Below are 57,671 nucleotides of genomic sequence, written 5' to 3'. Positions count from 1 at the left end.
CAAGGCCTTGGCCTCTTCCGCCAGCAGATGCAGCAGCCACTTGCCCAGCTCGGCAGCGCCCTGGCGATCGCCTCGTGCATTGCGACTTTCGGTCCAGCTGCGCTGCAGCAGCCACAGCGAGGCTTTCAGCGACAGCAGGCCCCAGCGGGTCTGGCCCAGCTCCTCGGCGAACTGTACGGGTGCGGCCTTGCGCACGCTTTCATCGTCCTGACCGGCTTCGACTCTTGGGCGCCAGTCCTGGATCAGCGCGTCGAGCAGCTCACGCAGCTCACGGCTGCTGGCGCGCGGGGCGGCCTGGCCGAGGCTGCCGAGCAGGGCGCGCAGCTCGATCAGCTGCTGCAGCCAGTCACTCAGCAGTTTCCAGCGACCATTGAAGCGGTACTGTTCGGCCAGGCGCTGGCTGTTGCCGAGCAGCTGCCAGCCGAGAGCGACGACGGCATCGTCCAGCGGCATCGTGGCGTCGAGCTTCGGTGCTGGCAGCTGCAAGCTGTAGCCATTGGCGTCATACAGGCGATAGCCGCGCTCGGCCTTGCTGATGTCGCAGGGCATCAGCGGCAGGTCGGCAGCCAGCTCCGCCGCCAGTTCCAGCAGCGCTTCCGGATCGCCTTGGCGTAGCTCGAGCTCTAGCTCGCAGATTTCCTCGGACTGTCTGCCGGCCTTGACCTGCCCCTGATCCAGTGCCGCCTCGATCACCACCTTGGTCTTGCCGCGGCCCCAGGCGATCTCGGCTTTCTCGCGCACGAAGTCGGTGGTGAAGATCGGCTTGAGGCTTTTCTTGTCCAGCTCGGCAAGGCTGGCCGGCCAGCAGTCGTCGTCAAGCTTCTTGGTGTCGAGCTTGGCCTTGTCCAGGTACCAGTCCCATTCGTTGCGCTCGGAAAGCCCGGCGACGCTCTGGCCGCGGCTTTTCAAGGTCTGGATGAACTGCTCGCCGTCGCGGCGCAGGCGCAGGGCGACGCGGGCCTGGGCGAGGTCGCGCTCGGCGGTGTCGTAATACTGGTTGAACAGCTCATGGCGCGACCAGCCACTCTTGTTGCGCTTTTTCAGCAGCGGATGTTCGCGCAGGGCGAGCAGGGTGTCGCGGCTGGCGCGTAGCTTGATTTCGGTTTCTTTCTGCATGGTGCCGACGGGGTGCCTATGATGTGTGGATGTTGCAGCCTGATGACGCACGGTAGCAGGCGTGATGGCCTGTCCGTATACTTGCCGCCTCTTTCAAGCCGGGGCCATACCCTATGCCAGTCAATCCTTTCGTCAGCTTGTTCGGACGTTCGCCAATCGGCCCGATGCAACAGCATATGGCCAAGTCGCACGAATGTGCAGCGAACCTGGTGCCGCTATTTCAGGCGGTCATGGCCGAAGACTGGGAGAAGGTCGAGCAGATTCAGCAGCAGATGTCGCAGCTGGAAAACGAGGCCGACAAGCTGAAGAAGAGCGTTCGCCAGCACCTGCCCAAGAGCCTGTTTTTGCCGGTGCCGCGCTCCGATCTGCTGGACCTGTTGAGTGTACAGGACAAGATCGCCAACCGCGCCAAGGACATTGCCGGCCTGATGCTGGGCCGCTGCATGACCATTCCGCAGGCGCTGCAACCGCAAATGCTGGCCTACGTGCAGCGCAGCGTCGACGCCAGCGCCCAGGCGTTGAAGGCGCTCAAGGAGCTGGATTCGCTGTTGGAAACCGGCTTCAGCGGCCGCGAAGCCACACTCGTCGAAAAGATGGTCGAAGAGCTCGAAGAAATCGAGCGGGAAACCGACCGCATGCAGATCACGGTTCGCCGTGCACTGTTCCACCTGGAAAAGGATTTGCCAGCAGTCGACGTGATCTTTCTCTACAAGATCATCGAATGGATCGGCGATGTAGCCGACCGCGCCGAGCGCGTCGGTAACCGTCTGGAACAACTGCTGGCGCGCTGAGGCGCCAGCATCCTTTCTGGGTTCAACAGGTAATTCCTTATGTCTCTTATTGCGGATTACGGCTTCGTACTCCTGATCCTTGCCTGCGCATTCGGTTTCTTCATGGCCTGGGGCGTGGGTGCCAATGACGTGGCCAATGCCATGGGTACTTCGGTCGGTTCTCGGGCGCTGACCATCAAGCAGGCCATCATCGTGGCCATGATCTTCGAGTTCTGCGGCGCCTATCTGGCCGGTGGCGAAGTCACCGAGACGATCAAGAACGGCATCGTCGACGCGGAAGTGATTTCCCCCGACCTGATGGTGCTGGGGATGATGTCGGCGCTGCTCGCCGCCGGTACCTGGCTGATGATCGCGACAATGAAGGGCTGGCCGGTCTCCACCACGCATTCGATCATCGGTGCGGTCATCGGCTTCGCCGCCGTCGGTGTCTCCACCGATGCCGTGCATTGGGACGCCATCGGTCCCATCGTCGCCAGCTGGGTGGTGACGCCGATGCTGTCCGGCATCGTCGCCTTCGGTCTGTTCATGAGCGTGCAGAAGCTGATCATCAATACCGATCATCCGTTCGAGAACGCCAAGCGCTTCGTGCCGCTGTACATGTTCCTGACCGGCTTCATGGTCGCGCTGATGACGGTCACCAAGGGCCTCAAGCATGTCGGCCTGACCCTCAGCAGCGGTCAGGGCATCCTGCTGGCCTTCGGCATCGGCCTGCTGGTGATGCTCGCGGGGATCGCGCTGCTCTCGCGGATCAAGGTGGACGTCGAAGCCGACAAGACCTTCCACTTCGCCAGCGTGGAGAAGGTTTTCGCCGTTCTGATGATCTTTACCGCCTGCTCCATGGCCTTCGCCCACGGCGCCAACGATGTCGCCAATGCGGTTGGTCCGCTGGCCGCCATCGTCGGTGTGATCGAATCCGGCGGCGCCGCCGACATCGCCGCCAAGTCCGCCGTGCCGGGCTGGGTGTTGTTGCTCGGTGCGGTCGGTATCGTCATCGGTCTGGCCACTTACGGTTACAAGGTGATTGCCACCATCGGCAAGGAAATCACCGAGCTGACCCCCAGCCGCGGTTTCGCCGCCGAGCTGGCGACCGCGACCACGGTGGTCGGCGCATCGGCCATCGGTCTGCCGGTTTCCACCACCCACACGCTGGTCGGTGCCGTGCTCGGCATCGGCATCGCGCGCGGTATCGGTGCGCTGAACCTGGGTGTCGTGGGTTCGATCTTCATGTCCTGGTTGATTACCCTGCCGGCCGGTGCGTTCCTGGCGATCGTCTTCTTCACCGTGCTCAAGTTCATCTTCACCTGAGTTTGCTGGATGTTGCCGGCGCCCCGCTTCGGCGGGGCGTTTTCGTTTGCGGGTCCCGCCGTGGCGCATTTCATGTTTCACTGCAGGCTCGTTTCGATTGCATCACGGAGGTAGCCGGTGCCCATTCCATCATTCAAGGAGCAATTCGCTGCGCTCCTCGCGGCGCCCTCGGTCAGCTGCACGCAACCTGGCTGGGATCAGAGCAATCGTCCGGTGATCGAGTTGCTCGCGGCCTGGCTCGGTGAGTTGGGCTTCACCTGCGAAACGCCGGAAGTCGCGCCGGGGAAATTCAACCTGCTCGCCAGTTATGGCAGCGGTCCCGGCGGACTGGTGCTGGCTGGGCACAGCGATACCGTGCCGTTCGATGCCGCCCTGTGGCAGTCCGATCCGCTGAAGCTGCGCGAGGCTGATAACCGTTGGTACGGCCTCGGCAGTTGCGACATGAAAGGCTTCTTCGCGCTGATCATCGAGGCGGTTCGACCGCTGCTGGAGCAGCCGTTCCGCCGCCCGTTGCTGATTCTCGCCACCTGCGATGAAGAGAGTTCGATGTCCGGCGCCCGTGCTTTGGCCGAAGCCGGTCGCCCGCTCGGGCGCGCCGCGGTGATCGGTGAGCCCACCGGCCTGCGCCCGGTACGCCTGCACAAGGGCATCATGATGGAGCGCATCGACATCCTCGGGCAGAGTGGGCATTCATCGAACCCGGCCTATGGTCACAGCGCGCTGGAAGCCATGCACGGCGTGATCGGCGAGATGATGACGCTGCGTCACCAGTGGCAGGGCGAATACGACAATCCGCTGTTCGACGTGCCCAAGCCGACGCTCAACTTCGGCTGCATCCACGGTGGCGACAACCCCAACCGCATCTGCGGCCAGTGTTCGCTGGAGTTCGACCTGCGCCCGCTGCCGGGCATGGATCCGCAGCAGCTGCGGTCGATCATCGGCCAGCGCCTGCAGCCGTTGGCCGAGCAGCACCAGGTGAAGATCGACCTGGCACCGCTGTTCCCCGCGGTACCACCGTTCGAGCAGGCAGCCGAGAGTGAGTTGGTGCGTCTGGCCGAGCGTCTTACCGGGCACCAGGCCGAGGCGGTGGCGTTTGCCACCGAAGCGCCTTATCTTCAGCAGCTCGGCTGCGAAACGCTGGTGCTGGGGCCCGGCGACATCGCTTGCGCGCACCAGCCCGACGAATATCTGCAACTCGATCGCATCGAACCGACCGTGCAACTGCTGCGTCGGATGATCGAGCACTACTGCCTGCAGCCGCAGACCGCCGCGAACTGACTTCAAAACAGACGAACAGAACCGCCACGAAGGCTTTTACATGCACGACTACGTCACCTGGCTCCGCGACTCCTCGCCTTATATCAACTCGCACCGTGACCGCACCTTCGTCGTCATGCTGCCGGGCGATGGACTGGAACACGCCAATTTCGCCAACATCGTCCACGACCTGGTGCTGCTGCACAGCCTCGGCGTGCGCCTGGTGCTGGTATTCGGCTCGCGCCCGCAGATCGAGGCGCGCCTGGCGGCCCGCGGTATCGAGCCGCGTTTCCATCGCGATCTGCGCGTCACCGACGCGCCGACCATGGAGTGCGTGATCGATGCGGTCGGCCAGTTGCGCATCGCTCTCGAGGCACGGCTGTCGATGGACATGGCGGCGTCGCCGATGCAGGGTGCGCGGCTGCGCGTGGCCGGCGGCAATTTCGTCACCGCACGGCCGATCGGCGTGCTCGATGGCGTCGATCTGCATCACACCGGCGAAGTCCGCCGTATCGACCGCAAGGGCATCGGCCGGCTGCTGGACGAACGCACCATCGTGTTGCTGTCGCCGCTGGGTTATTCGCCGACCGGCGAGATCTTCAATCTCGCTTGCGAGGATGTCGCCACCCGCGCGGCCATCGATCTGCAGGCCGACAAGCTGGTGCTCTACGGCGCCGAGCCCGGCTTGCTCGACGAAAGTGGCAAGCTGGTGCGCGAGCTGCGTCCGCAGCAGATTCCAGCCTACGTCGAGCGCCTCGGCAGCCAGTACCAGGCCGAGCTGCTCGACGCCGCCGCGCAGGCCTGTCGCGGCGGCGTGCGGCGCAGCCATGTGGTCAGCTATGCCGATAACGGCGCTTTGCTCAACGAACTGTTCACCCGTGACGGCGGCGGCACGCTGGTAACCCAGGAACAGTTCGAGCAGTTGCGTGAGGCGACCATCGAGGATGTCGGCGGGCTGATCGATCTGATCACACCGTTGGAGGAGCAGGGCATCCTGGTGCGGCGTTCGCGCGAGGTGCTCGAGCGCGAGGTGGAGCAGTTCAGCATCGTCGAGCGCGACGGGCTGATCATCGCCTGCGCGGCGCTCTATCCGATCGCCGAGTCGGATGCCGGCGAACTCGCGTGCCTGGCGGTCAACCCGGAATATCGCCATGGCGGCCGCGGCGACGAGTTGCTCGAACGCATCGAGGAGCGCGCGCGCAAGCTGGGGCTGAAGAAGCTGATCGTGCTCACCACGCGTACCGCGCATTGGTTCCAGGAGCGCGGCTTCGAGCCCATCAGCGTCGACCGCCTGCCGGCCGCGCGGGCTTCGCTGTACAACTTCCAGCGTAATTCGAAGATATTCGAGAAGCCGCTGTAAGCTTCAAAAATCCATCGCCGCGAGGGCGCGCCCGTCCCCGGGGCGATGCTTTTTGAGCTTGCAGCTGCTTTTTCAGACCCCAATGCTCAGCAGGCTCGCCTGGTAGGCGGCGACGAACTGGTCGAAATCGGTTTCCTGCTGGGCTTCCAGTGCCGCCTGTTCGGCCAGCGATTGGCGCGATAGGGCCTCGAATTCGGCCAGCTCGGCCGCGCTCGGTGCCTGGCTGCGGAAGTAATCGGCGTGGGCCAGGGTCTGGCGCATGGCGAACTGGCTGAAACTCTCGCCGTTGCGACGCAACTCGTCGAGTACGCGGGCCGACGGCGTCAGGCTGCTGTCGGCGACCTTGGCGCGCTGCTCGGCAAGCGCATCCGCATGCAGGGAGTCAGCATGGCTGCGGTCGAGGAGGGCGGCAACCTGGCCGATCTCGTCGAGCAACTGGCTGGCCCAGTCACTGAGCAGGACGTTCTCGCCACAACGCTGCAGCTCGAGCCCCGGGCGCCGGCCTTCCTTGACCACCTTGAGGAAGTTGTCGGTGGCGGCGCCGCATTCGCCCTCGACCAGGCAGGGGCTGTCCTGCAGCGCGCAGAACAGCAGGAAGGCGTCGAGGAAGCGCGCCCCGTTGGCGTCGATGCCCAGCGGCAGGAACGGATCGATGTCCAGGCAGCGCACTTCGACGTACTGGATGCCGCGCGCGCGCAAGGCGTGCAGCGGGCGTTCGCCGCTGGCGGTGACGCGTTTCGGGCGGATGTTCGAGTAGTACTCGTTCTCGATCTGCAGAATGTTGGTGTTGAGCTGCTGCCAGTTGCCAGCGGCATCCTTGGTGCCCAGTTCCACATAGGGCTGATAGGGCGTGGAGACCGCGCGGTAGAGGCTTTCGGCATAGCTCGGCAGGTCGTCGTAGCAAGGCGTGAGGCCGGCTTGGGCGTTGTTCTGGTAGCCAAGGTCGCTCATCCGCAGGCTGGTCGCCCAGGGCAGGTAGAGCGTGTCGGCGTCGAGCGTCTCGAGCTGGTGCGCACGGCCGCGCAGGAAGCCGGCATCCAGCGCCGGCGAGGCGCCGAACAGGTACATCAGCAGCCAGCTGTAGCGGCGGAAGTTGCGGATCAGGCCGATGTAACGCGTCGAGCGGTAATCCTGTACCGAGCGCGGGTCGCCGTCGTCGGCCTGCAGGATCGGCCAGAGTTCTTCAGGCAGCGAGAAATTGTAGTGGATGCCGGCGATGCACTGCATGGTCTTGCCGTAGCGCAGCGCCAGGCCCTGGCGGTAGACGTGCTTGAGCCGGCCGATGTTGGAGCTGCCGTACTCGGCGATCGGAATGTCCGCTTCGCTCGGCAGCGGACAGGGCATCGACGGACTCCAGAGGTACTCGTCGCCCAGCTTGGCGTAGGTGAAACGATGGATCGCTTCGAGCTCGGCCAGGGTGTTCTGCGGGTCCTGATCGGTGCCGGTGATGAATTCCAGCAGCGCCTCGGAATAATCGGTGGTGATCTGCGGATGGGTCAGCGCCGAGCCTATGGCGGCAGGGTGCGGGGTCATCGCCAGCTGACCGCGAGCGTCGACGCGCAGGCATTCGCGTTCGATCCCGTGCAGGCATTGACTGAGCAGCGGCAGGTGGGGCGGCTCGGCCAACAATGCCAGGCGGTGGGTGAGAAGAGCGCTCAACTTGTGGATTCCTTCACGCGACAGTCGGCCCAATATGGGGTGGGAAGCGGCAAGCTTCAAGCCACACGCTGCAAGAGAAAGCCGGACGTGCTCCTTCTTGGGGCTTGCCGCTTGAAGCTTGCCGCTTTATTCAAAGGCAGGCGAAGGTCGCCTGGGCCTTGGCGATCAGCTTGTCGCCCTGGTGCACCTCGGCTTCGAGCACCTGGGTCCGCCGGCCGCCATGCACCACCCAGGCGCGACAGCGCAGCTCGCCATCGGTCACCGGGCGGATGTAGTTGACCTTGCACTCCAACGTGACGCTGTTCGGCGAGCCATCGCCCAGGCTGTGGCTGGCCTGGCCCATGGCGGTGTCGATCAGCGAGAACAGCGCGCCGCCGTGCAGCTTGCCGTGCAGGTTGCGCAGGCCGTCGTGCATGGTCAGGCCGAGCACGGCCTCGCCATTGCCGACTTGGTGAATCTCCAGGCCGAGCAGGCGGCCGAAGGCGCTGGAATTGCCTACCGCCTCGACTCGAATGCTCATGCCTACTTCCTCAGCTGCTTGGCGTTGGCGAACAGCGCGGCCATGGCGGCGTTGGCCGGTGCCGGCTTGTCTTCCTTGGCATGACGCTCGCTGCGCGGCGCGTTGCCGCGTGGCTTGCCACCACCGCGCGGGCCGTCGGTCTTGGCACCGGGCGTGTCGCTCATGCGCATCGACAGGCCGACGCGCTGACGCGGGATGTCCACCTCCATGACCTTGACCTTGACGATGTCGCCGGCCTTGACCACTTCGTAGGGGTCCTTGACGAACTTCTCGGACAATGCACTGATATGCACCAGGCCGTCCTGGTGCACGCCGATGTCGACGAAGGCACCGAAGTTGGTCACGTTGGTCACCACGCCCTCGAGCACCATGCCCGGCTCCAGGTCGGCGAGCTTCTCCACACCTTCTTGGAATTCGGCGGTCTTGAACTCCGGGCGCGGGTCGCGGCCGGGCTTGTCCAGTTCGCCGAGGATGTCGGTGACGGTGGGCAGGCCGAAGGTCTCGTCGGTGAATTTCTTCGGATCGAGGCGCTTGAGGAAGGCCGAGTCGCCGATCAGCGAGCGGATGTCGCGGCCGGTGTCGGCGGCGATGCGGGTGACCAGCGGGTAGGTTTCCGGGTGCACCGCGGAGGCGTCCAGCGGGTTGTCGCCGTTCATCACACGGAGGAAGCCGGCGGCCTGCTCGAAGGTCTTCTCGCCCAGGCGCGGGACCTTCTTCAGTTGCGCGCGGGAGCTGAATGCGCCGTTGGCGTCGCGGAACTGCACGATGTTCTGCGCCAGCGTCGCGTTGAGCCCGGAGATGCGCGCCAGCAGCGCGGCGGAAGCGGTGTTGACGTCGACGCCGACGGCGTTCACGCAGTCCTCGACCACCGCGTCCAGCGAGCGCGCCAGCTTGAGCTGGGAGACGTCGTGCTGGTACTGGCCGACGCCGATGGATTTCGGGTCGATCTTCACCAGCTCGGCCAGCGGGTCCTGCAGGCGGCGGGCGATGGACACGGCGCCACGCAGCGACACGTCGAGCTCGGGGAATTCCCTGGCCGCCAGTTCCGAGGCCGAATACACCGATGCGCCGGCTTCGCTGACCATGATCTTGGTCAGCTTGAGGCCCGGCACCTTCTTGATCAGTTCGCCGGCCAGCTTGTCGGTCTCGCGGCTGGCGGTGCCGTTGCCGATGGCGATCAGGTCCACCGCATGCCTGGCGCACAGCCTGGCGAGGACGGTCAGGGTGCCGTCCCAGTCGTTGCGCGGCGCGTGCGGGTAGACGGTGGCGGTGTCCAGCAGCTTGCCGGTGGCATCCACCACCGCCACCTTGCAGCCGGTGCGCAGGCCCGGGTCCAGCGCCAGGGTCGCGCGCGGCCCGGCCGGCGCGGCGAGCAGCAGGTCGTGCAGGTTACGCGCGAACACCGAGATCGCCTCGTCCTCGGCCTTGTCGCGCAGTTCGCCGAGCAGATCGGTTTCCAGGTGGGTGTAGAGCTTGACTTTCCAGGTCCAGCGCACCACTTCGCCCAGCCACTTGTCGGCGGCGCGACCGCGATTGTCGATGCCGAAGCGCTCGCCGATCATGCCTTCGCCCGGGTGCATGCTGCCCGGGGTCTCGTCTCCGACCTTGAGGCTGACGCTGAGGATGCCCTCGTTGCGTCCGCGGAAAATCGCCAGCGCACGGTGCGAGGGGGTGTTCTTTAGCACCTCGTCGTGCTCGAAGTAATCGCTGAACTTGGCCCCTTCATTCTCCTTGCCGGGTACGACGCGGGCGCTGAGGGTGGCGTTGTGCTTGAGGAACTCGCGCAGCTTGGCCAGCAGGTCGGCGTCTTCGGCGAAGCGCTCCATGAGGATGTACTTGGCGCCTTCGAGCACGGCTTTCACATCGGTGAAGCCCTTTTCGGCATCGATGAAGCGTTCGGCCTCCTGCTCTGGCGTAAGGTCCGGGTTGCCGAACAGTGCATCGGCCAGCTCACCAAGTCCGGCCTCCAGGGCGATCTGGCCCTTGGTGCGGCGCTTCTGCTTGTAGGGCAGGTAGAGGTCTTCGAGGCGGGTCTTGGTGTCGGCGAGGTCGATCTCGCGCTTGAGTTCGGGCGTCAGCTTGCCCTGCTCCTCGATGCTGGAAAGGATCGAGGCGCGGCGTTCGTCCAGCTCGCGCAGGTAGCGCAGGCGCTCCTCCAGATTACGCAGCTGGGTATCGTCGAGGCTGCCGGTGACTTCCTTGCGGTAACGGGCGATGAAGGGCACGGTGGAGCCTTCGTCGAGCAGCGCCACGGCGGCGGCGACCTGTTGCGGGCGTACGCCCAGCTCGTTGGCGATACGGGAATTGATGCTGTCCATGTGATGTCCTGCGGGCGGAATGACGGCCGGCCGGCCAGAAAAGCGGGCAAGTATAACTGCCGAGGCCCTGATTCGGGCGCTCAAGAGATGTATCCTGCGGACGCGCCCGCCAGCCGTCGCGCCAGTGGGTGTGGCGCTTGTGTTTTAACGGTCTTGCCGCCACCATCCAGCTTTCAAGTGGCACTGAGCCATCAGTGGCGGCTGAACAGCCGCCCCGCCCGCCGTCAAGAGTTGTAGTCATGTTTGGCCAGACGCGGCTTGCCCCCTTTCGCTACGTCATCGCTTTGCTCGGCGCGCTGGGCCTGGCTCAACTCGTCTGGGCCGTGGCGGACGACTGGGATTTCCCGCGCATTCTGGACCTGGCTGAAAAACGCTATGGCTCGCTGGGCGAAGGACGCGAGCGCCTGCTGGCGTGGCAGCAGCTGCTGGGCGAACAGGGGGCGGCGGCCGAGCACGACAAGCTGCGTGCGGTGAACAACTTCTTCAATCACCAGCTTCGTTTCGAAGATGATGTCAGGCTCTGGCGGCAGACCGACTATTGGGCCACCCCGGTCGAAGCCTTGCGCATTGGTGGTGGCGACTGCGAAGACTTTGCCATCGCCAAGTACGTGACCCTGCGCCGTCTCGGTGTTTCGGCCGACAAGCTGCGTATCACCTACGTCAAGGCCGTCCGGCTCAATCAGGCGCATATGGTCCTGACGTATTACGAGCAGCCTGGCGCTGTACCCCTGGTGCTGGACAATCTGGTCGGCGGCATTCTGCCGGCGACGCAGCGCAGCGATCTGGTTCCCGTTTACGCGTTCAACGGTGAAGGGCTGTGGCTGCCGGGGCGAAGTGGTGACAAGCAGGTCAGTGACAGCAAGAAGCTGTCGCGCTGGCAGGATTTGCTGAAAAAGATGCAAGCGGAAGGTTTTCCGGCCGGGTCCGGATCGTAGGAGTTTCACATGTCTCTGTTCAAACAGCTGTTGCTGGCGATCTGTCTGTTTCTGCTCGCCGCCTTCACTGGCAGCTTCGTGGTCAGTCTGGAAAGTTCGCGTGATCAATACGCCAACCAGCTGCGTTCACACGCGCAGGATGCGGCCACGGCGCTGGGTCTGTCGCTGACCGCCAATATCGACGACCCGGCCATGGTCGAGCTTGTGGTCAGCTCGCTGTTCGATAGTGGCTATTACCAGTCGATCCGCGTGATCGAACTGGAAACCGAACAGCCGATGATCGAGCGGCAAGCCGAGCCGGATGCCGGCAGCGCACCGCAATGGTTCGTCAGCCTCATCGACTTGCAGCCGGAGGGCGGTGAGGCGATCGTCAGCCGCGGCTGGCAGCAGGCCGCGCGCGTGGAGGTGGTCAGCCATCCGATGTTCGCCGTTTCGCGCCTGTGGCAGAGCACCCTCGGCATGTTCGGCTGGCTGGTGCTCTGTGGCGTCGTCAGTGCAATGCTGGGCGCGGCGCTGTTGCGACGCCAGCTGCGCCCGCTCGACGATATGGTCGAGCAGTCCCAGGCCATTACACGCCGTGAGTTCCTCAGCGTTCCGCAGCTGCCGGAAACCCCGGAGCTACGCCGCGTGGTGCTGGCCATGAACCTCATGGTGGAGAAGCTCAAGGCGCTGTTCGATGAGGAGGCGCGCCGCAGCGAGCGCCTGCGTGACGAGGCCTATCATGACGGCCTGACCGGCCTGAGCAACCGCCGGCACTTCGACATGCAGCTGCAGGCTCGCTTGAGCGGAGAGGACCTGGTCGGTAGCGGCTATATGTTCCTGCTGCGTATCAATGACCTCACCGGGCTCAATCAGCGGCTCGGCGGTGCACGCACGGATGAGCTGCTGCGCGCGGTGGCCGAACAGTTGCGCCAGGTCACTGCGGATCGCTTCCTGATCGGACGGACGCGCGGTGGCGAATTCGCTCTGCTGGCGGTAGGGCTCGATCGGCTCGAAGCGCTACGCCTGGCCGAACAGATCGAGCATACATTGGCATCGCTGCAGCAAACCGGACTCGCCGATGTATTGCCAGTGGCCCACATCGGTCTGACGGCATTCTCGCAAGAGCATAGTGTTCCGGTGCTCTACGCCGCTCTCGACCAGGCACTGGCGCAGGCCGCGAGCCAGTCGCGCCAGGCCTGGGCCTGCTCTGAACCTGGCACTGAGGTACCCGTCGCCGAGCAGCATCAAGACTGGTACCGGTTACTCGACGGTGCACTGGAGAATGGCTTGCTCCAGTTGTATTTCCAGCCTGTGATGAGCGCCGTCGAGCCACAACGGCTCATCCACAGCAAGGTTCTGGCCCGGCTGGTGGACCAGCAGGGCGATGTGGTTCCGGCGGCACGCTTCCTCCCCTGGCTGGAGCGCTTCGGTTGGACGGCACGCCTCGATCTGGCCATGCTGCGTCAGACGTTGGAAACCCTGGACGTTCACCACTCGCCACTGGCGATCAGCCTCTGCGGCAGCACGTTGGCAGATCCGGTCTCGCGCGAGAACGTGTTCGAGTTGCTGGCGCGCCATGGCGACGTGGCCGGTCTGCTGACGATCGAATTGGACGAAGCCCAGCTACCGGATCAGGCGAGCCTCGAACAGCTGGCCCGCCGCCTGCGACAGCTAGGGTTCGGATTGGGCATTCAGCACTTCGGTGGACGCTTCAGCATGATCGGCAACCTGGCGCGACTGGGACTGGGCTATCTGAAGGTCGATGGCAGCTACCTGCGCGGCGTCGATACCGAAGACGACAAGCATCTATTCATCCAGGCCATGCAGCGTGCGGCGCACAGCATCGATCTGCCGTTGATCGCCGAACAGGTAGAAACGGAAGGGGCGTGGATGACCCTCCGAGCGCTGGGTTTCGAAGGTGGTCAGGGCCGGCTGCTGGGCAATCCGGCACCGTTGCAGGGCAACGCTAACTGATCAGATCACGCCGGTGTCGTCATCGTCGACCAGTAAGCGAGTCGAGCCGAGCGCATTGCGCGCCCGGCTCCGTCCGGCCAGCTTGGCTTGAGCGGAATCCGGAAGGTCGGTGATACGCAGCACGCCCTTGTCGATCAAGGCATTGATCAGATCCTCCAGTACCCGCACCATCTCCAGATCGCTCTGGCGCAAGTGGGCAAGACTGTCCTGAGCGGCGAGCCAGGCGCGTACTTCGCTGTCGTCGTCCGGCAGTTCGCCGGTCATGTCGTTAAAGGGCGCCGGCTCTACTTGGAGCAGGCGCCCGCTTCCATCACGCTTGATATACGGCATGGGATTGTCCGATTAGAGGTGCGCCCTGCGCATCCAATGGGTGCGCAGGGCATGTCCTCAATTGTGGTCGATCTTGATCAGATCGTGCTGTCCGACCAGCGCATTGATGATATCCGCCGAGGTCGAGCCATAGGACGAGAGGTTCACTGCACTGCCGCCGTTTTCCAGCTTGATGGTCACGTCAGCGTTGCTGCCGCTTTCATTTAGGACTCCGGTGGTGCTGATCTGCAACGTCGAAGTAGCGGTGTCGACCCGCAGGTAATTTAGGATGTTGCCATCGTTCTCACCCTGAAGCAGATCGCGCAGATCTATACGGTCGCCTTCGCTTGCATTGAAGTCCTTGATCACATCGTGGCCGATATCGCCTTTCTGCCAAACGAAGGTATCCGCGCCAGTGCCGCCATAGAGGATGTCGTCACCGGCCCCACCGATCAGAATGTCGTTGCCACCCTGACCATAGAGGATGTCGTTGCCTGCTCCACCGTTGAGAGTATCGTTGCCCCCGCGGGTGTCGCCGGCAACGTTGAATTGCTCATGGTTAGCGCGGATGTAGCCATAAAGATCCGCGTCAGTCGGAGCGACGCCATTCTTCATCTCGAGGAACTTCTCAAGCGCCGTAACCCCCGAGCCGTTGGGCAGGTTGTCCGGTTTTATCAGATTGTTCTCAGCCCACGGCAGCTCATCGGTATTGATCACGTCGCCGAAGATGATGTCATGGCCGGAGCCGCCCGCGATGACATCATGGCCGACTGCGACCGGGTCGAGTGCCGTGGAGCCACCTTGCAGGGCGGCAGCGAACTGGTTGGCGTTGGTCACGATATCCACGTCGCTCGCTGGCGCGGCGACCACATCCTGATAGCGGACAATGTCGTCGATCTGGATTTCGGCATTGCCACCGCCCGAGGAACCATCCAGTACCTCGAAGATGAACCTGTAGGTGCCGGCGCCGACAACCGGCTTGGTCGTCACTGCGGTGAATGACGTCAGTTCACCGCTATGGGTGCCCTGGTCGATGATCTGGCCCGAGTTGTTCACGAGCTTCCAAGTGAAGGTGTCCGCATCGCCGAAATTGCTGGTGCGGAAGCTGAAACCAAAGGCATCCCCGTTCTGGGCCGCAGTGACGGACATGCCGGGCGTAGTGGCTTTGGTCGAGGCCTCGGGGCTACTGGCGTGATAGTTGTCCCGGATGCACAGATAGTCGTTATTGCTTCCGAAGTTGTTGACTCGCTCTACGGCGCTGCCACTGTTCGCGGAGCCGCTGGTTCCCTCGATGCCCCAGTTACTCAGGCCGCCCGAGTTGAAGTTGTACAGCGTCGTCGGGTTGAAGCCCACCGTCGCATCGACGCCAGCACCGGTGTTGTCGAAGAATTGCAGGTATTGCTCGCTTACGCCGGAGCCAATGCCGATGGCATGGACCTTGCCAAGGCTGGCGCTGTACTGATTGAACGCAGCCACCGATTCCTGCAGGGTCTCGTAAGAGGTCGAGTTACCCGTTCCGGCTTCATTGCTCCCATTGAGGTAATAGGTCGGATCACCATCCGTCAGGAAGTAGGTCAGGTTCTGATAGCCGGATGTGGCATCTGCATGAGTATCGAACCAGTTTGCCGCTGTCTTGAAGCCAGCCTCGTAGTTCGTGCCACCCGTGGCTTGCAGATTATCGATCGCGTTGTTGAGAGCCGTCAGGTTGCCGCTCTGCAAGTCGGCGAAGGAGATTTTCACGTTGGTCTGGCTCAGCCCTGCGAAACCGATCAGGGCAATGTTGATCACTCCATCATGCCCGACGAGGCTGGCGGCGAAGCTTTTCAGCGCTGCCTTGGTCAGGGTCATCAGGTTGCCTTCCATACTGCCCGAGGTATCCACCAATAGCGCGATGTTGTAGCTGATGCCGGGCTGGGTAATGACCAGCGTGCCGCCCTCGTCTCCGAGCAGCACATCGTTGCCGTTTCCGCCGACGATATTGTCGTTGCCATTGCTGTTCGCGCCATTGCCGATCTGCAGCGCGTTGTCAGGGTGCACCGTAACCGGCAGGGTAAGCGTCGTGCTGGCCTCATCCGCATTGCTCGCCTCGGTGGCGGTCGCGCTGACGGTTAGCTCGAACTGGCCCGAGTAGCCGGGCGGTGGGGTGACGGTCAGCTTGCTCAGGTCCCATTGGCTGACGTCGACCTTGCTCACTTCCCCGCTCGCAGTGAACGTATGCGTGCCATCGCTCAAGCGCATGCCAGCCGGAATATTCGAAACTTCGAGCGACAGGGCTTCCGAGCCGTCGCGGTCGACCAGATCGGCAGACAGGCGGGACAGCGGAATGGTGCTTCCCTGAGCGCCCTCGTTGTAACCATACGATTGGTAATAGGCATTGCCGGAAATGTCATAGGTTAGATCCGACAGGCGAACCCCATCGCCTAGTACGTCACTTGGGTTCTTGTAGAGACCGATATTGGCGGTCGCTAGATTCGTTACCGGTCCACCATTCACCTGGACGTTGACATCCAGATTACCCGCGCCGGCCTGATTGTGCTGGTAGATGGCAAGCGTGTAATAGCCGGAGCTGGAAGGGATGAATGTTCCGCTGAAGTTGCCGTTGGTCCCGCCAGAACCTCCCCATGTGGCGCTGGCCACATGGCTGCCGCCCACGACCACTGCGACGCTGTCATCGCCTACGCCGCTGAAGGTGTAAGTTTTTCCAGCTTCCAGGTAGATCAGGCCAGAGAGTTTGTTCGCAACCCCCGCAGTTACGCTGCTCAGGTGGGCGTCGGATAGTGTCGATGAGCTAGAGGGCGATCCTGCTGCGTCGATAGCTGCCTTCAGCGTTGAGGGGTTAGCACCATTGCCGGTTCCGCTCAGGCTAGAAAGCTGGCTCCAGGATTGCAGTAACAATCCGGTTGGCTGAGGAGCGGAGGCTGGCGCTGTAGTTAGTGTGGGAACATCAGCAACCGCGCTGATCGAGATCATAGCCGTGGCGGTTGCAGTGCCGCCGTTGCCGTCGCTGACTAAGTATTCGAAGGATGCTGGGCCACTGTAGTTTGCGGTTGGGGTAAATACTACATTTCCGTTGACCAACTCCACGGTGCCGTTAACTGCCTTCTGTACCGATACCAACGTCAACGCGTCGCCGTCTGGATCGCTGTCGTTGCCTAGTAGATTTGCCGGGCTGAGGCTGAGTGGGGTGTCTTCGGCGGTCTGGAAGCTGTCGCCCTGGGCGACCGGAGCATCGTTGGTACCGGTGATGGTGACGGTCACGGTGGCCGGCGTGCCATCGATGCTGGTGACATCGAAGACTTCCTGAACCTGCTGGCCTTCGTTCAGCTCGTTGAAGGCACTGCTGGCGACAAAGGTCCACTGCCCGTTGGCGTTCAGGGTGAAGGTCCCGTTGTCACGCACGATGGTTGCCGCCGTGAAGCTGTTGTCGGCGTTATCGACATCGGTGCTGGTCAGGGTGCCGTTGAGGGTCAGCGGTGCATTGGTTTCAGCGGCGGACTGCGCGGTATCGCCGGCGATCACGGCGGCATCGTTGGTACCGGTGATGGTGACGGTCACGGTGGCCGGCGTGCCATCGATGCTGGTGACATCGAAGACCTCCTGAACCTGCTGGCCTTCGTTCAGCTCGTTGAAGGCACTGCTGGCGACAAAGGTCCACTGCCCGTTGGCGTTCAGGGTGAAGGTCCCGTTGTCGCGCACGATGGTCGCCGCCGTGAAGCTGTTGTCGGCGTTATCGATATCGGTGCTGGTCAGCGCGCCGTTGAGGGTCAGCGGTGCATTGGTTTCAGCGGCGGACTGCGCGGTATCACCGGCGATCACGGCGGCATCGTTGGTACCGGTGACGGTAATGGTCACGGTGGCCGGAGCACTGATGCCGCCGTTGTTGTCGGTGGCGGTGTAGGTGAAGGTCACCTCACGGCTGGCCCCTGGTGCCAGGGCATCGAAGTCGGTGCCTGGGGTGAAGACATAGCTGCCGTCGGTATTGACGATGACGCTGCCATTACCGGTACCCGGACCGCTCGCCAGCTGGTAGCTGACGACCGTGCCATCGACATCGGTGGCGGTCGGCAGGGTGCCATTGAACTCGACGTTCTCGCTGGTGGTGCCGGTGCTGTCGGTGGCGACCGGAACATCGTTGGTACCGGTGACGGTAATGGTCACAGTGGCCGGAGCACTGACGCCGCCGTTGTTGTCGGTGGCGGTGTAGGTGAAGGTCACCTCACGGCTGGCCCCTGGTGCCAGGGCATCGAAGTCGGTGCCTGGGGTGAAGACATAGCTGCCGTCGGTATTGACGATGACGCTGCCATTACCGGTACCCGGACCGCTCGCCAGCTGGTAGCTGACGACCGTGCCATCGACATCGGTGGCGGTCGGCAGGGTGCCATTGAACTCGACGTTCTCGCTGGTGGTGCCGGTGCTGTCGGTGGCGACCGGAACATCGTTGGTACCGGTGACAGTAATGGTCACGGTGGCCGGAGCACTGATGCCGCCGTTGTTGTCGGTGGCGGTGTAGGTGAAGGTCACCTCACGGCTGGCCCCTGGTGCCAGGGCATCGAAGTCGGTGCCTGGGGTGAAGACATAGCTGCCGTCGGTATTGACGATGACGCTGCCATTACCGGTACCCGGACCGCTCGCCAGCTGGTAGCTGACGACCGTGCCATCGACATCGGTGGCGGTCGGCAGGGTGCCGTTGAACTCGCCGGGCGACGCTCAGCGCCGGTTTGCCACTCGCCGATCATCGACTGACCCCCGAGCTGTTGCCGCGTGCGGCAGCCCGGGCGGGGCTGCGCGGGCGTTGGTTGCGTCGTGAGCTGACTCAGATTTCCGCCCTCGCGTTGCCAGCACTGTTGCTGTTGCGTGATGGGCGTTGCGCATTGTTGCTGGGCTGGCAGCCCGACGGACGGGCGCGGGTGATGCCCAGCGAGTCTGAGGGTGGGGAGCTGGATGTCGCGCGTGAAATCCTCGAGGAGGACTACACGGGTCAGGCCTTTTTCGCTCAGCCGCAACACCGCTTCGATCTGGATCGCGGCGAACTCATCCCGCGGACGACTCACTGGTTTCGCGACACGCTGAAGCGTTCTCGCTGGCTGTATATCGATGCCGTTGCCGCCAGCTTCGTGATCAGTCTCATTGGTTTGGTCACGCCACTGTTCGTCATGAACGTCTACGACCGTGTGGTACCGAACCAGGCCGAGGCGACGCTCTGGGTACTGGCCATCGGCATCAGCGGTGCGTTCGTGTTCGATCTGCTGCTCAAGACATTGCGCGGGCTGTGTCTGGATCTGGCCGGCAAGAAAACCGATCTGATCATCTCAGCCACACTGTTCGAGCGGGTGGCGGGCATGCTGATGCGCCATCGCCCGGCGCGCGTCGGGACCTTTGCCCAGCACATTCACGAATTCCAGTCATTGCGCGAGTTTCTCGCTTCGCTGACGCTGGCGAGTCTGATCGATCTGCCATTCACCTTGCTGATCATTGCCGTGATTGCGCTGATCGGTGGGCATCTGGCGTGGGTGCCGCTGTTGGCTTTCCCGCTGGTTGCCGCACTCAGCTTCGTGCTGCAGCGGCCCCTGGCCGACACTCTGGAGCGCACCATGGCGCTATCGGCAGAGCGCCAGTCGAGCCTGATCGAAACGTTGGCAGGCCTCGATGCGGTGAAGGTCAACAACGCCGAAAGCGAGCGTCAGCATCTTTGGGAGCAGACCATCGGCAGCCTGAGCCGGCTCGAATTGCGTGCGCGCATGCTGTCGAGCCTGGCGCTCAATTCCACGATGGCGCTGCAGCAGTTCGCTGGTGTGGTGATGATCGTGCTCGGCGTGTATCAGATCATCGACGGCCAGCTGAGCATGGGGGGGCTGATTGCCTGCTACATGCTCAGCGGCCGTGCCCTGGCTCCGCTCGGTCAGGTGGCGGGTCTGCTTACCCGCTATCAGCAGGCCAAGGTCACGGTGCGTTCGGTGAACGACATGATGGCGTTGCCACAGGAGCGGCAGAGTGGCGAGCGGCCGTTGAAGCGGGAAAACCTGCAGGGTGCGATCGAATTCCGCGGTGTGGATTTCAACTACCCGGAACAAAAGGACGCCGCCCTGCGGCAGATCAGTCTGGTCATTCGTCCAGGCGAGAAGGTGGGCATCATCGGCCGCAGTGGCTCCGGCAAGAGCTCGCTGGCCAAGCTGATCGTCGGCCTGCATCAGCCCGATGCGGGCAGCCTGTTGGTCGACGGTATCGACCTGCGGCAGCTGGATGTGAGCGACGTGCGCAACAACATCGGTTATGTGGCCCAGGATATCCAGCTGTTTTCCGGCACGCTACGCGACAACCTGCTGATGGGCGCGCGCTATGTCGAAGACGATCGGGTAGTGAAGGTCGCCGAGCTGGCCGGCGTGCATGAATTTGCGCGGCTGCATTCGAAGGGCTACGAGCTGCAGGTGGGCGAGCGCGGCCAGAACCTGTCCGGCGGCCAGCGCCAATGCGTGGCGCTGGCGCGCGCATTGTTGCTCGATCCGCCGATCCTGCTGCTGGACGAGCCGACCAGTTCGTTGGACAACACCAGCGAGGAGCGCTTGAAACAGCAGCTGGCAGAGGTCGTTGCCGACAAGACCTTGCTGCTGGTAACCCACCGCACCTCGATGTTGAGCCTGGTCGATCGACTGGTGATCGTCGACCGTGGCCAGATCGTCGCCGATGGGCCGAAGGCGGCGATTCTCGAGGCGTTGAAGAAGGGGCAGATCCGTGTCAGCTAAGCATTCGATCCCCCCGATACAGACCCGCAGTGGAGTCGGCGCAGTGTTCGGTTCCCGTGGCGAACCGCTGCCGGAAGTGCGCAAGGCGCTCATCGAGGATGCGCCGCGGCTGGTGCGCCTGACGATATGGGGACTGGTCGCGTTTGTGCTGTTCCTGGTGCTCTGGGCGCATTTCGCCATCGTCGATGAAGTCACCCGGGGCGAGGGCAAGGCGATTCCCTCGTCACGCCTGCAGAAGATCCAGAACCTGGAGGGCGGCATCGTCGCCGAACTGTTCGCCCGCGAGGGACAGATCGTCGAGGCCGGCGATCCGCTGCTGCGTCTGGACGACACGCGTTTCGCCTCCAACGTCGGTGAAACCGAAGCTGACCGCCTGGCGCTGGCTGCACGGGTGGAGCGCCTGTCGGCCGAGGTCGAGGGGCGCGACCTGGCGCTGCCCGAGAATGTGCTGCGTGATGCCCCCAACCTGGCCGATAGCGAGCGCGCCTTGTTCGAGAGCCGCCGCGACCAGCTGCGCGATGAAATCGGTGGATTGGAAGAGCAGCTCACCCAGCGACGCCAGGAAGTACGCGAGATGAGTTCCAAGCAGGAGCAGTTCCGCAGCAGCCTGGCCCTGTTGCGCAAGGAAATTGCGATGTCCGAGCCGCTCGTCTCCAGCGGTGCCATTTCGCCGGTGGAAGTGCTGCGGCTCAAGCGGGCTGAGGTGGAAAGTCGCGGGCAGCTCGATGCCACCACCCTGGCGTTGCCCCGTGCCAATGCGGCGATCAAGGAGATCGAGAGCAAGATCGGTGAGACGCGTGGACGTTTCCGCAGCGAGGCCCTGACTCAGCTCAACGAGGCACGTACCGAACTGTCGAAGCTGAAGTCCACCGGCAAGGCGCTGGAAGACCGGGTGCGCCGCACGCTCGTCACCTCCCCGGTTCGGGGCGTCGTCCAGCAGATGCTCGTCAGTACCATTGGTGGGGTCATCCAGCCAGGCAGCGACATCGTCGAAATCGTCCCGCTCGACGATACGTTATTGGTCGAGGCCAAGGTTCGCCCGCAGGACATCGCTTTCCTGCATCCGGGGCAGGAGGCGATGGTCAAGTTCAGCGCCTACGACTTCACCGTCTACGGTGGCTTGAAGGCGGAGCTGGAGCACATCAGCGCCGACAGCATCACGGACGAGGATGGCAACAGCTTCTTCCTTATCCATCTGCGCACCGACAAGAGTCACCTGGGCAGCGATGAGAAACCATTGCTCATCATCCCCGGCATGATGGCTTCGGTAGACATCATCACCGGCCACAAGAGCGTGCTGAGCTATCTGCTCAAGCCGATCATCCGCGCCAAGGCCGAGGCTCTTCGCGAGCGCTAGGTGGTGGCGCAGGAAAAATCTGCTAACAATGGCTGTCAGTAGGGCCGATCCACACTGCGCAATAATGCGCCGTCGACCATCTGGGAGTTTCCATGAGCAGCACTGCGTCAGCCAGCGAAGGCGAAAAAATCCTCATCGTCGATGACGATGCCCGTCTGCGGCGTCTGCTCGAGCGTTTTCTCGACGAGCAGGGCTACCGCGTCCGTACCGTGGAAAACACCGAGCAGATGGACCGTTTGCTCAGCCGCGAGCTGTTCCAGCTGGTGGTGCTCGACCTGATGATGCCGGGTGAGGACGGGCTTTCCGCGTGCCGCCGGCTGCGCGAGGGCAACAACCAGATTCCAATCATCATGCTCACCGCCAAGGGTGACGAGGCCAGCCGCATCCAGGGCCTGGAACAGGGCGCCGACGACTACCTGGCCAAGCCCTTCAATCCCCGCGAACTGCTCGCGCGCATCCGTGCGGTGCTGCGTCGGCAGGCACCGCAGGTTCCAGGCGCCCCCGCCAGCGAGGACGAGACCGTCACCTTCGGCGAGTACGAGCTGTCGCTGGCGACTCGTGAGCTGAAAAAGGGTAACGAGGTGCACATGCTCACCACCGGCGAGTTCGCCGTGCTCAAGGCGCTGGTGCAGCACGCCCGCGAACCACTGACCCGCGACAAGCTGATGAACCTCGCCCGCGGCCGCGAGTGGGACGCGCTGGAGCGCTCCATCGACGTGCAGATCTCCCGCCTGCGCCGGCTGATCGAGCCCGACCCGTCCAAGCCGCGCTATATCCAGACGGTCTGGGGCGTGGGCTACGTGTTCGTGCCCGATGGCAACAAATGAAGCGGCAAGCCGTAGGTTGGGTTGAGCGCAGCGAAGCCCAACATGACCGGATGGCCCGGCATGGCAAGACTTGGCGGCCGCCGCATGCCACCACGTTGGGCTTCGCCGCTACGCGACTCAACCCAACCTACGAGCTTGCAGCTGCTTTTCTATGAAAACCCCGCTGTGGTTCCCGCAGAGCTTCTTCGCCCGCACCCTGTGGATGGTGCTGATCGTGGTGCTGTTCTCCAAGGTCCTGACGCTGGTCTATCTGATGACCAACGAGGATGTACTGGTAGGCCGCCAGTACAGCCACGGCGCGGCGTTGACGTTGCGTGCCTACTGGGCCGCCGACCTCGAGGACCGCGACCGCATCGGCCGCGCCGCCGGCCTGCAGCTGGTGGCCGAGCAGAACGTGCCGCGCAGTGAATACCACTGGCCCTACACCGAGATCTTCCAGCGGCAGATGCGCGACGAGCTGGGCGACGACACCGAGGTTCGCGTACGCATCCAGCCGTCCACCGCGATCTGGGTGCGCGCGCCTGCGTTGGGGCCGGACTGGGTGCAGGTGCCGCTGTACGCCTATCCGCTGCGTGGCCAGCGCATCTGGAGCGTGCTCGGCTGGTTCCTCGGTATCGGCCTGCTGTCCACCGGTGCGGCATGGATCTTCGTCAGCCAGTTGAATCTGCCGCTCAAGCGGCTGGTCTTCGCCGCGCGGCAGATCGGCAAGGGCCGGCGCGTGCGGCTGCCGATCAGCGACACGCCGAGCGAGATGACCGAGGTCTACCGTGCCTTCAACCAGATGGCCGAGGACGTCGAGCAGGCTGGCCGCGAGCGCGAACTGATGCTGGCGGGCGTCTCCCACGATCTGCGCACGCCATTGACGCGCCTGCGTCTGTCGCTGGAGCTGATGAGCGGCGACGACGAGCTGACCGACGACATGATTCGCGACGTCGAGGACATGAATGCGATCCTCGATCAGTTCCTCGCCTTTGTCCGCGACGGCAGCGATGAACCGGTGGAAACCACCGACCTCGGCGAGCTGATCCGCGAGGTGGTGGCGCCCTACAACCAGCAGCAGGAGATCGTGCGCCTGTGTGTCGAGCCGATGCCGCCGTTCGCTCTGCGCCGGGTATCGGTCAAACGGCTGCTGGTGAATCTCATCGAGAACGCCTTGCGCTACGGTGGCGGCGGGGTGGAGGTAGCGGCTTATGTTTCGGGCGACCAGCATGCCCCCTACGTGGTGCTGAGCGTGCTCGACCGCGGTCCGGGGATCGATCCCGCCGAGCTGGAAGGCATCTTCAATCCATTCATCCGCGGCGATCGCGCCCGTGGCGGGCAGGGCGCCGGGCTGGGTTTGGCGATCGTCAAACGCATCGCTTCGCAGCACGGCGGCATCGTCGAATTGCGCAACCGCGATGGCGGTGGTCTGGAAGCCCGCGTCAGCCTGCCGCTGGGCCTGCTGCTGCCGAGGGATGCGATAAAGGCGTAAAGCACAGCTGCCTTTCAGCCCTTGCCCTTGGTGCGGGTCAGGTGCGGCCCGCCGTTCTTCTCCAGGTACTGGATGATCAGCCCGGCGACGTCCTTGCCAGTGGTCTCTTCGATGCCGGCCAGGCCCGGCGAGGAGTTGACCTCCATCACCAGCGGACCATGGTTGGAACGCAGGATGTCGACGCCGGCGACGTTCAGGCCCATCACCTTGGCCGCGCGGATGGCGGTCATGCGTTCTTCCGGGGTGATCTTGATAAGGCTGGCCGAGCCGCCGCGATGCAGGTTGGAACGGAATTCGCCGGGCTTGGCCTGGCGCTTCATCGCCGCGATGACCTTGTCGCCGACCACGAAGCAGCGGATGTCGGCGCCGCCGGCTTCCTTGATGTACTCCTGCACCATGATGTCCTGCTTGAGGCCCATGAAGGCCTCGATTACCGATTCGGCGGCCTTCTCGGTTTCGCAGAGCACCACGCCGATGCCCTGAGTGCCTTCCAGCACCTTGATCACCAGCGGTGCGCCGTTGACCATCTGGATCAGATCGGGGATGTCGTCCGGCGAGTGCGCGAAGCCGGTCACCGGCAGGCCGACGCCGCGCCGCGACAGCAGTTGCAGCGCACGCAGCTTGTCCCGCGAGCGAGCGATGGCCACCGACTCGTTGAGCGGGAACACGCCCTGCATCTCGAACTGGCGCAGCACCGCACAGCCATAGAAGGTCACCGAAGCGCCGATGCGCGGGATCACCGCGTCGAAGCCTTCCAACGGTTTGCCGCGGTAATGGATCTGCGGCTTGTGGCTGGCAATGTTCATGTACGCGCGCAGCGTATCGATCACCACCACCTCATGGCCCCGCTGCTGGCCGGCTTCGACCAGGCGGCGGGTGGAATACAGGCGCGGATTGCGCGACAGCACGGCGATTTTCATTGAGCACCGGAGGAAGTGAGGACCTGAGGTTTGTCCTGGATATAGGTTCGCGACGGATCGATCAGCCATTGCCCTTCGACCAGCGCCTTGGAGCCGAGCAGCAGGCGATAGCGCATGGTCTTGCGGCAGGTCAGGGTGAACTCCACCGGCCAGACATGGCTACCGAGCGCCAGCAGCGTTCGCACCACGTAGCGCGTCTGCACCTGCCCGTTGGAGCTCTTGATCAGCTTGCGGGTGACCAGCGGTGCCTCGCAGCGGTGACGGCGTTGCACCAGCGTGCCCAGGTGGGCGGTGAATCGGACCCAGCGCTGACCGTCGCGTTCGAACTCGCTGATCTCGGTAGCATGCAGCGCCGACGTGCTGGCCCCGGTATCGACCTTTGCGCGCAGGCCCACCACGCCGAGGTCCGGCAGGGCGATCCATTCACGCAGACCGATCACGGTATGGGGGGCGAGTCTCTTCAATGGGAGCGTCCGAAGAATTTGCCGGCATTCTAGTCGGGGCGCATGACAACTGCATCCGTCTGTAACACCCTAGAACGACGTATAGGAGATAGGGCTGCACGATGGCTGAAAAAGACGACGACAAAGTGCGCCTGGACAAGTGGCTGTGGGCCGCGCGTTTCTTCAAGACCCGCGCGCTGGCCAAGGCGGCGATCGAAGGTGGCAAGGTGCACTGTCGCGGCGAGCGTTGCAAACCGAGCAAGGAACCGAAGGTGGGCGACGAGCTGATGATCCGCAGCGGTTTCGACGAGCGCACGGTGGTCGTCCGCGCGCTGTCGGCGGTGCGCCGCGGCGCGCCCGAGGCGCAGACACTCTACGAGGAGACGCCGCAAAGCCTGGCCGCGCGCGAGGAAGCGGCGGCACAGCGCAAGGCCGGCGCGTTGGGGCTGCAGACCGATGGGCGACCGAGCAAGAAGCAGCGCCGGCAGATCCAGCTGCTGCGTGACTTCAAGCCCGACTAGTCGCGTAGTACCGCCAGCTGGCGCAGCAGTGGCAGCCTGGCGGCCAGCTGCATGGGCGCACGAGCCAGCCACTGCAGCAGGGCAGCGATGTGGGCGCCCAGTGGTGTGCAATAGCCCCAGCCGATAGCCAGCAAGGCGATCAGCAGTCCGCCGACGAAGTCATCGCTGACCCAGTGGGCGCCGGTCACCAGCCGCGGCAGCATGAGCAGCAACGTGATGCCGAGCACCAGTGCCAGACGGCCGCCGCGGGCGAACAGCGCCATGAACAGTCCCCAAATCAGCAGCACCGAGGCGTGATCCCCGGGGAAGCTGCGGCTGGAACGATCCTTTAGTTCGAACACCCGCTCCAGCAGCGGAAAGTGGTCGCTCAGGTGATAGGCGCCAACGATCTCAAGCGATGGACTGGCGTGTTGCCAGTCGAAGTGCCCGGCCAGCTTGGTCACCAGCAGGCGAATCACCAGCAAGACCAGCAGCAGGGCGACAAAGGTGAACAGCGCCGGGCGCAGCTGGCGCTGCGCGAATAGCCAGTCGCGGCGGATCAGCAGGGTCAGCAGCAGGGCGCCAACCAGGATGTCGAACACGCGAATGCTGGCCAATGCCCACAGCCAGTCCCACCAGGCCTGGTGGCCCAGCGAGCCGTTGAGCAGATGAAAGGCCGCCTCGTCGAGGGCATCCCAGCATGGGCGGCTGGTGGGCGAGAGCCAGCTGAGCAGCAACAGCCCGGCAAGCAGGTGACTGATGAACCAAGACAGTGGGCGCCAGCGCGCCTGGGGCGTGGTCACGCGCATGGGAATCGTCCCTGGGATTGCGATGGCGCGCGATGCTAGAGCCTGCCGTTGCGGCTGTCCTGACTACCTGCGAGCCGTTCAGCCAGCGTTCAGCTTGCTGCTGTCTGACAGCCCGTCCGGCGCCCGCCCTTGGTCCGGACCGGCTTTACGCCTAAAATTGCCGGCTTCCTCCGCCGTTCCTGCGAGCCCCGGCATGTCCGATCAAACTCAGCGCTTCATCTTCGACGATTCCGACGTTCGCGGCGAAATCGCCACGCTGGACGAAAGCTTCCAGCACGTGCTGGCCAAGCACGCCTATCCCGAGCCCGTCGCCCAGCTGCTTGGCGAACTGCTCGCCGCCGCCGCACTGCTGGTCGGCACGCTCAAGTTCGACGGGCTGCTGATTCTCCAGGCGCGTTCCAGCGGAGCTGTCCCGCTGCTGATGGTCGAGTGCTCCAGTGCCCGCGAGGTGCGCGGCATCGCGCGTTATCACGCCGAGCAGGTCGAGACGGGCGCAACGCTGGCCGAGCTGATGCCCGAGGGCATGCTGGCGATCACCGTCGATCCGGCCAACGGCCAGCGCTATCAGGGCATCGTCGGCCTGGACGGGGTCAACCTGGCGGAATGCCTGAGCAACTATTTCGCCGCGTCCGAGCAACTGCCGACGCGCTTCTGGCTCAATGCCGACAGCCGCCGGGCCTGCGGCCTGCTGTTGCAGCAGCTGCCGGCCGATCGAATCAAGGATGCCGAAGAGCGTGACGCCAGCTGGGAGCACCTGCGCACCCTGGCCGACACCCTGACGGCCGAGGAACTGCTCGGGCTGGATGCCGAGACGCTGTTGCACCGGCTCTACCATCAGGAGCAGCTGCGCTTGTTCGATGCGCTGCCGATCCGCTTTCGCTGCAGTTGCTCGCGGGAACGCTCGGCCCGTGCGCTGATCAGCCTGGGCGAGGAAGACGCCCAGCAACTGGTAGCCGAGCAGGGCGGTGCGGTGAGCATCGATTGTCAGTTCTGCAATGAGAAATACACCTATGATGCCGCGGACGTGGCTCAGCTTTTCGCCGGTGGCGGCAGCGACGCGCCCTCGGACACCCGTCATTGAGCAGCGCCTGGTGCTCGGTAGCCATCCGCGGAGCGCCAGTACGCTAAGGAATGAGCCAGGGATGGACCTGCAGCGAGCCAGTGAACTATTTGGCCATCACGGCCTCATACCCAGCGCGGCGCATTATCTGGCATAATCGCGCGCACTTTTTTCGATGTAGTTCGTCGCTCGGCGGGCTACAACAGCATGGAGGGATCGGCCCAAGGCCGACGGGAACACTCATGACGCAAGCCACCAACGCCGTGTACACCGACATCAGCACCGCTCAACTGATTGAAGAAGCCGTCAAGCGCGCAGAGGGCGAACTGTCCGCCAATGGCTCTCTGGTGGTGAAGACCGGGCACCGCACGGGTCGTTCTCCGGCTGACCGCTTCATCGTCGAGGAGCCGAGCACCCAGCACAAGATCGCCTGGGGCCCGATCAACCGTCCGTTCCCGGCCGGCAACTTCGAAGCGCTGTGGAACCGCGTCGAAGCCTACCTCGGCGAGCGCGACAGCTTCGTCTCCCACGTCCATGTCGGTGCCGATCCCGAGCACTATCTGCCGGTCAAGATGACCACCGAAACCGCCTGGCACAACCTGTTCGGTCGTTGCCTGTTCATCACCCCGGAACAATTCAACCAGGCCGGCCTGAGCGAGTGGCGCATCCTCAACGCACCGTTCTTCCAGTGCCAGCCCGAGCGTGACGGCACCAACTCCGATGGCTGCGTGATCATCAACTTCGCCGAGAAGAAGGTGCTGATCGCCGGCATGCAGTACGCCGGTGAAATGAAGAAAGCCATGTTCTCCGTGCAGAACTTCCTGCTGCCGGACGTCGACGTACTGCCGATGCACTGCGCCGCCAACATCGGCGAAGACGGCGACACCACCCTGTTCTTCGGTCTGTCCGGCACCGGCAAGACCACCCTGTCGGCCGACGAGAGCCGCTACCTGATCGGCGACGACGAGCACGGCTGGGGCGTTGGCCGCGTGTTCAACATCGAGGGCGGTTGCTACGCCAAGTGCATCGACCTGTCCGAGAAGAACGAGCCGGTAATCTGGAAGGCCATCAAATTCGGCGCCGTGCTGGAGAACGTGGTGCTTGACTCGCGCACCCGTCTGCCCGACTACGCCGACGCCAGCCTGACCCAGAACAGCCGCGCCGCCTACCCGCTGGAGCACGTCGAGAAGCGTAGCGAGAAGAACCTCGGCGGCGAGCCGAATGCGGTCATCTTCCTCACCTGCGACCTGACCGGCGTACTGCCGCCGGTATCGATCCTGAACAACGAGCAGGCCGCCTACCACTTCCTCTCCGGTTACACCGCGCTGGTCGGCTCCACCGAGATGGGGTCGGGCAGCGGCATCAAGTCGACCTTCTCCACCTGCTTTGGCGCACCGTTCTTCCCGCGTCCGGCTGGCGAATACGCCGAGCTGCTGATCAAGCGCATCAATGGCTTCGGCTCCAAGGTCTACCTGGTCAACACCGGCTGGACCGGCGGTGGCTACGGCGTCGGCAAGCGTTTCAACATCCCGACCACCCGCGCGGTGATCGCGGCGATCCAGAGCGGCGCGTTGGTTGGTGCCGAGACCGAGCACCTGCCGATCATCAACCTGGACGTGCCGAAGGCCGTCGCCGGCGTCGACACCCAGCTGCTGAACCCGCGCAACACCTGGGCCGACAAGAGCGCCTACGATCAGGCCGCGAAGGAACTGGCTGCGAAGTTCGTCGAGAACTTCAAGAAGTTCGACGTCTCCGAGGCCATCCGCAACGCCGGCCCGCAGCTCTAAGCTGCCTGCCGCGTGATCGAAAAGCCGCCTCCGGGCGGCTTTTTCGTTTGTGCCGGGCGGCGTCTCGGATCAAAGCCGTCGATGATTCTTATCGGTCAAGGTGCATGGATTCGATTGGTCGGCGCCCTTAGCATGTGCGCCTCTGTTGATCACGAGGAAGCCTCATGAATACCGAAGAAGCCATCCGCACGCGTCGCGCCGTCAAAGCCTACGACTCGAACTTTCAGCTCAGCCGGGAGGAGAAGGACGAGCTGCTGCAATTGGCGCTGCTGGCACCCTCTGCCTTCAACCTGCAGCACGTGCGCTTCGTCGAGGTCAGCGACCCGGCGCTGCGGGCACAGATTCGCGAGGTGGGCTGGAACCAGGCGCAGATGACCGATGCCTCGATGCTGGTGGTGATCTGCGCGCAGGTCGACAGCTGGGAAAAGAATGTCCGCCGGGTCTGGGACGGTGCACCGAGCGAGGTGCAGGACTACATGGCCGGCGCCATCGATGCCTACTACCGTGACAAGCCGCAGGTCCAGCGTGACGAGGCCATGCGCAGTTGCGGTTTGATGGCGCAGACCCTGATGCTCGCTGCGCGGGCCAAGGGCCTGGATTCCTGCCCGATGGATGGCTTCGATTTCGATGCGGTCGGCAAGCTGATCAACCTGCCGGACAACTATGCCATCGCGCTGATGGTCGCGGTGGGCAAGCGCGCCGCCGAGCCGAAGCCGCGGATCGGCAAGCTGCCGTTCGACGAGGTGGTGATTCGCGATCGTTTCTGAGGCATCCGCAGGGGCGCATAGCGTCCTTTTCTTCGCGCCGCCACGACCCTTTCCGCGGCGGCGCGCTTCCTATCTTGCCGAACCGCCAGGGTGTAGGGAGGAAGGCGCTTTTTACCTCCATCGTGACGCCACGGCTGTCTGTCTGGCGGATCGGTGGTGCGTGATCCACCCTACGTATCCCGCACCTTGCTACGCTCCGGCCTCCAGTCAAGGGAGTGACTCAGCATGATCGAACAGACGCTCAAGCAGACATTTGGCTACGACGGCTTCCGTCCCGGCCAGGCGCAGGCCATTCGCGCCGTGGTGGCCGGGCGCTCGGCGGCCGCGATCTTTCCCACCGGCTCGGGCAAATCCCTGTGCTATCAGCTGCCGGCGCTGCTGTTGCCGCATCTCACTTTGGTCGTCTCGCCGCTGCTGGCGCTGATGCAGGATCAACTGGCCTTTCTGCAGCGACAGGGTATCGCCGCCGGCAGCATCGACTCGGCGCAAAGCCGCGAGCAGGCCAGCGAGACCATGGCCCGCGCCAAGTCCGGCGAGCTGAAGATTCTGATGATTTCGGTGGAGCGGCTGAAGAACGAGCGCTTCCGCAACTTCATCAGCCAGGTGCCGATCTCCCTGCTGGTGGTGGACGAGGCGCACTGCATCTCCGAATGGGGGCACAACTTTCGCCCGGATTATCTCAAGCTTCCCGACTACCAGCGCCAGTTCAACATTCCCCAGGTGCTGTTGCTGACCGCCACGGCGACGCCACCGGTGATCGCCGACATGCAGGCCAAATTCTCGATTGCCGCGGACGACGTGGTGACCACCGGTTTCTATCGGCCCAATCTCAATCTGCTGGTGGAGCCGGTCAGCGGCGTCAACAAGCAGCACCGGCTGGTGGAATGGTTGTCGGACAAGACGGGACAGCCGACCATCGTCTACGTCACCCAGCAGAAGACCGCCGAGCAGGTTGCCGAGCACCTGGCGCAGCGCGGTTTCCCGGCCAGCGCCTACCACGCCGGCATGGCGCACGAGCTGCGTGAGTCGATCCAGCGCCGCTTCATGGCGGGCGAGCTGAACTGCATCGTCGCCACCATCGCCTTCGGCATGGGCATCGACAAGGCGGACATCCGCAACGTGGTGCACTACGACCTGCCCAAGTCGGTGGAAAATTACAGTCAGGAAATCGGTCGGGCAGGGCGCGACGGCAACGCTTCGGATTGTCTGGTGCTGGCCAACCGGGACAGCCTCAGCGTGCTGCAGAATTTTGTCTATGGCGACACACCGGAGCGCGAGGGCATCCGCTGCGTGCTCGACGAGCTGCTGCAGGCGGCTGCTCCTGATCAAAAGGGCAGCGGGCAGTGGGAGCTGATGCTCAACCAGCTGTCGGAGCAGAGCAACATCCGCCAGCTGCCGCTGAAGACCCTGCTGGTGCAGCTGGAGCTGCGCGGCATCATCGCACCGCGTTTTGCCTATTTCGCCGAGTATCGCTTCAAGTACCTGCTCGAACCCAAGGTGCTGGTGGCGAAATTCGAAGGCGAGCGACGCCAGTTCGTCGAGGCCATCGTGCACAGCTCGGCGCGGGCACGGACCTGGTGCACGCTGGATTTCGACGCGCTCTATCGGCAGCACGGCGCCGACCGCGCGCGCGTGGTCAAGGCGTTGGAGTACTTCCAGGAAAAGGGCTGGATCGAGCTGGAGAGCAAGCAGATGACCGAGGTCTATGCGCTGCTCGATCAGCGCTTCGAGGCCGAAGCACTGAGTGGCGAGCTGCATGCCTATTTCAGGCAGCACGAAGCGAGCGAAATCTCTCGCATCGACAACATGCTGGCGCTGTTCGAATCCGCCGAATGCCTGAGCCAGCGGCTGGCGACGTACTTTGGCGACCGTCAGGCTCCGCAGCGCTGCGGGCATTGCTCGGTCTGTCGCGGACAGGTCGCGCGACTGCCGGAACCGCCGGCACTGGCGCCGCTGGAGCAGATGGACCTGGCCGGTCGCTGTGCCGAATTCAGTCAGCGCTACACGCAGCTCAAGGGCGATGCGCCCAGCGCCGAGTGCCTGACGCGCTTTCTCTGCGGCATCAGCGTGCCGGTGTTCACCAAGCTCAAGGCGCGGCAGATACCCGGTTTCGCCTCGCTGGAGGCCTATCCCTATGCCGAGGTTCGCGCGCGTTTGGCTGGTTAGCGCGCAGTCAGGCCGATCAGTCGGTCGGCGACGCCCTTGGTCTGGCGTGAGGTGCCGGCGGTGAGGTTGCTCGAGTTTTCCAGCGCATCGAGCAGCCCGGTCAGCGAGCCGACACCGGCAGACTGGGTCTCGATATGCTGCGCCACCGCGCGAATCTCGCTGGCCAGGCGGTCGATGTCGGTGCCGATTTCCTCGGCGTTCTTGCCGGTGATCTCGGCCAGCTTGCGCACCTCGTCAGCCACCACCGCGAAACCACGGCCCATATCGCCGGCGCGCGCCGCTTCGATCGCGGCGTTGAGTGCCAGCAGGTTGGTCTGCCCGGCGATCTGCTGGATGGTCTGCACCACCGACTGGATGCGCTGGCTGGACTGCGCCAGATCGCGGGCGCTGCTGACCACCTCGTCGGCCTGGTGGACCATCTGCTTGACCGAGCTGCCGGCCTGTTCGATGACGCTGCCCTGCTGATTGATATTCAGCGTCAGGTCGTCCATCGAGCCGTGCAGTTCGGTGGCGCACAGACTCAGCTGCTCGGACATGGACTGCCGTTCATGGTCGGCCTCGGACAGCACCTGGCCAAGGTCGGCCAGGCCGCGGAACACCGGGCGGATATGTTCGTCGAGGCCGTTGATGTCCACCGCGCTGCTGTAATCCTGGCGCTTGAACTGCTCGATCTGCTTGACCACCACCTGGCTCAGGCCGGTCAGCTTCTTGATCTGGCGGCGCAGGAAGAACGCCTTGAACTCGCCGTGGTAGGCGATGAAGTTGTCGGTGTACTCGTCGTGGAACTCGTCCTTGCCGTTGGTGCGGAAGAAGAACACCGCGGTCAGCGTCTGATTCAGGTTGAGCCCAAGAATTTCGCCGAAGGTCGAGTAGCCGGCCACGGGCACGTCATCGAACACCGGGTCCATGCCGCCCAATGCTTGCTCGTTGTTCAGCCGGCGCAGGATGCAGTCGTTGAGGATGCCCACCAACGGCTTGCCGGGCTTGTTGCGCATGAACTGTTGATAGTCGCGGCGGGTGGTTTCGGCCAGCGGCGTGCGCTTGACCATGATCAGCTCCTCGCCCGGTGCGACGTCGCAGAACAGGTGCACCCGCTCGTTGGCGAAGTCGATCTGCGAGATCGAGCGGACGAAGACTTCCTCGCCGACGCGGATGGCGAAGGAGTAGTCCGAGAGCCGCTGTTCCAGCTCCTGCGGCGCGCATTTCAGCGCCTCGCACAGTGCCTGGACCATGCTGCGGATGTTGCCGCGCGCATCGACCACCTGGCTGATGTAGCGGTCCTCCAGGGAGGCGCTGAGCACGCTCAGGCTGAGCGGCGTGGGCTCGAAGTTCTGGCTCTTGAAGACGCCGAAGCGTACGTCCCGCGCGCACTTGAGGAAGACGATCAGCGCGTGGTTCTGGTAGCTGCGCTTGCCGTCATGCAGCTGGGTCTTCTGGAAATCCAGCTTGCCGCCGGCCGAGCCGCCGACGAACAGGCAGGGAAAGCGCCCGGACTCGTACAGCGCCTCCATGAAGAAGGATTCCGAAGCGCAGAGGCCGTCGAAGAAAATGTTGGCCAGGGTGTCGCGGTAATCGATCTTCATCGACACCTGCACCCGCTTGATCGACGCCACGAGGCGCGCGATGCGCTCGCCCATCGACAGCCGCTGGCCCCCACCGCGGATGTCCTCGCACTCCAGCGGCACGCGGACGATCTCGGCAGCGGCGATGACGCTGGCGTCGAACAGCTGCAGCACCACCCGATCCCACTGCGTCCCGGTGGCACAGTAGAGCCGCTGGCCCTCGCTGGACAGCTCGCCCGCCGTGGTACACAGGCTGATCGTCGCGTTCGGAAAGCGCTGCGCTATCTGCCTGGCGACTGCGTCCAGATCCACATGCGGCGAGACGAAGCCGGCGATGTAGGTCGGGTTGAAGCGCAGGGTGGCTAGCTGTTGTGAGAGCTGCTGAGCCGAGCAGAGCAGGCTCGCCGTGCCGGTGGATTGCGTATGGCCTGGCTTGAATCGGGAGAGCGAAATCATGGGCGTTACTCGCGCTTGAGGATAGGAAGCGGGAAACTCGGCCGCTCCCGCACTGATCAGCCGTGGATCAGAGGCTACTTTTTTGTTATCGACGCCCGGGCCGCGAGCTGATGCCCGTTCGGCGCCGTCACCGTCAGCCACGTTATCGGCCGCCAGATCGAAGATCGCCATGCAACCATGGTCTTCATCCGGAAGTAGTGGGTGGCGCGGCGATTGCTCTTGATGTGGCGCAAAGGAAGTCGCGCGCGGCTGTGCGATTGTCGACCGGTGGCCTGTTGCCGCAGTTGTTGTATCCGATAGCAAGGAAAGCCTCTCGAGGAGCGACGCCATGCCCCGCCTGTTCACCGATCTCGGATTCCGCTGGAAGATCACCTTGCCCATTGCGGCGCTGGCCCTGTTGCTGGTGCTGATGGGCATTTTCGGGATGCGCGGCATCGAGCGCGTCACCGGCTCCAGTGAGGTCTTGGCCACACGCCATCTGCCGGCCATCGGTCTGCTGCTCAATGCCGATCGCGACCTGTATCAGGCCTTCGTCGCCGAGCGTAGCCTGCTCGACAGCGATGCTGGCGAGCATGTGCAGGCACTCAAGGCCAGCCATGCGGAAAACCTCAGGCAGGCCTACGACCGTGTGCAGAAGTACGCAGCCATGCAACCGGGCGCCGAGGCACTGGCGCTGGTCGAGCAATTCAATGGCGGCTTTCAGCAATGGTCTGCGGTATCGCAGCGGGTCATCGAGCAGGTCGATCTCGATCCTCAGGCCGCCAGCGCGCTGAGCTTCGGTGACAGTGAGGCGCGCTTCGATGCCATGCGCGATGCCATCGACAAACTCGGTGAACTCGAAGGCGCAGCCGCCGAGGCCGAGGGCGCGGCGGCGATCGCCGAGGGCGCCGCCACATCCAGTCAGCAGACCGTGGTGCTGATCATCGGCCTGCTGGGCTGCGCACTGCTCATCCTCGGTCTGCCGCTGGTGGTGTTGCGCCCGATGCGCCGTTTGCTCGATCGGCTGAAGCAGATCGCCGATGGCGATGGCGACCTGCGTGCTCGCCTGGAGGTGCATTCGGCTGACGAGCTGGGCCAGCTCGGCAATGCCTTCAACCGCTTTCTCGACAAGCTGCAGCCGCTGATCGCCGAGGTCGGACGGGTTACCGCTGAGGTCGAGACAGCCGCGCGTGGCATGGCGGCGATGGCTGAAACCAACGATCAGTTGATCAGCAGCGAACACGCCGCGGTCGATCAGGTGACCACCGCGGCGACCGAGATGAGCGCGGCGGTGCACGAAGTTGCGCTCAATGCGCAGAATGCATCGGACGCCGCGCGTGCGGCGGAAACCCAGTCACGCCAGGGCGCGTCGGTCGTCAGCAGCACCATCCAGTCGATCCGTCAGCTGGCCGGGGAGGTCGAAGGCGCATCGCAGACCATCGGTGCGCTGGCCGAGGAAACCGCCAGCATCGGCGCGGTGCTCGAAGTGATTCGCGGCATCGCCGAGCAGACCAATCTCCTCGCGCTCAACGCCGCCATCGAGGCGGCGCGCGCCGGTGAGCAGGGCCGTGGCTTCGCCGTGGTGGCCGACGAGGTAAGGGCACTGGCCGCGCGCACGCAGGATTCGACCAAGGATATCCAGGCGCGCATCGAGCGCCTGCAGAGTGGCGTCGGCAAGGCCGTACAGGCCATGCAGACCGGCAGTGACGAGGCGCGAGACAGTGTCGAGCGGGCATCCGGTGTCGATCAGGTGCTGGCGGAAACCTCCGTGTCGGTGCAGCGCATCAACGATATGGCCGCCCAGATCGCCACCGCGTGCGAGGAGCAGAGCTGCGTCACCGAGGAAATCGCTCGCAACATCACAGATATCCGTGACCTGTCCAACGAGGCGGCCACTTACTCCTCGCAGAGCATGCTCGCCAGTCAAAAGCTGTCCGGGCTGTCGAAGACGCTGGCGGAACTGGTTGGCCGTTTCCGCACCTGAGGCCGGGCGCGCTGCCGTTACAGCGAGCCCCAAAGCAGCCGACCCAGACCGCTGTCGTTCGGCAGCAAAAGCAGGCTGAGAATGAACACCAGCAGCAGTCCGGCGGCATAGCAGAGGCTGCTCAGCCGGGAGCGTGCGCGGGGCGGGCGCGACGCGGCAGGTGGCTTGCCGTCTGGGCTCGGCTGGCGCGACTGGGGTATGTGGCAGGACATGCTCGTCTCGACAGTTATCAGCCCGCCGTCAACGCAGCAGGCATCGGAAGCGGCGCAGTAAAGCGCAAATGGAGGCTTATCGCCACTACTGTGGCATCGCTTCCGTACGCCTCGCGTCGCTCTGAAACATCAGGAAAAGCTCCGTACGTCGCCGGACCGGTATCGCGGGATGGCTCGACCATACTCAGAGGTCGATACCGCAACTGATCGGAGACTCCGCCCATGCCGACGCGCCGCCAGATCATCCAACGTTCAGCAGTGGCCGCAGCGCTGCTGGCGCTCGGTCCGCTGCTACCGTCGCTGGTGCGGGCAGCCGCGGGGCTGCGTCGACGCGCGATCCCGTCAACCGGCGAGATGCTGCCCGTCATCGGCCTCGGCACCTCGATCACGCACAATGTCAGCCTCGACGATCCGCGCATGGACCGCCTGCTCGAGGTGCTGCGGGTGCTGGTTGAGGGTGGTGGCTCGCTGATCGACACCGCGCCGAGCTATGGCAATGCCGAGCGCGTCGTCGGTGAGCTGGTCGAGCGCCTGGGCCAGCGCGGCCAGGTATTTCTCGCCAGCAAGGTGTCTTCGACCGGCCGCGAACGCGGCATGGCACAGATCGAATCGAGCTTCGAGGCGCTGCAGACCGACACCATCGACCTGATCCAGGTGCACAACCTGCAGGACACTGGCACCCAGCTCGGCCTGCTGCGCGAACTCAAGCAGGAGGGACGGGTGCGCTACATCGGCGTGACCCATTATCTGGAGTCGGCCCATGACCGGCTGCTGGAGACGCTGAAACAGGAGAAGGTCGACTTCGTGCAGTTCAACTATTCGGTCAGCGAGCGCAACGCCGAGAAGCAGCTGCTGCCGTACTGCGCCGATCACGGCATCGCTACGCTGATCAACCGGCCGTTCACCCGCGGCAATCTGCTGTCCCGCGTCAAAGACAAGCCGCTGCCGGACTGGGCGGCGGAGATCGATGCCAGCTCCTGGGCGCAGCTGCTGCTCAAGTTCATCCTTGCCGAACCGGCGGTAACGGCGGTGATTCCGGCGACTTCCAACCCGCGCTACATGGCCGACAACCTGCTCGCCGGCCAGGGGCGGCTGCCGGATGCGCGACAACGGCAGATGATCGTCGACGCCTTCCGCTGAGCACCGAATGCAGATTTCGCTAGCCACCCGCGGGGCCGCGCTGATCAATGCCCGCCCCGGCGAGCTGCGTGCCGCGCTGGCCGGCTTCAGCCTGTTCTTCTGCCTCTTCTCTGGCTACTTCATGCTGCGGCCGATTCGCGAGTCGATGGGCATTCAGGGCGGCGTCGAGAACCTGCAATGGCTGTTCACCGCGACCTTCATCGCCATGCTGGTGGCGGTGCCGCTGTTCGCCTGGCTCAACTCGCGGGTGGCGCGCATCCATTACATCGACTGGGTGTACGGCTTCTTCTGCGCCAACCTGCTCCTGTTCGCCGGGCTGTTCTTCCTGCTCGGCGACAGCGTCTGGCTGGCGCGGGTGTTCTACGTGTGGATCTCGGTCTACAACCTGTTCGTGGTCTCGGTGGCCTGGAGCCTGATGGCCGATGTGTTCGACGCACACCAGGCGCGCCGGTTGTTCGCCTTCATCGCCGCTGGCGCCAGCGTGGGCGGGCTGGTCGGACCGGCGACGAGTGCGCTCTTGGTCGGCGTACTCGGTCAGTTCGGGCTGATGCTGTTGGCGGCGCTTTTGCTGGTCGCCGCGGTGGCGCTCAAGCACTACCTGATGGTCTGGCGCGAGACGCTGGGAGCCGGCCGCCCCGGCGCCGAGCACGCCGAAAGCCCACGACGACCGGTCGCGGGCAATCCGTTCAGTGGCCTGACGCGGGTGCTGGGCTCGGGCTATCTGCTCGGCATCGCGGCCTTCGTATTGCTGCTGACGACCGCCAGTACCTTTCTCTATTTCGAACAGGCAAGGCTGGTCGCCGAGCTGTTTCCGGATCGTGCCGAGCAGGTGCGGGTGTTCGGTGCGATCGATTTCGTGGTGCAGGCGGGTGCTCTGCTGTCGCAGCTGTTCATCACCGGGCGAATCGCGCAGCGACTGGGCGTGCGGATTCTGCTGGCCGCAGTGCCGGCGCTGGTCTGCCTGGGCTTCGTCGGTCTGGCGCTGGCGCCGACCTTTGCCGTGCTGGCCGCGGTGATGGTCGTGCGTCGAGTGGGCGAATACGCCTTTGTCCGCCCGGGCCGCGAGATGCTCTTCGCGCCATTGGATGCCGAGAGCAAGTACAAGGCGAAGAACTTCATCGACACCGTGGTCTATCGCGGCGGCGATGCCCTGAGTGGCTGGGCCAAGAGCCTGCTCGACAGCCTCGGTCAGGGCGTCTGGTTGATTGCCCTGGTTGGCGCCTTGTGCGCGGCGATCTGGGGTGTGCTGGGTTGGCTGCTCGGTGGGCGGGCTGACCGTGCTGGCGCCACACCAGCCGACTCGTCTGGGCCCGCAACCGGACGAAGCACCTGAACCTCGCCGCCGCGCACGTCTCGAATCCTAGTAGGTACGTCATCTATCAGGAGTAGTCGTATGCAAGTGCAGGTCAATAGCAACCACATCCCCGGCAGCGTAGAGCTGCATGAGTGGGTCGGCACGACCGTTGAGGATCGGCTCGAGCGTTTCGATGACTTCCTCACCCGAGTGGAAGTCCATGTCAGCGATGAAAACGCGCAGAAGGCCGGTGCCGACGACAAGCGTTGCCAGATCGAGGCGCGGCCCAAGGGGCATCAGGCGATGTCGGTGACGCACAAGGCCGAGTCGCTGCAGCTGGCGGTCGATGGCGCGGCGGACAAGATGCAGCATGCGCTGGAACATCTGATGGGCAAGCTGGACGCCCGCGTACTGTCCAGCGGCGAGTTGAATGATCCGCTACTCGACGAGCAGCCTCAGGCCGTCAAGGATGCGATGCTCGAAGAGGAGTTCCTCCAAAAGCAGGACGAGCTCGATAAGTGACCCCCGGCGCCCACCCAGCTTCAATTTCTTTCTATCCGCCTGCTGCCAGGCCCGTACTTGGCGGGACGGGCCTGCGTATCCGGTAATCAGATGCAGATCATCCTCGTGCGGCACGGTAGACCCGATCATGGAGCAGCGCGCTGGAGCACGCCGGTCGGCATGAAGACCTGGGTAGAGCGCTACAACTCTGCCGATGTCGTCGCTAGCGAGCGTCCGCAAAATCTGGTCGAGCTGGCGGGTTCGGTTGGCATCGTGGTCTGCAGCTCCGTGCAGCGCTGCATAGAATCGCGCGCATACCTGGGATGCGACTGCTGCGAGCTGCCCGATCCACTGTTCGCGGAGGCGCACCTGCCATACCCGGAGTGGGGCCTGCCGCTATTACCGTCGCGCTTCTGGCGCTTGGTGTTCCGTAGCGCCTGGTTCCTCGGTTTCGCCAGCCATACCGAGCACATCCGCGAGTCCCGCAGGCGCGCCAGTGCGGCGGCAGAACGGTTGATAGAGCTGGCCGAGGCCAATGAAAGCGTGCTGCTGATGGGGCACAAGATCATGAACGCGTTGATCGCCCGGCAGCTTCGTCAGCGCGGCTGGTGTGGTCCAGCGCTGCCGCTGCTCAGCGGCTACTGGCAGCCGAGTCGCTACTCAAAATCTGAGCGATGATCCCGGGGCCTCCCATTCCTGTACCTTTTTGGTCGCCTTCGGTCATCAAGAACCGCTTTGCCTCGGCAGATGAAGCCTTTCATCTGCCTTAAGCAGGAGTCATGACATCAAAGGGAATTTCATGGCTCGTTTGACCTGACCAAGGACTAATACTTCCGCTGGCCGCGTTTGCGAGTTTTGGATCGCGTCGCAGCAATACACGGTCGATACGGCGTGTCAGCGTATTGTCGACGGCTCTACTTCAAGGTTTTCATAGCTGATACGAGCTGATCCAGGAAGCTGAACGTTCCCGGCCTGATGTGGCTATAGCAAAAGGCTTACAAGAGGCTGCGGCGTTCGACCCTTTTTCTGGCCGCGGCATGTAATTAATCTACACCCACTCTGAAGCGCAGGATGCGCTCAGGATCAGGAAGATCGACCATCGCCAGGACGGCAATCGAAGGGAATTCGGAAAGGTCAGAAAAAACCCGCTTCGGCGGGTTTTTTGTTGCCTGCGCACATGCGCCATCACACGCAGATCGAGCTATTTCAGCGGCGGCGCATGTCGCTCGACAACATCAGGCTTCGTCGAGCAGGCCGCGGATCTTGATCAGCAGGTCTGCGCCTTCGAACGGCTTGAGTACCAGTTCCATGCGCTCATCGACGAAGCCCTCGCGACTGGAAGCGTTCTCCGCATAGCCGGTCATCAGCACCACCGGCAGTGTCGGGCGCTCGCGGCGTGCCCACTCGGCCAGCTGGCTGCCGGAGAGACGGGGGAGCCCGACATCGGTCAGCAGCAGGTCGATCGACGAGTCGGCCGCGAGCAACGACTGCGCGGTTTCCACGTCGCCCGCCTGGCTGCAACGGTAGCCGGCCTCGATAAGCGTCTCGACGATCAGCATGCGCACGCTGGGCATGTCCTCCACCACCAGCACGTGCTCATGGCCGACCAGGCGCATCGAGCTGTCGGGCGCAGCGGCGGGTGTCGCTGTCTGTTCGCCGTTGGCGGCGGGCAGCAGCAGGGTGACTTCGGTTCCGGCACCGAGCGTGCTGCGAATGCTCGCATCGCCGCCCGACTGCAAGGCGAACCCGTAGATGCTCGACAGGCCCAGCCCTGTGCCACGACCCTGGGGCTTGGTGGTGAAGAAGGGGTCGAACACCTTGTCCAGCACGCCGGGTTCGATGCCCGTGCCGTCGTCGCTCACGCACAAACCGATGTAGCGCCCTGGCGTGAGTTCCTGTTTCTGGCTGCCATCCGAAGGGAAGGTACTGATTCGGATATGCCCGCCTTCGGGCAGCGCATCGCGGGCATTGATCACCAGGTTGAGCAGGGCGCTCTCGAACTGGCTGACGTCCACCCGCGCCACTGCGGGCTCGGCGGTGAAATCGAAGGTCAGCGTGATGCGTTCACCGATCGTGCGGCGCAGCAGGTCTTGCAGCGAGCGGATGCGTTCGTTGATGTCCAGCGCGCGAGCGTCCAGTGGCTGCTTGCGGGCGAACGCCAGCAGGCGATTGGTCAGCGATGCGGCACTGCGCGCCGAACTCAGCGAGGCGTCGGCAAAGCGCAGTACGCTGTCGGCACGGCCTTCGATAATGCGCTGCTTCATCAGCTCTATGCCGGTGATGATGCCGGTGAGCAGGTTGTTGAAGTCGTGGGCGATACCGCCGGTGAGTTTGCCCAGCGCATCCATCTTCTGCGCCTGTAGCAGCTGCTCTTCGGTACGTGCGCGCTCGGCGACCTCATGGGCCAGCTGGCTGGTGGTGGTCGCGATTTCCTGGCGCTGGGCGCGTTCACGCAGACGCTGTTCGGTTACGTCTTCGACGAAGACCAGGCCAAGGCCCTGCGCCCGGTACGGGGAAATCTGCCACTCGGTCTCGCGGGTCTCGCCATTGACCTGCATTTGCAGCGGCGTATGCCAGCGCTCGCCGGCCCGCAGATGCGCGCGCAGCTCGGCGAGAATCGCTTCCTGCCCCGCGGCGACGCTTTGCGACAGGGGCGAAGCCGGGCTGGCGGCGCCGATCAGCAGTTCGAATGCGTGATTGCACTCGTGCAGCTGCAGCTCGGCGTCGAGTACCGCGATGGGTGCGGCGACATGGAAGAAGATTTCCCGGAAGCGCGCTTCGCTGTCACGCAGTGCGCGCTCGGTATCGCGCACCCGCAGCAGGGTGCGCAGCGTCGCCAGCAGCACGTCGGGATCGACCGGGTGGATCAGGTAGGCGTCGCCGCCGGCGTCGAGACCGGTGATGATGTCGTTGGTCTCGATGGAGGCGGCGGACACGTGAATCAGCGGCAGCAGGGCGGTGTTCGGATCGGCCCGCAGTTGACGGGCGATATCGAAGCCGCTCATGTCCGGCAGGTTGACGTCGAGGATCAGCGCATCCGGCGCGGCGTTGGCCACTAGTTCCAGGCCTTCGCTGCCGGTGCCGGCTTCCAGCACCTGATAGCCATGGCGCTCCAGCACCCGGCGCATCGCATAGCGCGTCGGGGCGTTGTCGTCGACGATCAACAGGCGGCTGTCACGCTGCATCGGAAGGCTCCGTATCAATCGCCAGAGGCAGGATCACGTAGAACTCGGAGCCCTTGCCCGGTTCGCTTTCCACGCCAACGTGACCGCCGAGCAGCTCGGCGAAACGCTTGCACAACGCCAGGCCGAGGCCGGTGCCACGCAGGCGCTTCTGCAGAGGCGAGTCGACCTGGGCGAAATCCTCGAAAAGCCGATCGTGCAGCTCGGGGGCGATGCCGATACCGGTATCGTTGACGGCGAAGCGGACCTGCTGCGGGCTTTCCAGCCTTGCCGACACGCGCACCACACCCTGAGGCGTGAATTTCACCGCATTGGAGATGAAATTGCGCAGGATCTGCGCCAGCTTCTTGTCATCGGTATAGAGCCGTGGAATGTCTTGCGGTTCTTCGAAGATGAGGTCTATCGGCGAGCCCTCGACGATGGGGCGAAACATGCCGCGCAACGCCGAGAACAGGTCGAGCATGTCGAACCAGGCCGGGGAAATACTGACGCGGCCAGCTTCGATCTTGGCCAGGTCGAGCAGATCGTCGACCATCTCGCTCAGCTCGCTGGCGGCCGAGCTGACGAAACGCACCTGCTTGTGCTGTTCCGGGCTCAGCGGGCCGTCCAGTTCATCGCTGAGCAGGCGGGTGATGCTGAGAATCGAGCCCAGCGGCGTGCGGAACTCGTGACTCATATACGACAGAAAGCGGCTTTTCAGGTCCGACGCCTGGCGCAGTTGCTCGGCCTGGGTATCCAGCTCGGCATACAGCGCCAGCACACCCTGATTGGTTTCTTCGAGCTCGGCGCGCAGCGATTCGTTATCGCGGCGCAGCTGCTCGAGCAGGCCGGCGTCACTGGACTCGGGGGGTGTCGGATCAGCCACGAGGAGCCTCCAGATTGAGTGCCAGCACGGTTACGTCGTCGCGGCCGCGGCAGAAGTCGCGATGCAACAGTGTGGCGATGATAGCTGGGTGACGGTGAACGAGACCGGGGTAGTCGCGCAGATTCCAGCGTGTCTGCAGGCCATCGCTGTAGAGCACCAGGAGCCGCGCCTCGCCCAGTGGGTAGTCGAAGACATGTGCCTTGCGAAAGCGTATGCCGACGATGCCGGGGTGTGAGGCCAGGCCACGCGATCCCTCGCTACCGATCAGGCTGGCGCCGATATTGCCGATGCCGGCGAAATCCAGCGTCTGTCGTTGGCTGTCGAAGTGCGCGATGGCCGCGGCGCCGCCGCGAGTGCCGTTCATCGCCAGGTGCATGTTGCTGAACAGGGCGAAGGGGGAATCCAGCGGGGTTTCTGCAAACGCCGCGGCGCCTGCCTCGGCGGCCTGGCGGGCAAGCTCGCCATGGCCGATGCCGTCGATGACCAGGGCACTGCAACGCTGCCCATCGAAGGCCAGCTGCCAGGTGTCGCCGCAAACCTGTTCACCCGGGTACGGATGCTGGCTGACGCCGTAGCGCCACGACGGTGGCTGCACGCAGCGGGGAAATAGCTGCGCCAGCACTACCGAGCCGCGCGCATCGGAATAGACGTCGAACACCTGGGCCTGACGCGCCAGGGCACCGAGCCCGATGCCTTGGGTGCCGTGGGTGGAAAAACCGTCGGTCAGGCACTGGTCGAGTTCAAAGCCGGGGCCGCGGTCGACCGCGATGATTTCCACGCCGCGACCGTCACGTCCATCGATCACGCGCAAGTGCAACTCGCCGCGGGTGGCGTGCTTGAGCAGGTTGCTGCCCAGCTCGGTCGCGAGCAGGGCGACACGCCCGGCATCGGTGGCGTCGAAGCCATGCTGTTCGGCCAGCCGCTGGGCGACGCGGCGGGCGTGGCCGATCTGGCTGTTTTCTTCGATCAGCAGGACCTGAGAGACGCTTCCCTGAACGTTCATGTCCACCGCGTGATGGTGATTCGGGTGCCCGCGCCGACCGTGCTGTCGAGTTCGAACTCGTCGACCAGCCGCTTGGCGCCGGTCAGCCCCAGGCCGAGGCCGCTGCCGGACGTCCAGCCGTCGGTCATGGCCAGCTTGATGTCGGCGATGCCTGGGCCTTCGTCGCGGAAGGTCAGGCGCACGCCGACCCGCGTGCCGTCCTCGATCAGCTGCCAATCCATGTCGCCACCGCCGCCGTAGACCACGGTGTTACGCGCTAGCTCGCTGACCGCCGTGACCAGCTTGGTCTGGTCGATCAGGCGCATGGCGCATTCCTGGGTCAGCTTGCGCACGGTCTGCCGGGCCAGCACGACATCCTGTTCGAGGCGCACCGGCTGGCTGCCGCTGCTGCGCACGATCATTGCGTGGCCACGCGGGTGCGCAGCAGCTGCATGCCGCGCTCGACGTTCAGCGCGGTGCTGACGCCGGGCAGTTCGAGGCCGAGTTCGACCAGGGTGATGGCTACGGCGGGCTGCATCCCGACCACCACGGTCTCGGCATCCATGATGCGCGACAGGCCGGAGATGGTGCCGATCATCCGGCCAATGAAGGAGTCGACCATGTCCAGCGCGGAGATATCGATCAGCACGGCCTTTGCCGAGGTCGCGCTGATGCGTTCGGCCAGGTCGTCCTGCAGGGTCATCGCCAGTTGGTCGTGCATGTCGACCTGGATGGTGACGAGCAGAAACTCGCCCATCCGCAGAATGGGTATGCGGTCCATTAAACGGCCTTCGTGACGGTGAGGCCGGAGCGGCGCAGGGCCAGGGCCAGGGCGTCGGCCAGACTGGCCTTGGTGACGATGCCCTGCAGGTCCAGACCCAGGTGTACGATGGTCTGCGCGATCTGCGGACGCACGCCGCTGATGATGCAGTCGGCGCCCATCAGGCGGATGGCGGTGACGGTCTTGAGCAGGTGCTGGGCGACCAGCGTATCGACCGTTGGCACGCCGGTGATATCGATGATGGCGATTTCCGAACCGGTATCGACGATGCGCTGCAGCAGCGACTCCATCACCACCTGGGTGCGCTGCGAGTCGAGGGTACCGATCATCGGCAGGGCGAGCACACCGTCCCATAGCTTGACCACCGGGGTCGACAGCTCCAGCAGCTCTTCCTGCTGACGCTTGATCACCTCTTCGCGGGATTTCTGGAAGGTGCGCACGGTGTATAGACCCAGGCTGTCGATCAGCTCGGAGACCGCCCACAGCTGCTCGGCGAATACTGCCGGCTCATTGGCGTACTCGCTCTGCAGCAGGGCCATCAGCGGACGCTTGATGGCGAAGATGAAGCCGGCGGTCTGTTGCGAATCCATGCCGAGCAGTGCGCGGCTGCGCGAGAGTTTTTTGGGTATACGGATTTAATGGTTGATGGGGCACCTTCACCCCATCAATCTGATACCACCCTCAGATGGTTGATAGATCGACTCCGTAGTTGAGTTCCTCTGCGAAGTCCGGCAGTCCGTAACCGATGGTTTTCTTGTAGAAAGGAGAGACCTTCGCAGTCGGTGCCTTCTTCTTGTGCTTCGTGGTGTAGAGCATTCGTGCCCGCATCACCTCGAAGGAGTAACCGCGCCCTTCACGGTTCTTGTCCTTGGCCAGTCGGTTGATGGACTCCGTGTAAGCGTTGGTGACGGGCATGTCCGTCTCGAAGTAGGTCATGGTCTCTTCGCGCCAGTTTCCCACTGCCCTGACCAGATCGCTCCAGACTTCCTTTTGGCCCTTCGGGATGGTGGCTATCCACTCGTCCAGGGCGGCTTCTGCCTGGAGCCGTGTGGTGGCGTCCCAGATGCCGTAGAAGCGCTCCTTGTGCTCGTAGGCGGCCAGCAGTTGCGGGAACGCGCCTGTCCAGGTCTCCATGATGAGGCGCTCCCGGTCTGAGACTTCGTGAGCGCGTTTCAGCAGGATTTTCCGGTCTCCCTTGAGAGTCCGGCTCTGGGACGGTTTCGGCTCCTTTCTGAGGCCCTTGCGCACTCTCTCAGGGCATCGTTGGCCATGCGCACCACATGGAACTTATCGACCACGATACGGGCCTGGGGCAGCACAGCCTTGACCGCTGCCCGGTAGGGGTTCCACATGTCCATGCTGACGATCTCGACCTTCTGCCGGTCTTTCAGCTTCATCAGGTAGTTGGTCACCACGTCCTGGCGGCGGGTGGCCAGCAGGTCGAGCAGGGTTCGCTCCTCAATGTTGGTCAGAATGCAGCGGTAGCGCTTGTTCAGGTATAGCTCGTCAATGCCCAGGATGCGGGGCGTCTCGAAGCGGTGCCAGCGCCCCAGGAACTCGGCGCGGGCGTTGAAGATGTCGCGCACCGTCTTCTCGTCCAGGCCGGTCTGTGCCGCCACAAAGGTGTAGGGGTGGTTGAAGGATTCCTTCTCCACGTACTCATGCAGCCGCAGTGTCATACGGAATCCGTCCACCATCTCCGGTAGCTGGGGCCTGAATGTTGTCTTGCAGGCCCGGCAGGTGTATCGGCGGCGGACCACCCAGAGAGTGACCCGCTTGCCGTGGATGGGCAGATCACGATAGGGAACGTCACGCTTGCCGAACCGCACGAACTCACCCTGCACGCCGCACCCCTCGCAGGCTACTGGTGTAGGTGCTTCAAGCCGAAAATGTATGTCTTCATTCTGCTCATCAGAATCCACCAACTGGTACCCAGGAAGGCTTAACGAATTAATCATCTCCCGCCTTGATCAGAAAAACAGGTAGGTGGCGTAACCGGCAATCATCGCCATAGCAAAAATGACTGCTAAAAACGCCGCTAAAAGCTTCAGCGTGAACAAAGAGCGCAACAGAATGAGCTCAGTCAGGCTGGCTCCGGCACTGCCGATGATCAACGCTAGCACCGTCCCGGCACCCACGCCTTTGGCCATCAGAGCCGCTGCCAGAGGTATGACGGCTTCAGCGCGAATATACAACGGCACGCCGATGACAGCGGCAACTGGAATGGCAAAGGGATTATCTGGGCCTGCATACTGCTCCAATAAGTCAGTGGGCATGAAACCATAGATCACGCTGCCAATCGCAATACCGATGAGCAGGTAAGGCAACACATCGATAAAGTCCGACCAAGCTTCCCGCCACACACCACTGTACTTCCCTTCTTTCTTAACCGTGACAGTGGGTTGACTGTCACAGCATTCGCTAGACGTAGAGACTGTTGTCTTCCTATCAGCCCCGCAAGAAGCCGTCTTCGGAGTGGTGTCGCAGCTGTTGGTGCCGCAACTCGATGCGGTCGATGTAGCACTGCACGGGCTTGCTGATGAACTACATCCACTGCTCTCTTGTGTCGCCGTCCGGCGCACATAACGCTCGAAGCCAAGCGTGTGAAGCAGCCATCCGGCACCTACCGCGACCACCAAAGCGGCGAGCACATAGATAGCAGTAAGTGTCCATCCAAACGTGGCAACCAGCAGGCCGACGACGATAGGATTCAGCAACGGAGATGAGAAAAGAAACACCATCATCGGCCCAAAACCGGCCCGTGCCCGAATCAACCCTTTCAACATGGGGATAGTCGAGCAACTACAGAAGGGCGTTATAGCTCCTAAACCAGCAGCAAGAAAATAGCCTCGCTTCCCACTGGAAGTCAGTAACGCTTCCACCTTGGATGGTGGGATGTGACGTTGAAGAACTCCGACCAGCAAGCTAATGCCAATGAATAAAACCGATAGCTCGATAGCGAGAAAGGCGAACATGCCTAGAGCGTCTTGGAGTTGAGATGACATTCAATATTACTCCTATATTTCTAGTATTGTCGAAATGATGTACGCAGCCTACTTGCGTTTATCCGACCTGTCAACTATAATTCTAGAAACATCGAATTATTGGGGCGTGCTATGGATCACGAAAAGGTTGCAGCCAGCTTAGCTGAGCTAGGGAATAGTCACCGACTGTCCGTGTTCCGCTTTCTGGTCAAAGCTGGCCATGATGGGGCTTCGGTCGGAGATATCCAGAAGGGGCTGGGTATTCCTGCTTCGACGCTATCACATCACCTTGCGCGCATGGCCAAGGTAGGGCTGATCTGGCAGGAGAAACATAGCCGCACGATTGTCTGTATACCCGAGTATGGGCACCTAGAGAATTTGATCGGTTTCTTACAAGAGGAATGTTGTGCAGGTGTTCGGATTGCGCATGAACCAGAACCGCTTTGACGCTTGCCCAGCTCTCGCTGTCCTCCCTAGTCAGCATCGCTATGAAGACTCAGGCGAAGGTGGAAACAGAAAATTGGCAGTAGAGTAGGCTGAAGAGGATCAATCAGATAATCCGCTGAGAAAGATTTTCTTCTTTACATCTTTGGCATTTTATCAACCAGAAATTCCGGATACCCAGTTTTTCCAGATACAGGCGCATGCCGTCCCAGGCCGGACCGTTGACGTCGGCAGAGCCGTCCGCTGTTCCGCTGATCAGCTGCCGGATCAAGTCGGCGGTCTGCTGGGCCAGCTCTTCCGGCTTGACGTTATGGTAGCCGCCGAGGCTCTGAAGATCAGACTTCCAGCTGCTGAGCAGTTCGGCCTGATTGCGGGTGATGGTATCGAGGGTGCGTTGCAGCAGCGCTGCCATAGATGTCGCTCCAGATTTGGCTTGATGGTCCATGTTCACCATGGCGCGTTAACAGGAATAGATGTCCGCCGCGCGGCGATGTTCCGCAAGGCTGGTCACAGTCGCCCGCTTTCGGGAAATTTCCGACGGAAAAGCTGCGGGATACTAGCAAATAGGCATTGGTTAGGCGTGGGATTCGTTGCGCTCGCTTCGCCGCTCAGCTAGGTGCCACGGCAGCGATCTGTTCGATCAGCCATTGCAGCGCCGAGTCGTTCTGCCGCTGGGCGACGCTGACGATATCCAGCGCGAAGCTGCCCAGGTCGAACGGCAGATCGAACAATTGCAGCGGCAGCAGGGTGGCGAAATAGCGCGCCAGTTGTGTCGGCAATACGGCGGCGAGGTCGCTGCTGGCAACGATATGGGCGGCTTGCAGGTAGTTCGGTGTGGTGTAGACGACTTCACGCGGGCGCCCCTGGGCCTCCAGCCACTGGTCGACCATGCCTCGGGTCTGGCCGCCGTGCACCCACAGGTGGCGCAGGCGTAAAAAGGCGTCCAGATCCAGTCCTGCCGTGAGTAGCGGGTGTTCGCGGCGCACCGCCACCTGCAGGGTTTCGCTGGCCCAATGGCGGACATGAAAGCGCGAGGGCACGTCGAGAAAGCGTCCGAGCACCAGGTCGATCTCGCCGTTGTCCAGCGCTTCGACCGGCAGCGTCGGCGTCAGATGCTGGATCGCCAGCTGTATGCCAGGTGCACGTTCGGCCAGACGCCGCATCAGCGCCGGCATGCAGATGAGCTCGACATAGTCGGTGACGGCGATGCGAAAACGCTGATGGCTGCGCGACGGATCGAAGGCCTCGCCGGCGATCAGGCTGTGTTCGATCTGCTGCAGCGCATGACGGATCGGCGCTTCCAGTGCCAGCGCCCTTGGCGTCGGCTGCATGACACGGCCGGCACGCACCAGTAGCGGATCGTCGAGCAGTTCGCGCAGGCGGTTGAGCGCGTTGCTGACGGCCGGCTGGCTGAGGGACAACCGCTCGGCGGCACGCGAGACATTGCGTTCGCGCAGCAGGGCGTCCAGCACGCGAAGCAGGTTGAGGTCGAAGTTGTAGATATTCACTTGGTGAATCCGAAATATCACAAGACTAAATTTCAAAAATAGTAGCGTCTTCGTCTATGGTTGGTCTCCACTTTTTCCAGCCTGCGACGAGGACCGTTCACATGAGCCAACCCCGCTTCGATATCCAGACCGCCGCCGTGATCGGCGCGGGCACCATGGGCCGCGGCATCGTCATGAGCCTGGCCAATGCCGGCGTGCAGGTACGCTGGCTGGATAACAATCCCGAGATGCTGGAACAGGCGCTGGGCGTGGTGGCTGACACCTATGCGCACAACGTGCGCCAGGGCCGGATCGACGAGGCCCAAGCGGCTGCGCGACGCGCCTGCATCAGCAAGGCGGCCGACTATCAGGCGTTGGCGGATGTGGATCTGGTGATCGAGGCGGTGTACGAGAATCTGGAACTCAAGCAGAACATCTTCCGCGAGCTGGACGGCATCGTGAAGCCGGCCGGCATTCTGGCCAGCAACACCTCGGCGCTGGATATCGACGCCATCGCGGCAGTCACCAAGCGCCCGGAACAGGTGGTAGGCCTGCACTTCTTCAGCCCGGCGCACATCATGAAGCTGCTGGAAATCGTTCGCGGCGCGAAGACCTCCAAGGCCGTGCTCGACGCCTCCACCGAACTGGGCAAGCGCATGGGCAAAGTCAGCGTGATCGCCGGCAACTGCCAGGGCTTCATCGGCAACCGCATGCTCGCCACCTACGTGCGCGAGGCGCGGATGCTGCTGCTCGAAGGTGCCTATCCGCATCAGGTGGACGCCGCGCTGCAGGGCTTCGGTTTCGCCATGGGGCCGTTCCGCATGTACGACGTGGTTGGTATCGACCTGGAATGGCGCGCCCGCGAGCTGGCCGGCAAGGGGCAGGACGAACCCGAGGTGCAGGTCGATAATCGCCTTTGCGAGCTGGGCCGCTTCGGTCAGAAATCGCGCATGGGCTACTACCGCTACGCCGAGGGCAGCCGCCAGGCCGAACACGACCCAGAAGTGGATGCGCTGGTGCAGCGCGAGTCCGAGCGGCTCGGCTTCCAGCGTCGCGAGATCGGCGATGAGGAAATCCGCGAGCGCTGCCTACTGGCGCTGGTCAACGAGGGCGCGAAGATTCTCGAAGAGGGCATGGCTGAATCCAGCAGCGATATCGACACCGTCTATCTCAACGGCTATGGCTTTCCGGCGGAAGTCGGCGGACCGATGACCTGGGCCGACCGCCAGGGCCTGCCGGCGATTCGTGATCGCTTGAATGCCTTGGCCGAGCGTCACGGCGAGCACTGGAAGCCGGCCGAACTGATCGACAGCCTGGCCACCCTCGGCGGTCGTTTCGTCGACTACAAGAAGGAGGCCTGAGCATGGAATACAAGGCCCCGCTGCGTGACATGCGTTTCGTGTTGCACGAGCTGTTCGATGCCACCGGCCATTGCGAATTGCTCGGCAACGGCCTGGACCGCGAGCTGATCGACGGTGTGCTGGAAGAAGCCGCGCGTTATACCGGCGGCGAGATCGCCCCGCTCAATCGCAACAGCGACGAAGAAGGCGTGACCCTGGAAAACGGCGAAGTGCGCACCCCGCAGGGCTTCGTCGAGGCTTACAAGCAGTATGTCGACAATGGTTGGGCGAGCATGACCGGGCCGACCGAGTACGGTGGTCAGGGCTTCCCGCAGCTGGTGGCCTGCAACTTCCACGAGATGCTGATGGGCGCCTCGTTGTCCTTCCGCATCTACTCCGGCCTCACCGAGGGTGCGGTGCTGGCGCTGTACAAGCATGGCAGCGATGAGCTGAAGAACGCCTATCTGGAGAAGTTGGTCAGCGGCAGTTGGAGCGGCACCATGTGCCTCACCGAGCCGCAGGCGGGCACCGATCTGGCGCTGCTGCGCACCAAGGCCGAACCCCAGGCGGACGGTAGCTACAGGGTCAGCGGCAGCAAGATCTTCATCTCCGGCGGCGAGCACGACATGAGCGAGAACATCGTGCATCTGGTGCTGGCGCGCCTGCCGGATGCACCGGCCGGGGTGAAAGGCATCAGCCTGCTGCTGGTGCCCAAGTTCGTCGCCAATGCCGACGGTACGCCGGGCGAGCGCAATGCCCTGAGCTGCGGCGCCATCGAACACAAGATGGGCATCAAGGGCGCCGCCACCTGCGTGATGAACTTCGACGGCGCCACCGGCTGGATCGTTGGCGAGCCCAACCAGGGCCTGGCCTGCATGTTCACCATGATGAACGACGCGCGCTTCCAGGTCGGCTTGCAGGGGCTCGGGATCGCCGAGCAGGCGTATCAGGGCTCGCTTGCCTATGCCCGTGAGCGACTGCAATCGCGCGGACTGGCCGGCGCGGTACACCCGGACAAGGTCGCCGACCCGATCATCGTTCACCCGGATGTGCGGCGCATGCTGCTGACGCAGAAAACCCTGATCGAAGGCAGCCGCATGCTGGCCGCCTACTGCGCCCGACAGCTGGACCTCGAACACGGCCATCCCGAGCCGAGCTATCGCAAGGCCGCGAGCAAGCGCGCAGCGTTGCTGATTCCGATCGTCAAGGCGTTCTTCACCGATATGGGCCAGGAGGTCGCCAGCCTTGGCGTGCAGGTCTACGGCGGCCACGGCTACATCCGCGAGTGGGGCATGGAGCAGCTGATGCGTGACAGCCGCATCACCCAGCTCTACGAGGGCACCAACGGCATTCAGGCGCTGGATTACATCCGTCGCAAGCTGCTGGGCGATGGTGGCGCGGAGCTGTCGGCGTTGCAGGCGGAGTTCAGCGAGATTTGCGACCAGCAGATCGATCGACCGGCGCTGCGGGACATGGCGGCGAAGGTGCAGGCGCGTATCGGTGAATGGCGTGAGCTGAGCGCCGAGATCATCGCCGCCACCGGGCGCGACCCGCAGGAAATCGGCGCGGTTTCGGTGGATTTCCTCCAGTACTCGGCGTATGTCCTGTTGGCGGGCTTGTGGCTGCAGGCCGCGGCGCGCGCGCAGGATGCGCTGGAGCAGGGCGCAGCTGACGAGGCGTTCTATCAGGCCAAGCTGGCCAGTGCGGATTTCTACCTGCGCCGTGTACTGCCGCGTGCCAGTGCGCATCGTGAAGCGATTCAGGGTGGGGCTGCATGTTTGATGGCGCTGCCGGAGGCAAATTTCGTGTTTTAGCGCTGCTCTGAGCGGTGCCCCCTCACCCCAACCCTCTCCCCGGAGGGGAGAGGGAGTTGGACCGAGTTAGCTTCGCGCACAGTGTTCGCCGTTGCACGGAATACCCCTCTCTCCCTCCGGGAGAGGGCTGGGGCGCCTGGCGAGAGGTGAGGGTGCTTTTGAAGTTCCTCGCCGCAGCCGAACCACAAAGAAATCAGGAGGCATCGATGCATCCGTTCAGTTTTGCCACAACCGCCCAGTTGATCTGCGAGCCCGGCTCGTCACGGCGTCTGGCCAGCCTCTGCAAGGAGCGCGGGGGGCGTTCGGTGCTGGTGATTACCGACCCCGGCATCACCCGCTTCGGCCTGCTCAACGAGGTATTACCTGGCTTCGTGACGGAAGGGTTGCAGGTCGCCGTTTACGATCAGGTCATTGCCGATCCGCCGGAGCACATCGTCATGGCGGCGGTGGAGCAGGCCAGGGCATCCCGTGCGGATCTCATCATCGGCTTCGGCGGCGGCAGCTCGATGGATGTGGCCAAGCTGGTGGCATTGCTTGCGCATCCGAACTGCATGCAGTCGTTGCAGGACATCTACGGCGTCGGCAATGCCAAGGGCCAGCGCCTGCCGCTGATCCAGGTGCCGACCACCGCCGGCACCGGCTCGGAAGTCACCCAGATCGCCATCGTCACCACCGGCGAGACGACCAAGATGGGTGTGGTCTCGCCCCTGCTGCTGCCCGATCTGGCGCTGCTCGATGCCGATCTCACCCTCGGCCTGCCGCCGGCGGTGACCGCGGCCACCGGCATCGACGCCATGGTGCATGCCATCGAGGCCTACACCAGCGCGCTGAAGAAGAACCCCATGTCCGACCTGCTGGCCCGCGAGGCGCTGCGGCTGCTGGCGGCCAATCTGGACGAGGCGGTGCACAACGGCAGCAACCGCGAGGCGCGCCAGGCCATGCTGCTCGGCGCCTGTCTGGCCGGGCAGGCGTTCGCCAATGCGCCGGTCGCCGCCGTGCACGCGCTGGCCTATCCGCTGGGCGGCAATTTCCATATTCCTCATGGGCTGTCGAACGCGCTGGTGCTGCCGCAGGTGCTGCGCTTCAACGTCAGCGCGGCGACCACGCACTATGGGGAGCTGGCGCCGATCATTCTTGGCGATCGGCTGCGCACGGATGATCCGTCCACCTACGCCGAGCAGTTGATCGAGGAATTCGAGCAGATGAGCGCTCGTGTCGGTCTGCCGACTCGCCTGCGCGACACCGGTGTGCCAGAAGACATGCTGCCGCAGCTGGCCAAGGAGGCGATGCTGCAGCAGCGCCTGCTGGTGAACAATCCGCGCGAAGTCACCGAAGCCGATGCCTTGGCGATCTATCAGGCGGCGTATTGAGCGCCTTTTCACTACTGCACGCGGAAAACGACCCATGCCCGAGCAACCCAAGCACCTGCGCCGCGATTACCGGCATTTCCAACCGATTACCACGCGCTGGCACGATAACGATATCTATGGCCACGTGAACAACGTCGTCTATTACGGTTTCTTCGATACCGCGGTGAACAACTACCTGATCCAGCAGGGCGGGCTGGATATCCAGGGCGGTGACATCGTCGGCTTCGTGGTCAGCTCCGCCTGCGACTACTTCGCATCGATCGCTTATCCGGACCTCATCGAGGTCGGCCTGCGGGTGGCCAGGCTGGGCAACTCGTCGGTGCAATACGAGCTGGCGATCTTCCGCGAGGGTGAGCAGGAGGCCTGCGCCGCGGGCCGCTTCGTGCATGTCTTCGTCGAGCGCGCAAGCAATCGTCCTACCGCCATTCCCGAGCGTTTGCGCGCCGCGCTGGAAGCCTTGAGCTAAACCGCTCGGCGCAGACAGCAGAGGCTTAAACGAGATCGCCCGGAGCGGCTGGGCCGGTCCGGGCGATGCTGTGGTCTCTGCGAAACGGCAATGCGTGCCGTCGGCGGCCCTCAGTGATGCTTGTGTTTGTGCTTGTAATGACCTTTGGCTTTGCCTGGATGGCCGTAGTAGCGGCGATCATCCCGGTAGCGACGGTCACGCCGGTAGTCATCATCATCGTCGCCGTAGGCATTGCCGATCGCGCCACCTGCACCACCACCGACGGCCGCGCCGATCAGGCCGCCCGTGCTGCCGCCGACCTGCTGGCCGATGACGTTGCCGCCGGCCGCGCCGAGGCCGCCGCCGATGGCCGCTTCGGTACGGCTGCGTTTGTCCGCACCGACCATGCCGCCAGCTGCACCGCCAACGCCGGCACCGATGGTGGCGCCGGTCGAGCCCCCCAGGTGCTCTCCCACCACTGAACCCAGTGCACCGCCGAGCGCGCCGCCGACGGCGGCTTCGGTGTTGCTGCCGGCGAAGGCTGCAGCGCTGAGCAGGCTGGTGGACAACAGGAAAATCGAGGCGTACTTCATGGAGTGATCCCGTATGTGGAATTGCGGCGTGATCCTCACGTGCCGTTGCGCTTGCGGCAAGAGCGTTCCGATGAAATGCGTGATCTGATCGGCGTTTTCTAACTATTTGATTTCGTTAAGGAACTAGGAGTGTTTCGAGCGGTCTCAGCTCGTTTGTGGGGCCTGTGCGCAGCGCTTTTACCCGCTGCAGATGGGCATCAGCCTTGCGCGCGCACCGCTGCGGCAGGGCTATAGACCCGCGGCGGGCTGTGCTGCGGCAGGTGGATGAGGTTGAGGTTATGCCGCTGCGCCCACTGGGCGGCCAGGCCGGTGGGTGAAGACAGGCTCACCAGCGCCGGAATCCCGGCCCGCTGCACCTTGTGCACCAGCTCCAGGCTGCAGCGACTGGTGACGATCGCCAGGCCACCGGCCGCTATGCAGCCGGAGCGGGCCATGGCGCCGATCAGCTTGTCCAGCGCGTTATGCCGCCCGATATCCTCGCGGCCCAGGCGGATTTCGCCGTTGGCGTCCATGAACAGTGCGGCGTGCACCGCCCCGCAGTCGCGCCCCAGCGGTTGAAACGCTTCGATTCGTTGACGCAGGTCCTGCAACCAGTGTGGGGGTGGCAGTGGCGCTGCCGGCATGACCGGCAGGCGCGGCAGTGCCTGCTCCAGCGCTTCGACCCCGCAGAGCCCGCAGCTGCTGTTGCCGGGTAGCTGGCGGCGTTGCTGCTTGAGGCGCCAGAACGCGCGGCTGGCGATGTCCAGTTCCGCACGCCGCGCATTGCCGCTGCCGTGCAGGCGAATGTCGTAGATATCATCCAGCGACTCGACGAAGCCATTGGCCAGGCTGAAGCCAACCACGAAATCTTCCAGATCGGCCGGCGAGATCATCATCACCGCCTGGCTCAGCCCGTTGTAGGCGATCGCCAGCGCGCACTCTTCGGCAAGATCGACCGCGCATTGCGCGACATCGTCGATCGGCTGGTAGCAGTAGCGCTGACTGGCGCCGGCAGGGGGTTGCGCGGCAGTGGCGACGCCAGCGTTCAGGCGAGACGGTGCGTTCATCGGCGGTTCGGTCCAGTTAGTGGCCTGTTTGGCAATTTCGGTTGGCCAATTTCGGCGTTTATGGCCCCGATACTGTGTTGCTGCTTCTCGTCATACCGCTATGACCGTTGCAGCGCCGAACTTGCCTCACCAACTCACCGCACAGGTCACGAGGGCTGACGAGACCGGCATTCTGCATCGCTGCAACTGCAGTGCATGCTCGCGGCCGGCGGATAGGGTTATGACCCCCGCCGGCCGTGGACGATTCACCGCTGGTCGTTCTCCGCCAGCATGTCGCGTACGCGCTTGGCCAGCGCATCGAGGTTGAACGGCTTGCTGATCATGTCCATGCCCGGTTCGAGGAAGTCCGCACTGGCGGCCTGCTTGGCATAGCCGGTCATGAACAGCACCGGCAGCTCGGGGCGCTGCTGACGCGCGACATCCGCCAGTTGCCGGCCGTTCATGCCAGGCAGCCCGACATCGGTGACCAGAATGTCGACGGCGGGCGTGCTCTCGAGCAGGCGGATCGCCGCATTGCCGTCGGCGGCTTCCAGGGTCTGATAGCCGAGCATCCGCAACACGTCGATGACCAGCAGGCGCACCGCCGGATCATCTTCGACCACCAGCACGGTTTCGCCTTGCTGGGCCTGAAGCGGGCCGTCGTCTTCGCCGGCTGCTGCGACGCTGACGCCCTGGTCCTCGAAGACGGGAAGGTGCAGGCTGACCTGGGTGCCTTCGCCCGGTTCGCTGGCGATCTGGATATGGCCGCCGGCCTGCCGGGTGAAACCGTAGACCATGGAAAGACCGAGCCCGGTGCCCTGGCCGATGGGTTTGGTGGTGAAGAACGGCTCGAAGACG

The 57,671-nt window shown here is 63.7% G+C and carries 47 protein-coding genes and 2 pseudogenes (2 of these 49 cut by a window edge); 25 read left to right on the top strand and 24 right to left on the bottom strand.

All coding sequences use genetic code 11. From position 1 onward, the window contains the following. On the bottom strand, nt 1–1,116 hold the 5' portion of the coding sequence (locus P5704_012335; protein ID WOF76872.1) for a CYTH domain-containing protein. 249 nt of this gene lie to the left of the window's left edge; only the first 1,116 of its 1,365 coding nucleotides appear in the window; the start codon lies at nt 1,114–1,116; the stop codon falls past the left edge of the window. A 113-nt stretch (nt 1,117–1,229) separates the two neighbouring features. Here P5704_012335 and P5704_012330 point away from each other — a divergent pair, with 113 nt between their 5' ends. The 4 genes from P5704_012330 (at nt 1,230) to argA (ending at nt 5,829) form a co-directional block, all read left to right on the top strand. Beyond that, entirely contained in the window at nt 1,230–1,907 is a 678-nt protein-coding gene (locus P5704_012330) for a TIGR00153 family protein (protein ID WOF76871.1), read from the top strand. A gap of 39 nt (nt 1,908–1,946) precedes the next feature. Beyond that, nucleotides 1,947–3,212: an anion permease gene (locus P5704_012325; GenBank protein ID WOF76870.1), complete on the top strand. Its 1,266-nt coding sequence runs from the start codon at nt 1,947–1,949 to the stop codon at nt 3,210–3,212. A gap of 117 nt (nt 3,213–3,329) precedes the next feature. After that, complete coding sequence (argE, locus tag P5704_012320) at nt 3,330–4,490, top strand: acetylornithine deacetylase (GenBank protein ID WOF76869.1); 1,161 nt, start codon at nt 3,330–3,332, stop codon at nt 4,488–4,490. 40 nt (nt 4,491–4,530) lie between these two features. After that, the gene (gene argA / locus P5704_012315; GenBank protein WOF76868.1) at nt 4,531–5,829 is read left to right on the top strand and encodes an amino-acid N-acetyltransferase; all 1,299 of its coding nucleotides are present in this window, start codon (nt 4,531–4,533) and stop codon (nt 5,827–5,829) included. Nucleotides 5,830–5,901: 72 nt separating this feature from the next. Here the strand turns inward: argA and gshA are convergent, their stop codons facing one another. From gshA to P5704_012300, 3 genes are all read right to left on the bottom strand, one after another. Next, nucleotides 5,902–7,488, bottom strand: coding sequence for a glutamate--cysteine ligase (gshA, locus tag P5704_012310; GenBank protein WOF76867.1), 1,587 nt, complete (start codon nt 7,486–7,488; stop codon nt 5,902–5,904). A 130-nt stretch (nt 7,489–7,618) separates the two neighbouring features. After that, nucleotides 7,619–8,008: a PaaI family thioesterase gene (locus P5704_012305; protein ID WOF76866.1), complete on the bottom strand. Its 390-nt coding sequence runs from the start codon at nt 8,006–8,008 to the stop codon at nt 7,619–7,621. 2 nt (nt 8,009–8,010) lie between these two features. After that, the gene (locus tag P5704_012300; GenBank protein ID WOF76865.1) at nt 8,011–10,326 is read right to left on the bottom strand and encodes a Tex family protein; all 2,316 of its coding nucleotides are present in this window, start codon (nt 10,324–10,326) and stop codon (nt 8,011–8,013) included. A gap of 239 nt (nt 10,327–10,565) precedes the next feature. Between P5704_012300 and P5704_012295 the strand changes: the two genes are divergently transcribed. After that, nucleotides 10,566–11,261: a transglutaminase-like cysteine peptidase gene (locus tag P5704_012295; GenBank protein WOF76864.1), complete on the top strand. Its 696-nt coding sequence runs from the start codon at nt 10,566–10,568 to the stop codon at nt 11,259–11,261. Nucleotides 11,262–11,270: 9 nt separating this feature from the next. Beyond that, nucleotides 11,271–13,217 carry an EAL domain-containing protein gene (locus P5704_012290; GenBank protein WOF76863.1) on the top strand — a complete coding sequence of 649 codons (1,947 nt, stop codon included), beginning with the start codon at nt 11,271–11,273 and terminating at the stop codon, nt 13,215–13,217. On the opposite strand, the gene P5704_012285 is transcribed toward P5704_012290, so the two are convergent. Both P5704_012285 and P5704_012280 read right to left on the bottom strand, forming a co-directional pair. Continuing rightward, nucleotides 13,218–13,547: a tryptophan synthase subunit beta gene (locus P5704_012285; protein ID WOF76862.1), complete on the bottom strand. Its 330-nt coding sequence runs from the start codon at nt 13,545–13,547 to the stop codon at nt 13,218–13,220. Between the two features lie 57 nt (nt 13,548–13,604). After that, nucleotides 13,605–18,161, bottom strand: coding sequence for an Ig-like domain-containing protein (locus P5704_012280; protein WOF81217.1), 4,557 nt, complete (start codon nt 18,159–18,161; stop codon nt 13,605–13,607). A gap of 83 nt (nt 18,162–18,244) precedes the next feature. Between P5704_012280 and P5704_012275 the strand changes: the two genes are divergently transcribed. The 4 genes from P5704_012275 to P5704_012260 all read left to right on the top strand — a co-directional run bounded on the left by P5704_012275 (nt 18,245) and on the right by P5704_012260 (nt 23,921). Then, the gene (locus tag P5704_012275) at nt 18,245–20,266 is read left to right on the top strand and encodes a type I secretion system permease/ATPase (GenBank protein ID WOF76861.1); all 2,022 of its coding nucleotides are present in this window, start codon (nt 18,245–18,247) and stop codon (nt 20,264–20,266) included. Between the two features lie 16 nt (nt 20,267–20,282). Then, nucleotides 20,283–21,623 carry an HlyD family type I secretion periplasmic adaptor subunit gene (locus P5704_012270; GenBank protein WOF81216.1) on the top strand — a complete coding sequence of 447 codons (1,341 nt, stop codon included), beginning with the start codon at nt 20,283–20,285 and terminating at the stop codon, nt 21,621–21,623. Nucleotides 21,624–21,715: 92 nt separating this feature from the next. After that, the gene (gene ompR, locus P5704_012265; protein ID WOF76860.1) at nt 21,716–22,450 is read left to right on the top strand and encodes a two-component system response regulator OmpR; all 735 of its coding nucleotides are present in this window, start codon (nt 21,716–21,718) and stop codon (nt 22,448–22,450) included. A gap of 151 nt (nt 22,451–22,601) precedes the next feature. Continuing rightward, nucleotides 22,602–23,921 carry an ATP-binding protein gene (locus P5704_012260; protein WOF76859.1) on the top strand — a complete coding sequence of 440 codons (1,320 nt, stop codon included), beginning with the start codon at nt 22,602–22,604 and terminating at the stop codon, nt 23,919–23,921. Nucleotides 23,922–23,935: 14 nt separating this feature from the next. Here P5704_012260 and rimK read toward each other — a convergent pair whose 3' ends face one another. Then, the gene (rimK, locus tag P5704_012255; protein WOF76858.1) at nt 23,936–24,841 is read right to left on the bottom strand and encodes a 30S ribosomal protein S6--L-glutamate ligase; all 906 of its coding nucleotides are present in this window, start codon (nt 24,839–24,841) and stop codon (nt 23,936–23,938) included. Continuing rightward, entirely contained in the window at nt 24,838–25,305 is a 468-nt protein-coding gene (locus P5704_012250) for an ATP-dependent zinc protease (GenBank protein WOF76857.1), read from the bottom strand. Before P5704_012250 ends, rimK begins: the two co-directional genes overlap by 4 nt. A gap of 101 nt (nt 25,306–25,406) precedes the next feature. On the opposite strand from P5704_012250, the gene P5704_012245 reads away from it, so the two are divergent. Next, nucleotides 25,407–25,805, top strand: a complete 399-nt coding sequence (locus P5704_012245) for a S4 domain-containing protein (GenBank protein ID WOF76856.1) — start codon at nt 25,407–25,409, stop codon at nt 25,803–25,805. Here P5704_012245 and P5704_012240 read toward each other — a convergent pair. Further along, nucleotides 25,802–26,593, bottom strand: coding sequence for a phosphatase PAP2 family protein (locus P5704_012240; protein WOF76855.1), 792 nt, complete (start codon nt 26,591–26,593; stop codon nt 25,802–25,804). The two genes, P5704_012245 and P5704_012240, sit on opposite strands and share 4 nt — an antisense overlap. A 193-nt stretch (nt 26,594–26,786) precedes the next feature. On the opposite strand from P5704_012240, the gene hslO reads away from it, so the two are divergent. The 4 genes from hslO (at nt 26,787) to P5704_012220 (ending at nt 32,373) form a co-directional block, all read left to right on the top strand. Further along, nucleotides 26,787–27,674 (top strand): Hsp33 family molecular chaperone HslO, encoded by an 888-nt coding sequence (gene hslO / locus P5704_012235; protein ID WOF76854.1) that lies wholly within the window; start codon nt 26,787–26,789, stop codon nt 27,672–27,674. Between the two features lie 221 nt (nt 27,675–27,895). After that, nucleotides 27,896–29,440 carry a phosphoenolpyruvate carboxykinase gene (locus tag P5704_012230; protein WOF76853.1) on the top strand — a complete coding sequence of 515 codons (1,545 nt, stop codon included), beginning with the start codon at nt 27,896–27,898 and terminating at the stop codon, nt 29,438–29,440. A gap of 164 nt (nt 29,441–29,604) precedes the next feature. Further along, a complete protein-coding gene (locus tag P5704_012225) occupies nt 29,605–30,207 on the top strand; it encodes a nitroreductase family protein (GenBank protein ID WOF76852.1) in 603 nt (200 codons plus the stop codon). Between the two features lie 225 nt (nt 30,208–30,432). After that, complete coding sequence (locus tag P5704_012220; protein ID WOF76851.1) at nt 30,433–32,373, top strand: ATP-dependent DNA helicase RecQ; 1,941 nt, start codon at nt 30,433–30,435, stop codon at nt 32,371–32,373. On the opposite strand, the gene P5704_012215 is transcribed toward P5704_012220, so the two are convergent. Then, nucleotides 32,370–34,391: a methyl-accepting chemotaxis protein gene (locus tag P5704_012215; protein ID WOF76850.1), complete on the bottom strand. Its 2,022-nt coding sequence runs from the start codon at nt 34,389–34,391 to the stop codon at nt 32,370–32,372. The genes P5704_012220 and P5704_012215 overlap by 4 nt on opposite strands. Nucleotides 34,392–34,719: 328 nt before the next feature. On the opposite strand from P5704_012215, the gene P5704_012210 reads away from it, so the two are divergent. After that, complete coding sequence (locus P5704_012210) at nt 34,720–36,354, top strand: methyl-accepting chemotaxis protein (protein WOF76849.1); 1,635 nt, start codon at nt 34,720–34,722, stop codon at nt 36,352–36,354. A gap of 17 nt (nt 36,355–36,371) precedes the next feature. On the opposite strand, the gene P5704_012205 is transcribed toward P5704_012210, so the two are convergent. Beyond that, complete coding sequence (locus tag P5704_012205; GenBank protein WOF76848.1) at nt 36,372–36,566, bottom strand: hypothetical protein; 195 nt, start codon at nt 36,564–36,566, stop codon at nt 36,372–36,374. Between the two features lie 222 nt (nt 36,567–36,788). On the opposite strand from P5704_012205, the gene P5704_012200 reads away from it, so the two are divergent. The 4 genes from P5704_012200 (at nt 36,789) to P5704_012185 (ending at nt 40,179) form a co-directional block, all read left to right on the top strand. Beyond that, entirely contained in the window at nt 36,789–37,706 is a 918-nt protein-coding gene (locus tag P5704_012200) for an aldo/keto reductase (GenBank protein ID WOF76847.1), read from the top strand. 7 nt (nt 37,707–37,713) lie between these two features. Further along, nucleotides 37,714–39,039 carry an MFS transporter gene (locus P5704_012195; protein ID WOF76846.1) on the top strand — a complete coding sequence of 442 codons (1,326 nt, stop codon included), beginning with the start codon at nt 37,714–37,716 and terminating at the stop codon, nt 39,037–39,039. A 60-nt stretch (nt 39,040–39,099) separates the two neighbouring features. Then, on the top strand, nt 39,100–39,522 hold the full coding sequence (locus tag P5704_012190; protein ID WOF76845.1) for an HPF/RaiA family ribosome-associated protein: 423 nt from the start codon (nt 39,100–39,102) through the stop codon (nt 39,520–39,522). Between the two features lie 90 nt (nt 39,523–39,612). Continuing rightward, entirely contained in the window at nt 39,613–40,179 is a 567-nt protein-coding gene (locus tag P5704_012185) for a fructose-2,6-bisphosphatase (GenBank protein WOF76844.1), read from the top strand. A 557-nt stretch (nt 40,180–40,736) separates the two neighbouring features. Here P5704_012185 and P5704_012180 read toward each other — a convergent pair. The 8 genes and pseudogenes from P5704_012180 to P5704_012145 all read right to left on the bottom strand — a co-directional run bounded on the left by P5704_012180 (nt 40,737) and on the right by P5704_012145 (nt 48,316). Then, nucleotides 40,737–42,686 carry a response regulator gene (locus tag P5704_012180; protein WOF76843.1) on the bottom strand — a complete coding sequence of 650 codons (1,950 nt, stop codon included), beginning with the start codon at nt 42,684–42,686 and terminating at the stop codon, nt 40,737–40,739. Next, nucleotides 42,676–43,548 carry an ATP-binding protein gene (locus tag P5704_012175; GenBank protein WOF76842.1) on the bottom strand — a complete coding sequence of 291 codons (873 nt, stop codon included), beginning with the start codon at nt 43,546–43,548 and terminating at the stop codon, nt 42,676–42,678. The genes P5704_012180 and P5704_012175 overlap by 11 nt, the downstream gene beginning before the upstream one ends. After that, entirely contained in the window at nt 43,541–44,551 is a 1,011-nt protein-coding gene (locus P5704_012170) for an ATP-binding protein (GenBank protein WOF76841.1), read from the bottom strand. The genes P5704_012175 and P5704_012170 overlap by 8 nt, the downstream gene beginning before the upstream one ends. Next, complete coding sequence (locus P5704_012165) at nt 44,548–44,952, bottom strand: ATP-binding protein (GenBank protein ID WOF76840.1); 405 nt, start codon at nt 44,950–44,952, stop codon at nt 44,548–44,550. The genes P5704_012170 and P5704_012165 overlap by 4 nt, the downstream gene beginning before the upstream one ends. Continuing rightward, a complete protein-coding gene (locus P5704_012160; protein ID WOF76839.1) occupies nt 44,949–45,311 on the bottom strand; it encodes an STAS domain-containing protein in 363 nt (120 codons plus the stop codon). The genes P5704_012165 and P5704_012160 overlap by 4 nt, the downstream gene beginning before the upstream one ends. Beyond that, nucleotides 45,311–45,934, bottom strand: a pseudogene (locus P5704_012155) (STAS domain-containing protein). The gene P5704_012160 and the pseudogene P5704_012155 overlap by 1 nt, the downstream one beginning before the upstream one ends. Nucleotides 45,935–45,992: 58 nt before the next feature. Next, a pseudogene (locus tag P5704_012150) lies at nt 45,993–47,269 on the bottom strand (ISL3 family transposase). A 12-nt stretch (nt 47,270–47,281) separates the two neighbouring features. Beyond that, nucleotides 47,282–48,316, bottom strand: a complete 1,035-nt coding sequence (locus tag P5704_012145) for a permease (protein ID WOF76838.1) — start codon at nt 48,314–48,316, stop codon at nt 47,282–47,284. Nucleotides 48,317–48,427: 111 nt separating this feature from the next. On the opposite strand from P5704_012145, the gene P5704_012140 reads away from it, so the two are divergent. Further along, a complete protein-coding gene (locus tag P5704_012140; GenBank protein WOF76837.1) occupies nt 48,428–48,742 on the top strand; it encodes a helix-turn-helix domain-containing protein in 315 nt (104 codons plus the stop codon). 103 nt (nt 48,743–48,845) lie between these two features. On the opposite strand, the gene P5704_012135 is transcribed toward P5704_012140, so the two are convergent. Both P5704_012135 and P5704_012130 read right to left on the bottom strand, forming a co-directional pair. Next, complete coding sequence (locus tag P5704_012135; protein ID WOF76836.1) at nt 48,846–49,151, bottom strand: hypothetical protein; 306 nt, start codon at nt 49,149–49,151, stop codon at nt 48,846–48,848. Nucleotides 49,152–49,347: 196 nt separating this feature from the next. Next, nucleotides 49,348–50,247: a LysR family transcriptional regulator gene (locus tag P5704_012130; GenBank protein ID WOF76835.1), complete on the bottom strand. Its 900-nt coding sequence runs from the start codon at nt 50,245–50,247 to the stop codon at nt 49,348–49,350. 101 nt (nt 50,248–50,348) lie between these two features. Here P5704_012130 and P5704_012125 point away from each other — a divergent pair, with 101 nt between their 5' ends. From P5704_012125 to P5704_012110, 4 genes are all read left to right on the top strand, one after another. Continuing rightward, nucleotides 50,349–51,587: a 3-hydroxyacyl-CoA dehydrogenase NAD-binding domain-containing protein gene (locus tag P5704_012125; protein ID WOF76834.1), complete on the top strand. Its 1,239-nt coding sequence runs from the start codon at nt 50,349–50,351 to the stop codon at nt 51,585–51,587. Nucleotides 51,588–51,589: 2 nt separating this feature from the next. Beyond that, complete coding sequence (locus P5704_012120) at nt 51,590–53,380, top strand: acyl-CoA dehydrogenase C-terminal domain-containing protein (protein ID WOF76833.1); 1,791 nt, start codon at nt 51,590–51,592, stop codon at nt 53,378–53,380. A 206-nt stretch (nt 53,381–53,586) separates the two neighbouring features. Next, nucleotides 53,587–54,750: an iron-containing alcohol dehydrogenase gene (locus P5704_012115; protein WOF76832.1), complete on the top strand. Its 1,164-nt coding sequence runs from the start codon at nt 53,587–53,589 to the stop codon at nt 54,748–54,750. A gap of 34 nt (nt 54,751–54,784) precedes the next feature. Further along, nucleotides 54,785–55,216 (top strand): thioesterase family protein, encoded by a 432-nt coding sequence (locus P5704_012110; protein ID WOF76831.1) that lies wholly within the window; start codon nt 54,785–54,787, stop codon nt 55,214–55,216. A 110-nt stretch (nt 55,217–55,326) separates the two neighbouring features. Here P5704_012110 and P5704_012105 read toward each other — a convergent pair whose 3' ends face one another. The 3 genes from P5704_012105 to P5704_012095 form a co-directional block, all read right to left on the bottom strand. Beyond that, the gene (locus tag P5704_012105; protein WOF76830.1) at nt 55,327–55,788 is read right to left on the bottom strand and encodes a hypothetical protein; all 462 of its coding nucleotides are present in this window, start codon (nt 55,786–55,788) and stop codon (nt 55,327–55,329) included. A gap of 197 nt (nt 55,789–55,985) precedes the next feature. Then, nucleotides 55,986–56,834 carry a formate dehydrogenase accessory sulfurtransferase FdhD gene (fdhD, locus tag P5704_012100; GenBank protein WOF76829.1) on the bottom strand — a complete coding sequence of 283 codons (849 nt, stop codon included), beginning with the start codon at nt 56,832–56,834 and terminating at the stop codon, nt 55,986–55,988. Between the two features lie 245 nt (nt 56,835–57,079). Then, on the bottom strand, nt 57,080–57,671 hold the final stretch of the coding sequence (locus P5704_012095) for a PAS domain-containing protein (protein ID WOF76828.1). 1,970 nt of this gene lie beyond the right edge of the window; 592 of the gene's 2,562 nt are visible here — the last part of the coding sequence; the start codon falls outside the window, past its right edge — the gene reads right to left on this strand; its stop codon occupies nt 57,080–57,082.

This window comes from Pseudomonas sp. FeN3W, assembly GCA_030263805.2.
In the GTDB taxonomy this organism is placed as follows: Bacteria; Pseudomonadota; Gammaproteobacteria; order Pseudomonadales; family Pseudomonadaceae; genus Stutzerimonas; species Stutzerimonas stutzeri_G.
The sequence above is the reverse complement of the archived record's forward strand: the minus strand, read 5'-3'. Positions and strand labels throughout refer to the sequence as shown.

Coding starts and splice junctions, on each gene's coding strand:
- P5704_012330 (WOF76871.1), top strand. CDS start 1,230: ATGCCAGTCAATCCTTTCGTCAGCTTGTTCGGACGTTCGCCAATCGGC.
- P5704_012325 (WOF76870.1), top strand. CDS start 1,947: ATGTCTCTTATTGCGGATTACGGCTTCGTACTCCTGATCCTTGCCTGC.
- argA (WOF76868.1), top strand. CDS start 4,531: ATGCACGACTACGTCACCTGGCTCCGCGACTCCTCGCCTTATATCAAC.
- P5704_012305 (WOF76866.1), bottom strand. CDS start 8,008: ATGAGCATTCGAGTCGAGGCGGTAGGCAATTCCAGCGCCTTCGGCCGC.
- P5704_012300 (WOF76865.1), bottom strand. CDS start 10,326: ATGGACAGCATCAATTCCCGTATCGCCAACGAGCTGGGCGTACGCCCG.
- P5704_012295 (WOF76864.1), top strand. CDS start 10,566: ATGTTTGGCCAGACGCGGCTTGCCCCCTTTCGCTACGTCATCGCTTTG.
- P5704_012290 (WOF76863.1), top strand. CDS start 11,271: ATGTCTCTGTTCAAACAGCTGTTGCTGGCGATCTGTCTGTTTCTGCTC.
- P5704_012285 (WOF76862.1), bottom strand. CDS start 13,547: ATGCCGTATATCAAGCGTGATGGAAGCGGGCGCCTGCTCCAAGTAGAG.
- ompR (WOF76860.1), top strand. CDS start 21,716: ATGAGCAGCACTGCGTCAGCCAGCGAAGGCGAAAAAATCCTCATCGTC.
- P5704_012260 (WOF76859.1), top strand. CDS start 22,602: ATGAAAACCCCGCTGTGGTTCCCGCAGAGCTTCTTCGCCCGCACCCTG.
- rimK (WOF76858.1), bottom strand. CDS start 24,841: ATGAAAATCGCCGTGCTGTCGCGCAATCCGCGCCTGTATTCCACCCGC.
- P5704_012245 (WOF76856.1), top strand. CDS start 25,407: ATGGCTGAAAAAGACGACGACAAAGTGCGCCTGGACAAGTGGCTGTGG.
- P5704_012240 (WOF76855.1), bottom strand. CDS start 26,593: ATGCGCGTGACCACGCCCCAGGCGCGCTGGCGCCCACTGTCTTGGTTC.
- hslO (WOF76854.1), top strand. CDS start 26,787: ATGTCCGATCAAACTCAGCGCTTCATCTTCGACGATTCCGACGTTCGC.
- P5704_012230 (WOF76853.1), top strand. CDS start 27,896: ATGACGCAAGCCACCAACGCCGTGTACACCGACATCAGCACCGCTCAA.
- P5704_012225 (WOF76852.1), top strand. CDS start 29,605: ATGAATACCGAAGAAGCCATCCGCACGCGTCGCGCCGTCAAAGCCTAC.
- P5704_012220 (WOF76851.1), top strand. CDS start 30,433: ATGATCGAACAGACGCTCAAGCAGACATTTGGCTACGACGGCTTCCGT.
- P5704_012215 (WOF76850.1), bottom strand. CDS start 34,391: ATGATTTCGCTCTCCCGATTCAAGCCAGGCCATACGCAATCCACCGGC.
- P5704_012210 (WOF76849.1), top strand. CDS start 34,720: ATGCCCCGCCTGTTCACCGATCTCGGATTCCGCTGGAAGATCACCTTG.
- P5704_012205 (WOF76848.1), bottom strand. CDS start 36,566: ATGTCCTGCCACATACCCCAGTCGCGCCAGCCGAGCCCAGACGGCAAG.
- P5704_012200 (WOF76847.1), top strand. CDS start 36,789: ATGCCGACGCGCCGCCAGATCATCCAACGTTCAGCAGTGGCCGCAGCG.
- P5704_012195 (WOF76846.1), top strand. CDS start 37,714: ATGCAGATTTCGCTAGCCACCCGCGGGGCCGCGCTGATCAATGCCCGC.
- P5704_012190 (WOF76845.1), top strand. CDS start 39,100: ATGCAAGTGCAGGTCAATAGCAACCACATCCCCGGCAGCGTAGAGCTG.
- P5704_012185 (WOF76844.1), top strand. CDS start 39,613: ATGCAGATCATCCTCGTGCGGCACGGTAGACCCGATCATGGAGCAGCG.
- P5704_012180 (WOF76843.1), bottom strand. CDS start 42,686: ATGCAGCGTGACAGCCGCCTGTTGATCGTCGACGACAACGCCCCGACG.
- P5704_012170 (WOF76841.1), bottom strand. CDS start 44,551: ATGAACGTTCAGGGAAGCGTCTCTCAGGTCCTGCTGATCGAAGAAAAC.
- P5704_012165 (WOF76840.1), bottom strand. CDS start 44,952: ATGATCGTGCGCAGCAGCGGCAGCCAGCCGGTGCGCCTCGAACAGGAT.
- P5704_012160 (WOF76839.1), bottom strand. CDS start 45,311: ATGGACCGCATACCCATTCTGCGGATGGGCGAGTTTCTGCTCGTCACC.
- P5704_012145 (WOF76838.1), bottom strand. CDS start 48,316: ATGTCATCTCAACTCCAAGACGCTCTAGGCATGTTCGCCTTTCTCGCT.
- P5704_012140 (WOF76837.1), top strand. CDS start 48,428: ATGGATCACGAAAAGGTTGCAGCCAGCTTAGCTGAGCTAGGGAATAGT.
- P5704_012135 (WOF76836.1), bottom strand. CDS start 49,151: ATGGCAGCGCTGCTGCAACGCACCCTCGATACCATCACCCGCAATCAG.
- P5704_012125 (WOF76834.1), top strand. CDS start 50,349: ATGAGCCAACCCCGCTTCGATATCCAGACCGCCGCCGTGATCGGCGCG.
- P5704_012120 (WOF76833.1), top strand. CDS start 51,590: ATGGAATACAAGGCCCCGCTGCGTGACATGCGTTTCGTGTTGCACGAG.
- P5704_012115 (WOF76832.1), top strand. CDS start 53,587: ATGCATCCGTTCAGTTTTGCCACAACCGCCCAGTTGATCTGCGAGCCC.
- P5704_012110 (WOF76831.1), top strand. CDS start 54,785: ATGCCCGAGCAACCCAAGCACCTGCGCCGCGATTACCGGCATTTCCAA.
- P5704_012105 (WOF76830.1), bottom strand. CDS start 55,788: ATGAAGTACGCCTCGATTTTCCTGTTGTCCACCAGCCTGCTCAGCGCT.
- fdhD (WOF76829.1), bottom strand. CDS start 56,834: ATGAACGCACCGTCTCGCCTGAACGCTGGCGTCGCCACTGCCGCGCAA.